Raw genomic sequence first — 57,671 nt, 5'->3', positions numbered from 1 at the left:
CCACTTGCGTTAAGGAAATCGGGGTGCCAAGCGTGATATAACCTAGAACCATGGCAACAAACGGCTGTAAATTCAGAAACAGCGATGCTTTAGCCGCCCCTACCTTGCGGATCTGCGCATTCCAGATGACCGCGCATAAGCCCTGAATAAGCAGCGCCGATCCGATTAGGAGAACCCACCACCAGAAACCGGGCTGGACCTGTACGTGAGGCTCGCTCCAGACCGCCATCGGGTATACCAAAACGCAGCCCAAGACTGTCGTATACACCGTTGCGACCAACGCATCCATACGTTCCGTCAGCTTTCTCATGAGGATCATAGATCCCGAAAATGCCAGCATGCATATAAACATGGTCCAGACGCCTTCGGTAATGGCTATGCCCTTGCTTCCGCCAGGTCCAACCACGAAGAAGACACCAGCAAGGGCGACCATCGAGCCTGCCGCCATGCGTTTCGTTAACGTCTCTTTCAAAAATAAGCGAGCAAACAGCGCTGTAAAAATCGGAGCTAACGACAAGATGAGCGAGGCCGTCGTTGCGTCCGTTGTCCGAAGCCCTGTAAAGAAAGAAACTTGATGCAGCAGCATCCCGATCAGAACAAATGGCACCAGATACACGGAGTCACGGAGCGTAATCTTCATTACGCGCCGGGTGGCAACCAAATACACAAGCAGGAACACGGACGACACCATAAGCCGGTATGCCGACAGATGTAGGGCGGGAAATGCCTGCAGTAGCAGCGAGCCTAAGACGAAATTGCTCCCGTAAAGGGTTGCGCACAACAAGAGAAGCCAATACGTTCGCAATCAGATGCGCCTTCTTTCACAGAAATACGAATAATGGAGCATATTTAAATGCGCTTGATTGCGATAAGCTCTATTTCAATCTTGGCGTCTCTTGGAAGTCTAGACACTTCCACGGTTGTTCTGGCAGGGTAATGATCGCTGAAGTATTGGCTGTACACCTCGTTCATCTGCTGGAATTGCTCTAAATCCGTCATGAAAACGGTGGTTTTTATAACGTCTTCTAAAGACAATCCTGCTTCAGCTAAGACGGCTTGCAGGTTATTTAAGATTTGATGGGTCTGGTCAACGATGCCTTCTTTCAGCTTTCCTTCGGCATCAATCGGCAGCATGCCCGACGTATAGACCGCATTTTCTAAAGCGATGGCTTGCGAATAGGGACCGATAGCTGACGGTGCCTTTGTTGTGGTTATGGCAATATGGCTCATTGTTTTACATTCCTCTCTTGCAGTGACATCTTATTTGGCAGGTGCGTACACTTCATCCAAGAAGCCGCGTATGGCTTGGAAAGCCTGAAGTCTGTTTTTCTCCAGTAAAACCATGTGCGTCCCTTCCCCGATTTCGACCCAGCGGCGATAGGCAGCTCCCGTCAGGGAAGTGAAGAAATTTTGGGCTAATTCAAGGGGCACATCAATATCCCACTCGGCATGCACAAGAAGGACGGGAACGGTGATCTCCTTAGGGTCATAGAAAGCTTTGCCCACCGTCCAGTATTCACGGATATCGAGGATCGGACCATTGGTCGCCCGAATATGCTCAGGATGATCGGTTAGGCTTCCTGGATCGGAAGCCAGCGTGGCTTGGACCCATTGCTCAAACCAGCCCTCTGGAATCAAATCACCACGTTTATGCTCTGGCGCCGCACTTAGCCAGCGTTCCTTCGTGCTGCCAGCAGCCACAAGGCGATACGAACCAAGCGGACCCCCAGTATCGATCGGAATCGGTTTGGAGCTCAGCCATTGTGGAGCCACAAGCGTAAGCTTGGTTACCTTATCGTTGTTTTGACTGGTATAAGCCCCCGCAACCGTTCCACCCCAAGACATGCCCAGGACATTCACCTTCGTTAAATTCCGGTGCTTCAGAACATAGTCCACAGCTGTGCCCAAATCCCGGACTCCTGTTTCCGTACGGACAAGCGGTGGATTCAGGTCAGCAGGCTGCTCCATCTCAGGTGGTCTTGTCGAGCCGCCGTAGCCGCGGACGTCCACAGCGTACACGTCATATCCATGGCTGGCGAGATAGTCCAGAAAAGTGAAGCCATCCAGCTCCACATCGTACAGACTGCCAATGGGATAAGTAGCGCCATGAACCATCACGATTGTTTTTTCATTAGAGAAGGTGTTCATGGAAGCGGGCCGTTTATTTCGCACATAAAGTTCGATGCCGGGTGTATCACTTGGGATACGAAGGTCTTCGGTTACGATATGTACATCAGGAAGAAAACTAGGGGTTGTCATAAGCTCAGCGCCTTTCGATTGTGTTGGTGTCAGGTCGTATTAAATAAAGTCCCACTTGTATCCGTCTCCGCTTCGAGTCACGTACCCTGCCGCGCTTTCTGGAAAATGCGTGCTAAAATAAATGACTGGACGATCTGCGATGTCCTCCAGTACCCGTCGTCGTGAGGCTCGGGCTTGATCGGCAAATTCGCAGTACATGGAGTTCCATTCAGGGTTAAACACCTGGAACGGATGGTGCATCACATCGGCGCCAAATAAAGCTTCTTCTCCGCCAGTGTGAAGACGGATGGACATTTGGCCGATACTATGGCCGGGCGTCGGAATGAATGTGAACATATCCAGAAATTCCCCGCCCTCAGGGTTAATTGTCTGCGTTAAGCCGGCTTCAACAACAGGCAATACACTTTCTTCATAAACGTTAAAGTTGGCTTCGTTTGCTTTGTTGTGGCTGGCCTTACTTGAGTAATATTGCTGCTCCGCAAGGGGGAATACGTATTTTGCATGTGGGAACGTCGGTACCCATTTTCCATCAATGAGCTTCGTGTTCCAACCGACATGGTCGACATGCAGATGCGTCAGCAGGACGTAATCGACTTCCTCTGGTGTTACTCCGGCCTCTTTCAACCGCTCCAGATAAGGGAGCTGGAGATTGGCGAGGTCCGGATTTAAAGGCAAGCTTTTATTATTTCCTGTAGCCGTATCGATAAGGATCGTATGCTTCGGGGTCTTCACCACCCAGGTTCCAATGCTAACGATAAGCTGAGAACTGCCATCGATCAGGCCAGCCGGAAGAGAGTCCCGATTCTCCTCCAGGAACTTGGGGTCCCATGATCCCGCAAAATACACCTCTGGTGGAATACCGTCAAGCATCATTTCCGTAACACGTGTAACGGTAACATCACCTACTTGATAGACCTTGGGAATGTTAGTAGTCATTCTCTTTGCCCCTTTCGTCCTTCTGACATATTTTTATGAATCTGAATTACAAGGAACGGCTTTTCGTTGCCATCATGTAATTAGTGTCTCGTAATTCTTAGAAAATTTCGCTGAAAATGAAAAAAATTCTGTTGAGATGAACGATGTCAAATACCCGGGTAAAATTCGTTCGTTAACCTTGATTAAATATTAGTCCAATAATAGCGCCAAATCAACGTTTTTACACCGTAATCCCGCTCTGGTGAAGGGGCTTGATATTGCTCGGATTTACCCCTATTATAAAGCTATAAATTTCGCTGATAGCGTAATTACATCGGAATGTCAGGAGGCTTGCATATGAATTCGATCGGCGAAGCCATTCGAAGCACGCGAAAAAAACAGAAGTTAACGCTCAAGAAGGTAGCTCAAGCAGCCTCTGTATCCTTATCTTTTCTCAGTGAAATTGAACGCGATAAGGCGAATCCGTCGATCAGTGTTCTGAAGCGCATAGCAAATGCATTAAACGTGAATTTTTCCGATTTGTTCGGTGAGGAGAAGCGAAGCCTTGTCGTTAGGAAAAATGAGCGCAAGCCTTTAGTGCATTCTGAGGGATCTCGTATTACCTGGTACGCGCTCAGTCAAGGAAGCAGCAACCGAATGGGACCGATATGGGGAGTGTTGGAAGAAGGAGCTGCTTACGGCGATATCGGCGTTGGCCATAGCGATGGCGAGGAATTCCTATTTGTTCATTCCGGGCGATTGGAGTTTGTGCTCGGCAATGAACGTTATACGCTCGAAGAAGGGGATAGCATCTATTATGATGCCAGAATCCCTCATAGCTATAAGAACATCTGGGAAGGTGAAACGCTGCTCATAGCAGTTGCTACGCCGCCTACTTTTTGATTAAGTCATTAACGGATCATGAAGAGAAGAGGGGGCTTGGTTGGCTTTGACCTATGATTTAGGTGGAGAGTCTGTCGATCGGATATTTTCGTATGTATGTGATTTAATCGCGCATCATATTGAGACATTCCATGATTCACCGAGGCTCAGCGTTATGGGGGACTGTTTTACATGTTACAGCGAGTGCTGTCTTGGGCGTTTGTTTGGTAGAAGTCTCTTCATGCAAGCGGACGATCAGCTTCGAGATTCCGTTCAAGCAAAGCGCCCACCCGCCATGCCATAAAGGTAGGAGGGTGAGGCCTTCCATTCTTAAACCACCATTCTACTACCCCTACGATGGCTGATCCCAGGAATTGAATATCAACATTCATACCGTCTGATGATCCCTTGTTACCCCCTTTGGACATGATAGCCTCCTTCTCTAACTCCTGGAGAAAAAATTCAAGGAATCGATTGCGAAAAAAAAGGCCCCCCTTACTCGCTAGCAATGCCGAGAAGAATAAGTGATGACTTTCAAAATACTCGAACCATAACAACCCCATATCTCTATAATCCGCGTCAGGGTCTACCGAATTGCAAAGTTCACACATCTCTTCAATATGTTCTTCAATGAGCTTGTCCAACAGGTCAAATTTGTCCATGTAGTGAAGATAGATCGTTCTTCGGCTAACATCTGCTTTGTCGGAAATATCTTGTATTGTAATCTGATCGAAATTTTTTGTAATCATTAGTTCAATAACAGCCATTTTTATGGCTTCTTGGGTTTTTCGAATCCTTCGATCCATCTTTAACAATGGAGAATCACCAGCCTATCTCAAAGTAATTGCACAATTCTAAAGGATTTGTGAACTAATGCGCGGAACCTGCCTTTTTAAGAATTGTAGACTTTCTATTTCTGCATACAATTATACATAGTTGTTTCTTAATGCACTATTGTGCAATTTAGTGCATGCATAAGTGTGAAGTCAATCATGTCACCAGTCAAAGGGGAACATTTCAATGAAAATTGCGATTATTGGAGCAACAGGGACCACTGGGAGGAAAGTGATGGAGCGGGCACTTGAATTGGGATATGAGGTTGTAGCCGTGGCTCGTCGGCCGGAAGTCATTACTCCCTCAGAGCGGCTTATCATCCAGCAGGGAGATGTATTCGACACTCCTAGTATGGTCAAAGCTATTACTGGTACAGATGCGGTAATCAGCTGCATAGGTCCAACCAGCAACTTCTCGCTGGATACGGCTGTGGCTAAGGGAATCCTGAATGCTATTGCAGCAAACTTCTCACCGGGTACCGTCATGTCGGAGGGAATCCCAAATATTCTTGCGGCCTGTCAGCGTAATGGAGTTAAGCGCTTCGTCATGCAAAGCGGCATTGGCTTGAGCGACGGGAAGGAGTTTACCACAAGCAATCGGTGGGCGATAGGCATTCATCGCCGCATCTTCTCGAAGGCGGTCAAGGATAAGACAATTGCCGAGCATGCGGTTGAGCGGAGTAACCTGGATTGGGTCATTGTACGACCGCCGGGAATGAATTACGGGGCGGCCACTCTGAACTATACAGCAGGTCCATTAGCACGCATCGCTCCGTTCCGGACGCTGTCCTTCGAAGACTGTGCCGACTGCCTTGTGCGGGCCGCGACGAGTGAGCCAACATGGATCAGGAAAATCGTTAATGTTGGCCGGTGACATATTGATGTATGGTGGTAGTTAAGCCCGCATCCACCGGTGAAATCCACCCTTTGTGTGATTTGAGATACAAAATCGCTTTTATTTTGCTGTTCGTAACAGTCATCGCCAATTACCATCTAATCTTATGTTCTTTGAGATTGGGCCATCAGTGAATAGACGAACACCCCCAAAGAAAGTATGATGAATAGGATTGTCTGAATATTATGAGTCGGAAACAGTCATTGTACGTGCTGAAGGAAGGAGCAAGATCCATGGAAATAACCGCACAAGAGGTGGCGGAATGGATGGTCAAGGAAATCAGGTTCACGGGTACGCTGTATCAGACCGATGCGATTGAATATGTGAAGACCAACTTCGGTGAGCAATTCGTATTCGTGAATGAAAATGGAAATGCATCGCTGTCCAAAGAGGTGAAGAAGGCTTTCCGCAAGCTCCACGGCGGCAGAGTTGCCTGGGACCGCGATAGCTTCATGTGGGCTTGGACCTAAGACGCTTATTACGGTGTATTACCGTGTATAACGCGGCATTCAAATCAACTACTCCACAGAGGGTGCCTCAAGGTCCTAAGCGACGGCGAGACATCCTTTTTCTCATTCTCGGGTTATGGGACCAGACTTTGGGCCAATATAGAGGAAGTAATTGAGGGTTTATTTCTTTTAACACATTGTATGTTGACGAAAAGGGGTATACTAGCTATTATAGATATGCAGAATCTGTAATAGAGGTGATTAGAGATGAAATACTCCAAGGCCACCGATTATGCTCTCCATACCATGCTCTTTCTTGCTGTGGCGACTCCACAAAAAGCTATTGGTGTACAGCAGCTAGCAGAGCGACAAAGTGTGTCTCCAACGTATTTATCCAAAATACTGACCAAGTTGGTGAAGGCGGGCATGATTGAATCGACAACAGGGGTACACGGCGGATATCGACTTAAACGAGATTGGGAGAACATTTCGTTTCTTGATATTATACAAGCCATTGAAGGCTCGGCTTCCTTATTCGATTGCAGCTTTGAACATGGAGCAGGCTGTCCGATTCAAAAAGTGGTGCTATCAGCAGAAGAGAAGATGGAAGAGCATTTAAGAAATCAGAAGATGTCAGATCTTGCGCGCGGTATGAATATCTAGATATAGAACATATATTTTTTAGGACAATTAAGGACAATATATATCTTTAAAGGGTTTAATAATAAGGGGGCCGAGAAAATGAATGTATACAAAAGCCAGTATGAACTGATCCAGCGCACAAGGGAATCATTGTTCCGGTATTGCGAGACTTTATCTCCCGCTGATTATGTTACAGAAGTTGAAGCCCTGGGTGGAGCTTCTATTCGCAGTCTGCATGCTCATGTCGCCGATTGTTATCGAGTATGGTTGGGGAATCGCGCACTTGGTAAGTCACTTCCCAAAGTAAAACCAGAGTCCATCGGCAATGTGGAGAAAATGCGCGAGGTATTTAAAACAATCGACGCCCTTGTGTATGAATTTCTAAATGATTATAAAGACAAATGGGAGCCTTCCAATCAAGCATCTGGACAGAATGACAGCGTAGAGGCCAGCGAATTATGGCTATTTACGCACACCATCACGCACGAATTTCATCATAGAGGGCAAATTGTAAAAATGGGCAGAATGCTCGGGTATCCCCCGCCGAAAATGAATCTCGCTAAAGCCTAGTGATACCAAGCATGTTCAAGCATGTTCGATTCGACAGGAGGTGTTATAGACAAGAATATAATGTTTTTTTAACTTTATTAAAGATAACAAATATCTTTAAAGTATCTAATTATAAATCCATCTGGGAGAGTGAGAAAAAGATGCAAGCAGTGGCAACAGAAGAACAGCGTGATAGGGTACAGAAATATAAAGTGGTTCCCATCATGGTATCTCTATTATTAAGCGGATTTATTGGAATATTTAACGAAACGGCTCTGAACGTAGTACTCAGTGATTTAATCAACCAGTTTCAAATCACCGCTGCAACAGCACAATGGTTGACAACCGGTTACTTACTGACCCTCGGCATCTTGGTGCCTGTATCCGGGTTGTTCCTTCAATGGTTCTCAACTAGACAATTGTTCACAGCTTCACTCCTATTGGCTTTACTCGGCACAGCGGTGGCGACTGTCTCTCCAGGGTTTGAATTGCTCATGATTGCGCGGGTCATCCAAGCCGCAGGGGTAGCGCTCATGTTACCATTAATGTTCCACACCGTGCTTGTCATTGTTCCACCTGAGAGGAGAGGGACGACCTATGGGCTGATCGGGCTTGTCCTTGTAGTTGCTCCTGCTGTCGGACCTACCATTTCCGGTCTGCTGATCGAGCAGCTTAGCTGGAACTGGATTTTCGGGTTAACCTTGCCCATTCTGGCGTTCTCTCTTCTGTTTGGCATGCGTTATATACAAAATATATCGACCATTACCAAACCGAAAATAGATATCTATTCGCTGATCTTATCCACGCTTGGCTTTGGCGGAATTGTATTCGCTTTTAGCAGTGCCAGGGAAGGAGAAGGAGGACTTGGAGCGCCGCAGGTTGTGATTCCGTTAATTGTTGGCATCGTGGCGATATTGGCATTTGCAGTACGTCAATTGCGAATGAAGCAACCGATGATGGATTTGAGAGCATTCAAGCAGCCCATGTTCTCGGTGGGCACGGTTATGCTGATGATTGTCGTCATGGTAATGATGGCAGCCATGATCATGTTGCCCTTGTATCTGATTAGAGGTCTTGGCCTTAATGCTTTCTCTGCAGGTCTTGTGTTGTTAACCGGGGGGATTGTAAATGCCATCACTCAACCGATTATGGGCAAATATTCGACACATTTAGGCCGAGATGGGTTGTCCCGGCTGGCATGGTCCTAATATCGGTCGTGCTCTGGCTTCTCTCAGACATTACGACAACGACAGCAATAGCACAGATCATTCTACTTCATACCCTTTTGATGATCGGGATCTCCATGGTCTGGATGCCCTCGCAGGCGAACGGTCTGAATCAGTTACCTCCTGCACTGTACCCGCACGGTAGTGCAATTATGAATACCGTCCAACAGGTGGCGGGGGCGATCGGCACCGCTGTTGCGATAAGTATCATGTCTGTGGGCATGAGTAACTTTCTGAAGCAGGCGGCAGGTCAGTCGGATTCAGCCAACATAGCGCTTGCGATGACAACAGGTATACAACATGTTTTTGATGCTGCTCTTGTTGTTGCGATTGTAGGCTTCGCCATCTCTCTATTCATGCGACATGTGTACATACCGGGGCAGAAATAGCCCTTACTGCTTGAAATGTTGAGCAAAAATAAATGCAGTATAACAAGGCCCTTCTTACTCTTGAAGTGCACCCCTTAGAATAGACATTGGAAAAACCCCTTGGTTTAACCGATGAATTTCTAGGGGGTGCATTTTTAATGGCTATTAAAGGTCAAAAGTTTAAGACGTATTCCGAGGAACTCAAGGTGGAGGCAATTCGCCTGCACGTAGAGGAAAAGTGGACGTATCGGCAGATCAACGATCATTTCGGAATCCAAGATCAGGGTCGGATGAAGCGTTGGATGCGAAAATACCGTGAGAAAGGTGAGTTTGGTCTATTGGATCAACGAGGAAGGCGGAAAGAATATTTAGATCAGGAGCGATATGTTCAGCAGTTGAAACGGGAGAATACGATGCTAAAAAAGTGTTTGGAAATCTGGATGCGGGAGGGAAAGAACAGCGCTTCAAGCTCATTGAGCAAGCAGCGGACATCGGCCAAGTAGCTGAATACTGCCAACTCCTTGGCGTCTCTAGAAGTGGTTACTACGCATATTTGAAGCGGAAGAACAACGACCCAGACGCCGGTGCTAAACGACTCATCCGCACGGTGTATAAACGCTACGAAGGAAGGTATGGCTACCGGCAGATCCAGCTGTTCTTGTGGCAGGATGAAGGTGTATGGATGAATCACAAAAAGGTGCTGCGCCTTATGCAAAAGCTCGGTCTTCAAGCCAGCATTCGCCGGAAACGTCGATTTAATATGACATACCAGGCTGCCGAGCGTGTAGCTGATAATCTGCTTAAGCGAAATTTCACAGCCGAAAAACCAAGCCAGAAATGGGTGACGGATGTGACTCAATACCGGGTAGGCGAACGCTGGTTGTATCTCTCAGCAGTCAAAGACCTATTCAATAACGAGATTGTGGCCTACCAACTTAGCGAACGTAACGACAATGAGCTGGTCCTCCAGACCTTTGCCAAGGCATTTGCAAAGCAAAAAGACGTGACCGGATTGGTCGTTCACAGCGACCAAGGGTTCCAGTACACGTCTCATGCTTACCACGACATGCTGCCAAAGGTTGGCGCCCAAATCAGCATGTCTCGCCGGGGCAATTGCCTAGACAACGCCTCCATGGAGAGTTTCTTCTCGCATCTCAAAACGGAAGGACTCTATCCCTATGATATACGAAATCTGGCAGAGGCACAAAGACGAATTGAGAAATACATACGTTTTTACAACCGAAGACGACCACAGCGTAAATTAAACAAACTGACGCCGGTAGAGTACCGACGCCAGTTTCTAGCTTAGGTGTTTTTTCAATGTCCACTAAATGGGGTCTTGACCACTCTGGTAAGGGGGTTTTTCTTGTATTCAATGCATGAGTAGGCCTGTCGCTTTGCTTGTTGAGTAATTGTCGAGATTTTGTTTAGGTCCCTCGTACTATAATTGTCACAAATACGCTGTGTAAATTGGGCGTTTTGTGCTATTTGCAGTAGACACATGGCGAAAATCATCGAATGAGAGGGGAGATTGCTACTAAGCATGGTTAACGACCTGCATCCCATGGCACTTACACGCTCATCTGGAGCCTGCAAGATTCCAATCATATCAAGGGATGCTGGAAGCATGCCAATAGTATATGTCTATTCGCTAGAGCGGTTTTCATCGGGAGGATGAGCCCGATATACCGAAAGTTTGGGAATGGAGGGGAAATTTTTTTGAAACGAAAACACAGTGTAAGTAAAGCTGTGCTGTCCTTCTTCTTGGCCGTATTGCTTTTCTTGCAGACGTTTGCGTTCTCGGCTAGCGCATTTGCGGGGAGTGCACCAGACGGATACGGAGCGGTATCGGTAACAGACGCCGTGTACGATACGTCAGACGAGCCGTCAGACGAGCCGTCAGACGAACCTTCATCGGTACATGATGAGGTGTATGCACTGCCTGCTAAACTCATATCGCTGGCGGCAGACCTGACGGACAAGACAGCGGTACTCATGGGAGCGAATACGCCCTTTCCGCTAGAAGTTATACAGGAAGGGAAAGTCTTGCAGACGGGGGAGGCCATTCATGGTAGAAAGCCCTTCTCCCTGAAGTCGATAGACATCAAGGTTCCGGTGAAGGGTGACGCCGCCGACCCGAACACGGTGGATGGCAGCACGGTCATTTTATATGGCGACTATGTGATGCTGGACAAAGCGACCTACTTTCCGGAGGTAATTCTGCCGACGGCCACCATGACGCTGAGAGAAAAATCGGGGTACACCATTGGAACCGCCCATTTTTCCGAAGCTGGCATTAGGGTCGTGTTCGACGGTGAAGAACGTTTTTTCAACGGCCAGGGCCGGAACATCACCTTTGGCTTTGAATCTACCGCGAAGGCGGATGTAACCGGTATAGGCTATGGCCAGCAAAAGCCGATTGATATTTTCGGGTCGAACTATATGCTCGATAACCCTAATGTCACGCCTGCATACAGCATTAGCATGAAGTCTAATAGCAACGCTTCCGAGAACAATTGGATTTATGCAGCGGATTTCGTGGAGGGTACAATCGAGTGGCGGGTGGACATTGCAGGAATGGATATGTTCGATCCTGCCATCCCGCAGCCATTGGACGGGCTAAAGTTCTATAACGCGCTCGATCCGGCTCAGGTGGGTACCTATGTGGAGGGTTCCCTCAAGGTCAACGGTAGTGCGGTGACACCTGAGAGTGGCAGCACGAACACGCTGAACTATACCTTCCCTGGGGGCTTCGGTGACAAGGCGATTGTCACCTTCAAGACGTGGATTCCCAAGGCCAAGTATTACACTGAGTATAACAGCGGCAATAATGGGTATCAGACTGTTACCAATACCGCGGACTTGAGAGATGCGTCGGATAGCAAGCTGCTCTCCGCGAATACATGGCGCGTCGCCTTCAAGCCTGACTGGATTCAGAAGAGCGGCACATTGGACAAGCGGTCAAGTTCTACAGACCCGCGCACCATGACATGGACGATTGATGTCAACAAGAACTACAGCAAGCAGGGTCTGAAGGACTTCACGATCACCGATGCCCTGCCGACCGGGCTGACCTGGAAATCTGCTGCATGGCAGTCATGGGACATTGCCAAGAAGGACTGGTCGGCAGCAACAACGCCGATTACTCCCGATGCAAACAGTGTATATTCTTTCGGAGAGGTAAACGCCCCGATCCGACTGATCATTGTATCTGAAGTTACGGGCAGCACTACGGGCTTCACCAACAAGGCCACGGCCCAGTGGAAGCTGGATGTTAATACCGTGCAGGACAATGATCAAGCTACAGTGTGGGATACCGCCGTTGTCACCATTGGCGCCCATACCTTGACAAAGAGCGTAGGATCCGGTGAAACCCTTGCCTTGGGCACATTGCCGTGGAAGGTTACCCTCACGCCTCAGGAGGCCCTTCCGGACGGTGCGGTGTACGATCTACTGGTGTATGGGGATGCGAGCTCCATCGACTTAACCAAGGTTACTGCCAGTCCAGAGCTTGATCCTTCAATCCTGAACCAGCTGAAGGGTAACAGTAGAGAGAATTACTACCAGCGCTTTCAGACAGGTTCCTTTCAGTCGAGTGACGGTTTAACGCATCAGGTATACACCGTTTCACAGGATGGGAAGCCTGTCGCCGACCTGCTTCAGGTCACCGGATACAATACCGATAAGCCTGCTTCGTTCACATACACTTCCCTGATGACACAGTGGGAGCACTTTGCAGCGAATAGAAGCACAGATCATTATAATCGGGCGGTCCTGTTTGAAGGTACAACTCGAACAATTGATTCAACTAGACCTTCTATCCGGTTTAACGGCGGCATGTTTGCGAAAGAGATGCTCTTTGCGTCAACTCCGGAGGGGACGTCTCTTAGTCCCTCGAATGTCAACCACTATATCCGAAACGACGCTAACGCTGCCTATACACTGGCAGCTTACGATCAGGTAACCAAGACGGTGACCTTCCGACTATCGTTTAATATGAATGGTCTGAAGACCGAGGAGATGGCAAAGGATGGTGGCAATCATGTTGCCAGTGACATCAGACTCATAGATACCCTCCCCGAGGGCTGGGAATTTGTACCCTATTCGGAGGGGCAGGACTTTGCGATTTACAAGGGAACCCGGGCAGACTATGGAGCAACTGCTAGCGCAACGACGTTGATCTCCGACCCAAGTGATCTCGTGAGCTTCTCTGCCGCAGGGAACATAGGTACTTTTTCCTTTACGAAGCTGGAAAGTCCCTATGTAGTTCTGGTTAAGGCAAGACCTAGCGAGGAGACCCTGCGTCAGTATTTTGATACCGGTGAGTCAAGGCAAGAGGTGACGAACACCGCCGAGATGAAAATCACATGGGGGGATGAGCCTAGCACAGTCGCAGCTACTCGCAAGGTCATCGTCCCGATGCAGTCGCTCAGCAAATCTGTAACGAAGCCGAACTCTGGCGTGCTGGAGTGGACGGTGAATTACACCCCGCCTTTCGAGATAAAGGATGGCGTCTATCTCCAGGACACTCTTGGAGAGGGGCTGGCGCTGCGTAAGGATGAGAAGGGGGATCTCTCGCTGAGACGCCCAGACATGGCAGTATATCGCGCCAAGCTGACCCCGAGCGGTGGACTGACGAAGGACGGTGATGCGCTGAATCTATACGATCCAAATAGTGAGGTCAAGGTGGACAGCGTCACCGAAGGAGGTACAACCCGGTTGATGTTCCGCATGACCAATCCGAATCAGCTCTACCAGTTCGTGTATCAGACTGAAGTCACCGAAGTGCCTAGTGGTGGGAAAGTGGGCAACGAGATCAAGCTGATGGGTGATGATACCCTGAAGAATATCGGTGCCAGAAGCGAACACTCGGTGGACAGCAGTGACGTGGGTGGTAGTGCGGAGACCCAAGGCAAGCTGGATCTACTGAAGGTTGATCCTAAGGGCAAGCCGCTTGGCGGCGTAATATTTACGCTCTATGAGCCAGATGGCGTCACAGAGGTCACAGGTGGAACTACAGGTGTGGACGGAAAGCTTAGTCTTTTTGCCAAAGCAGGACTTTACGTGCTCAAGCAAACGTATATTGACCCAATCACCTATCTGCCGACCACGACAGTATACCAAGTACGTGTGGCTTCTACTCCATGGAATCCGATCTGGGTGAACGGGGTAGAGGTAACTAGCACTAACCCACTGGTTGTGCCAACTCCGATATGGGTGCCCGGCAATGTGACGCTGGACACAGCGATCGAGGGGAAAGGCGCTGACCCGGATAAGGAATTTGAATACACGATTACTTTTAGCAACGGTCAGTCTTATGCCTACTCTGGCTCAAAGAGCGGCACTGTGGCTAGTGGCGACACGATTATCCTGAAGGATGGCGAGGCTATTACCATCAAGGACATCCCTGACGGTATTACCTACACTATCGTTCAGAAAGACTACACAGATGAGGGCTACACTACAGACCCGGAAAGCCTGACACGTACGGGTAGCATTGTAGCAGAGGAAACGGCCACAGCCAAATTCGTCAATAGCAAGTACCTTCCTGGCAAGCTGACGATCGGACAGACGGTCGCGGGTAATGGTGGGGACAAGGACAAGCTGTTCGAGTTCACTGTTACTTTTGCAGGCGTAGGTGCGGGTAAGACGTATACGTATACGACATCGGGTGGTGGAACGGGAACCATCGGGTCTGGTGGCAAGCTCCTCCTCAAGCATGGGGAGACAGCTGTCATCAATGGGATTCCGATGGATACAGCCTACACCATCACCGAGACGGATTATACGAGCGATGGTTACGCGACGACTTGGCCAAACTGGCAGACGACCGGCATCATTGCCGAGGAGGGCGACCATAAGGAAGAAGTCGTCAACACGAGGATGGTGTACGGCGGTCTGTTGATTGGGGAGACCGTAGAAGGCAGTGGTGCAGATAAGAATAAGGAATTTGAGTTCACTGTTCAATTCCCTGACGCTGCATCGAATGAGTCGTACAACTATACAAAGTCGGACGGCACGACGGGAACCATCCAGTCTGGCGAGACGATCACGCTCAAGCATGGACAGACTGTCGCTATTGATGTTCCAAGCGGTCACAGTTATATCGTCACCCAGACAGATTATACGGGCGAGGATTACACGGCTAACCCGGTGGATCGGACGCATAGCGGCACGATTGTAGAGAAACAGATCGCGGAGGCTCGCTTCGTCAATGCGAAGTATCTCCCTGGCCAGCTGACGCTGACGCCAGATCCTGCGGTTGTCCCAGGAAATGGTAAGACACCTTCACAGTTAACGGCAACGTTGACGGATCATGAAGGCAAGCCAGTTGCGGACACCGAAGTCATCTTTACACTGCCAGATCATACGGAAGTAAAAGCAAAGACCGATACGCAAGGCAAAGCGGTCATCCCTTATACACCGCCAAAGCTGGACACGACTACGCCTGAGGATCATCTCATCACGGCGAGGGTAGACAGCCCGACGGAAGGGAAGTTGACTGCCGATACGAAAGTAACCACCGTACCGGCGGCAATCTTCGGAGTGCTGCGTGATAACGAAACGGGCGAAGTGCTTCCGAATGAGCGCATTGTCATTACCGATAAAACGAATGGCAACGAGCAAGAGATCATGACCGACGACCAAGGAGGATACTTCCACCCTGTGCGGTATGGCGGCGATTATACGATCAGCTTCACGACAAAGATTAAAAATACTAACGAATCGATCACTTTCACGCAAAAGGCAGAAGTTGACGGCAATGTGAAGGGCGGCGAGTTGGTTCCGGCGCACATTACGGCTGTCGGCGTCGTGCTCTTGAAGCAGCCTGATGGGCAGTCTTCACTGTTGAACAGCGAGCTTGCTGGCAAGATGCGCATTTATTTGCGAGATGCTAGCGGTAAATATGTTACAGAGAACGGCGCTCCGAAAGCATTTGACTTGCAACCGAACGGCGCATTCTCGGCGGAAGGCTTGTCTGCGGAGAAGTACACGATGGAAGTGCGTTACGAAGTTGCGCCAGGCAAAGAGCTGACGATTCAGAAGGCTGAACTGGACGTGAAGGCGAATGGGGAATTGAATATTTCTCAGGAGCTGGTTGACCCGTATGGCACTGTTTACGATGCAAACAAGGGGATCAATACAGGGCAAATCGAGGGAGCAACGGTAACGTTGTACTATGCGGATACGGAGAGGAACAGATTGAAGGGAATCGAGCCGGGCACGAAAGTAACCTTGCCTGCGGTTCCAGGCTTCCCACCGCACGACAACAAGAGCCCGGAGCAGGACAGCGACGCAGCTGGCTTCTATGCGTATATGGTATTCCCGGAAACGGATTACTATCTGGTTGTAACGAAGCCCGGATATGAGACGTACACGAGTGAAACGATCTCTGTCGATTTCGAGATCGTAAAACACGACGTACCGATGAAGCCGATTAGTTCCGGCGGTGGCGGTGGCGGTACTGTTCCTGTAGACCCTGAGCCTGAACCGACGACTCCCGGACCCGAGCCAAGCAAACCCGAGCCAGAAAATCCTGTGCCCGGCAGTGGCAATGGCGGAAGCAACAACGGTAACAGCGGAACCGATAATGGTAAAGGTGGAAGCAACACCGATAACGTCGGAACTGACAGCGGCAACGCTGGAAGCAACACCGATAATGTCGGAACTGACAGCGGCAACGCTGGAAGCAACACCGACAACGTCGGGACTGACAGCGGCAACGCTGGAACTGACAACGACAACGTCGAAACTGACAATAGCAACGGCGAAGCTGTCGACAGCAATACTGGGGTCAGTAACGTCGGTAATGTATCTGATGGTGGGCAAGATGTGACTGGTAACGTCAAAAAAGGAACTAGCAATGTCAGCAATGAGCTGGACGATGTCCCGGCAACAGGAGATAGCAGTGTATCGCCAATCTTCTACATGCTATTGGCGCTGATGTCCATCATCACAATCGGTTTCTGTCTACTCAGTAGCAAGAGGAAGCAACACATTCAATAATCGGAGAGGCGGTAAGAAATGAGTAAAATGAAAAAAATTCTTATCGCCGTATCCGTCCTCGTGTTGGTATTCTCTCTAGCCAATCTTGCGAAAACGCTCGTGGAGGCTTACGCCGAGCAACAGAAGATCGAGGAGCTGACGAACGTCTGGAGTAGAGAATCGGACAGAGGCGGAGGGAAGTCTTTTCCCTCCACTTTGCTCGCGAAAGCGAATGAGCCTGTCGTGCTTCCCGAATTTCGAGAGCTTTACGAGAGAAATCCAGACATCGTCGGTTGGCTTCAGATCGACGGTACCCGTATTGAGTATCCAGTCATGCAGAATACACAGGATTCCCAGTACTATCTCAATCACGATTTTGATCGAAAAGACAGCAAAGGCGGGCTTCCTTTCTTGGACGAGCACAGCCGGATCAACGGTTCCGATATTTTATTGATTCACGGTCACCATATGAAAAGCGGCTGGATGTTCAAAGATCTTATGAAGTACAAGAAAGAAAGCTTCTATAAGGAGCATGCTACCTTCCAATTCAACACGCTTTACGAAAAGGATGAGTATGAGATTGTTGCCGTTATTCTGTCAGAGGTGTATCGAAAATCGGACGACGTGTTTAAATACTACCAGATTGAGAATGTCGATACGCCAGCCGAGTTCGATTCGTATGTTCAGAGCATTAAGAAGCTTGCTCTTTATGACACGGGCGTAACCGCCCAGTATGGCGATAAGCTTATTGTATTGTCAACGTGTGAGTACTCAACCGACAACGGCCGCTTAGCGGTGGTTGCCCGGAAGATTACATGACGATGCTGTAATGAGGAGTCAAGCGCTTCATGATGTGTTCTCCCATGGAGGACGCGTAGCCTGTAGACGACAGTTCCTTTAGGGACAGGTCTACAGGCTTTTTTATTTATCAGGATGCTTTACAGACCAGCTCAGAAGCTAGTGGGATGCTGTTCTGTATTTTAGATGTTGTGCTAAACTTTTAAGTTAGTCCCCATGCCACCTAATTTCTCATTCTCGACACATAAGGATACAGTGGATCTCTCAATTGGAATTCATACGTTGTACCATCTACAATACCTACAACCTGCTGGCTATCATAAAGGTCCAACATGAACCCAGCCATTTCTCTCGCCGTATGATACTTTGGAATCGAGCCTTTATATTGAAACTCATCTACATCCAGAGAGCGCTGGGCGAACTCGGTCTCTGTGGCAGCAGGTGCCAGAACCTTCGCCTGCAAGGCTGCTCCTTTTCCCCTCAATTCCTGTGCGAGCCCTTCAGTAAAGGCACTTACATAAAATTTTGTCGCGCAGTAGGTCACGGCATCAGCCACGATCACGTATCCACCACCTGAGGATACATTGATGAGCTGCGTTCCTTCCACCTCGGCATAATCTCGTACGTACAGAGAAGATAGAACTGTAAGCGCCTCGATATTCAAGTGAAGCATCGTCTCGATCTTATCCAGCTTTTGCTCCCCTACAGAAGCAAAATTCCCGAAGCCCGCATTGTTAATCCAAGTCTCTATCTGATAATCCCGGAGGCCTTCATAGAATTCATGTACGTTCGCTGTGACGGATAAATCAACAGTACGAATGATCACGTCCAGCTCCGGGTTCATGTCTGCCACGGTTGCCTTTAACTGCTCCAATTCTTCTGTTCGGCGTGCTGCGATGATCAAGTTCTTGCCGCGTGCTGCAAACGCAAGAGCTGATTCATATCCGATGCCTGAGCTAGCACCTGTAATCACGGTATATTTCATCTGAATGCCTCCCGAATGTATTTATTTTCATGGATTGTAAATAAGCAATGAGTTCACTATACTGGTTAGAGTGAACTCTAAGTCAAGAAAAAATTCAGCGAGGTTGATGTCTCTTGTATACTATTGGCGAAGTGGCCGAAAAATTAGGAATAAGCGCACATACACTGCGGTACTACGAGAAGGAAAAGATCATTATACCTGACCGGGATGCCAGCGGAGACAGACGATATCAGGACTCACATCTGAAGTGGCTGCAATTTGTAATTAAGCTAAAAGAGACGCAAATGCCCATCGCAACAATTAAGGAGTATGCTGCACTTGTGCTGGAAGGAGAGCATACGTCAGAGGAGAGACTAGGCTTATTAGAGGAGCACAGACAAGCAATTAAGCAGCAGATGAAGACTTTACAGGCTGCAGATGAGATGCTTGAGCATAAGATCTCCGCTTACAAGACCTTTATAACGAATAAGATGAGATAGCAGGCCATGCCCATCAAGCGATGATTGCCCCATTCGCACAAGCAGTTAGCCCGTCCCTGGCGTACACTGAAGTATCAATCAGTGAGCGAGGTGATTACTCATGGCACAATCCAAAGCGATCCGTGCGCGGGCCAAGAAGCTTCAGGGCCGTCCGGTCTGCATCACCCTGCACAGCGGAGAGACCTACGTCGGCTATATTACCGATGTGAATTCCGGTGGGTTGGTGCTTGCCAGCGCTGGGACCCCTACAGAGGCGTCCTCCACAAAGCAAGGCTCCCGTTCTACCAAAGGTAAGGCGGGTTCACAGGCAACAGGTGCCCGTCGCAGCAAGGGAAAACGCAGTGCGCGCAGACCATCTGCCCGTTCGCGCTCCCGTAGGCCAGATGCCAAGGTGTCGGCATTCCTTCCCATGATGGGTTCGCTATTCGGTGGTCTGGGCGGAGCTGGCGGCGCCGCAGCGGGTGCAGGAGGGCTGGGTGGCATGCTCGGTAGCGGCATGCGACTGTTCAGCATGATTCAGAGATTTGTCCCTGTCGTGAAGATGGGCTACGGCATGATCCAGTCGATTCGCCCGTTTCTCGGTGCCGTTCAGGGCTTCATGGCCCCGGCTACTCCAGCAGCACAGGATGAGGATTAGACTGTCCATCCATACGAAATTCGAGCTCCCTCGGCCTTGTCGAAGGGGGCTATTCGTGATGCATGCAGCGTCTATTCAGTGTGGCGCTGTTTGCGGTCCTCATTGAAGGACAATCAGCAGGTCGTGCTAGGCTTGTCCTCTTCCAAGCTGGGAGAGCTGGAGCGCAAGGAGGATGTATCGAGGAAGCGAAGCAATATGTGGATCTGAATCGGATCTGCCTAAGCTCACAATGCGGATTTGCCTCCACCGAGGAAGGCAACCATCTGACCGAGGAGCAACAAATGCGCAAGCTTGCCTTTATTAAGGAGATTGCCGAAGAGATATGGAATTCACTCAGAACTAGAGCAGTCCAATAATAGTGCAGCAATCCCGAACAACAAGCTTCATAGCGGTCGAGCGGACTCCCGCTTGCAGCGACTCTATATTTACACTGAGTCTGGTCCAGTTGTAGCTTTTTAAGAAGCTACAACTGGATCATTGTCACTCAAGTAACAGCTATACGGTTCAGTCCTCCGTATGGCTATTGTGCATCCCATGGAGAAAGGTCATCCCCAGCAGCGAGCAGATATGAGGAGGATTTTGGGTGGAGGGCACAGGAGCATCGACATGTACCGAAGAAATAATTGATAGCTTAGGTTGGTATATTACGTAGATACGTAAGCTTTGGGATTTCCCACCCTCAGTACCTTGGCCTGCCCGGATAGCAGCTCCCTATCGCTTACAATCCAGGTGTGGCCCCTCGAATTCCTCCTGCGAATCGCGAGAAAGTTGGAGGTGCTTCCTGAGTATATTCGGTATCCCCTGGCCTTGCTATTGCGGAACAGTCTGATGCACTCTCCTCGATTTTGATCCGGGAAGCCCACCTGACTCAGCACATGGCGTGAGGCGAGCAGAGTGGCGCCCTGGACGAGGGAGACATATTGATTCGCTTGGTCAGGGTAACGAAGCAGGAGAAGCCCCTTCCCACCCAAATACATATAGTGGGCACGCTTCCCTACAATATCAGCCTTGGTCTTCAGCAGGGTCCGTACACTCTCCGTCAAATAACCCGCGGCATAATAATCGTCATCATCGAATTTGGCAATCAGGCTGTACCGGGCTCGCGCAACCCCATAATTTAGGCAGCGTCCAAGTGATACCCGCCCCGGCAAGCTATAGACGCGTACATTCTTATAAGGCATTGCGGCCGTTCTATACTCATCTACCTGTAGCTGATCATGATTCAAGATGATAATGAGCTCTTTCTTCTTATAATTCTGTCTGTTGTAATTACGGAGAAGGGCCCGCATGCATTGCCGACGTTTGGTACACACGATGATTGATACCCCGTTCCGAGAATGGGAAATAGCTGAGTTGGCCATCACGATACGCCCTTTGGCTTTTTCTGTACGAATTTCTTGTAATTCCGCACGGATCGTATCCGTTGGCTGGCGGAGATCAGCTCCTGGTCACTGATGATCCAGGTGTGATGTGCTGAGTTCTTACGGCGTATCGCTAGAAAGTTATGTCGACCGGCAGAATAGACCCTGTACCCTTTCTGTCTACTTCGTATACAGAACTGATCATCTTCACCTACGCTGCGATTGGGAAAGTGAACGTTACGCAATACCTGGCGCTTGATGACAAGTGTTGCACCGGGGATAACCTTTACAGGCCGATGCTCATCCTTCGCGAAGCGCAATATCAGTGACTTGGAGCCTCGTAAATACATATAATGAGCTCGTTTTCCAATGACATCGGCATTGGTTTTTTGGAAGGTTAGCAAGCTGTCTGTTAAATAGTAGGGGGCATAGTAGTCATCGTCATCGAATTTGGCAATGTAGCTATACTTGGCTTTCTTAACGGCATGATTCAGACAAGCGCCGAGCGAGTGATGCTGTGGAGCACGATACACGTGAATGTTACGAAGCTTTTTAGCCATGCTCTTATAAGGCGCCAGTGGGATGGAGTCGTTGTTGACAATAATAATTAGCTCTTTCTTGGAATGGCGCTGACGACTATAATTCTGAAGTAGATTTTTGATAAAGCCCCTGCGATTCGTGCAGGAAATAATAGATACTCCTTGCTGGGTGATAGAGTTTCTTGGGCTGACCCCCATGATATCGCTCCCCTTATTCGTGATAATTGAAGCTAGTTCTCTCTAAACTATGTAATTAGTAGCTATGGGGAACGGCCAATTCACTAAATGGAGAATGAGCACATCAACCAGCCAAGGAGCTGTAGTGATTGAAAGAGCAAATGGTAGTGAGGGCTTGATGCTAGGATGAAATTTCTATTTCGCCGATTGAACTTTTTGTCGCTCACAATACTCTTATAGGGGAATGAGGTGAGGAGATGAAGGTCGCCCGAGGGGTCAGACAAGCACAAAAAGGGAATAAAGAAGCCTTGCTCCAATTGATTCTAGCCAATAAGGATGCCTATTACAGACTGGCATTATCTTATATGGGGAATGAGCATGATGCGATGGATGCCTTAGAAGAGATGATCATCATCTTGTACGAGAAGATTCACCAATTGAGAAAGGTGGATTCATTCGACAGCTGGAGTCGAACCATTCTGGTGAATCATTGCAGAGCTATGCTCAAGAGGCGTAACAAGACCATTCTGATTGATGAGTGGCAGGGTGACAACGTCAGGGATCGCGATGCAGCGGGTATCCAGGATCCGTATGAACAGCAGGATCAGAACATGGACATCCGCCGTTCGCTGGAGCGGGTGAATCCCGATCAGAAGGAAGCGATTGAGCTCAGATATTTTCACGATCTGGATTATGAAGCTATCGCTAGGATCACGAATGTATCGGTAGGAACGGTGAAATCCAGGGTGTTCAATGGCTTGAAAAAGCTCAAGAAATGGTACGGGGGTGAATCAGATGAAACGAATTGAAGAACTACTAGCCGATGAGCGAGAGCGGATAACTGCTTTACAAGCACCTGAGGAGCTGGAGGGAAGACTTCGGCAGGCGCTGGATCGGACTCCTGACAGGAGGCGGCGCAGCAAGGCTTCAAGATGGGCGATTGCAGTAGCGATAGCAGCTATAGTGATATCGGTTGGTGGCTACAACTATGAAGCCTTTGCTTACTACGGCCAAAGAATCCTCGGATTCGATGCGGTCATGACAGGCACGTTAAAGAAAGTAAATGCTGCTGGCATGGGACAAACGGTTGATCAGCATGTCGTTCTGCAGGATGGCACGGAGCTTGTTGTAAGCGGCCTAATGGCCGATGCCAATCAATTGATTTTGTACTACTCTCTTCGCAATCCTGATGGTATTGCCAAGCAGACGCAGGATTCTTTTCGACTATCCCAGCTGACGGGCTTCTTAACAGACTCCTACATGGGCTGGGGAACGACGACGATCAATGACGAACAGACAGAGCTGATTGGTCTCGCCGGCTTTGATTCGGTCAATGCATTCGCCAAGCAACTGACGCTGCATTACGCTGAGCAGACAGATGATCAGCATATGAGGATGGGCAGCCTAACCTTTCCTTACCATCCGAAGCAAGCCATCCAGACACAGGTGCAGCAGGCGATTAAGACCAGAATTGCCGTCGATCAGGGAGCCATTACATTCGGGTCCATTACAGCAACACCGCTCTCCACCGTCGTCAAGGGGACTTGGAATGTGAAGGAGCTGGACCGGGTTCGTCAGCCATTTGAGGGCATAGAGCTGCTCGCCAATGGCATGCCTGTCTCGATGGAAGGAAGCGGGGTTAGCAACTCTGTACGCGGAAGAACGTTCGAGCTTCGTTATGATACTTTGCCTAAGGATCTGGAGACGCTGCAATTGGTTGTCAGGACGTTCTCAGGCTATGAGAGGACTGACGCGGAGGTCAACCTGACACATGGATCGCAGACTGACGTGCAGGCTGACAGGCCCATATCTGTGGGCGGCAAGGAGCTATGGATTAAGCAGGTTAAGACGACCGATGAAGGAACAGAGATCACACTGGCGACCGAAGACGATGTTCTCCTGAATGGGGTGACCCTGGAGACGATGGAAGGAACGACGGAACTGCGCACGACCATAGGCCAAACCGAGGCGAAGGGGAAGGATGGAGAGCTTCTCAAGGAACGCACGCTGTTGTTCGACACGAGCGGGCAGCCGAAGACGTTGCATATTGAAGGGATTCATTATAGAAAAACGTACGACAAGACGGCAGACATTCCACTCGATTGACGGAAGGCGATGCTACCTTATACCTCCACATAATCACTACTTTGCCTCGGCAGGTATACATGCAGCTTCCTACTTCGCCGTAGCTGCATAATATAAGATAGATCACAGAGGTAATAGATAGAGAGAGTATGCAGCAAAAATAAGTGTACGGTCGATAATGGAGAGTTCTGCTATAATGGCGGCAGGAGGGAATAGAATATGCACACGTTAGAGAGCTTGATGAAGCAATTAGAACAGCTGGGCATTGACAGCCAAGGTACGCTGTTGGTCCATTCATCCCTGAAAAGCATGGGTCCGGTCGAAGGCGGCGCGGATACCGTATTAGATGCATATACTGCATATATGAAGGATGGCTTGTTGGTGCTGCCTACCCATACATGGTCCTATATCAAAGCGGACAACCCTAGATTTTACGTAGATCAATCCCCATCCTGTATTGGCATTCTGCCAGAGCTTTTTCGTAACAGACCAGGTGTAGTCCGCTCTTGGCATCCTACGCACTCGGTAGCTGCATTGGGGCAGGATGCGGTAGAGTTCACCAAGGACGATCACCTCTTCGACACGCCTTGCGCCAGAGGCTCGGCCTGGGGGAAGCTGCTTGACCGAAAGGCGACCATATTGCTGGTGGGAGTCGACTTAAGACGCAATACCTTCATCCACGGTGTCGAGGAGTGGGCCGACATCCCGGGGCGACTAACAGATGTTCATGAAATGCTATACACCGTGCTGCCTGATGGAACGGAGATCCCCGTGCCTTCCCGAAGACATTGGGGATTGTCGTGGTCCGAGCATTTCTGGAAGGTTGATGAGGTCCTTGAGAATAGAGGCGCGATGCGCAAGGGGCAGATAGGTGACGCAGTGGTCCGAGTATGTGATGCAGCGGCCGTTGCCGAGGTGATTACCGAGATGCTGGCGGACAACCCTGAGTTATTTTCGGATAATAACCCCTTGCTATAAGTGAGTGAACCGGTGAGGAGATTCGTATCGCTGTATTTGTGCACAGTGTATCGGTGCAAAAAAAGAGGTTCCCCTGTTGTCATCAGGATGGGTGATGATAGGGGGCCTTTTTAAGTTGCCGTATCAACTGACTAATCAGTTATAAGCTGTGTCTTATTGTCCAAAGGGTCAAATCTACATGGGTCTACTTAATCTGAAAAAGGGTCGGAGAGTATAGAGCCACTTAACAAGCTGTGAATAGTCGGCGAAATATTGACGGCAGATTCGATCCATGTTATAAATCACATATATTCAGTCAAAGGAGGCTCGCCATCCATGCTACATTCTGTACGTATTCGATAGGCTGGCAATAAAAAAGCTGATTTTTCTCCACGTCATGTGGGCTTTTTTGAGCTGCTTATGATTACGTATGTAGAACATGGATGTGATGGGAATAGCTTGTTGAGCTATGCCTTTATTCGGGTTGTTCTCTCTCGTGATCGGTGCAGGTCAAAGTTCGCAGAAGTGGACGGGGATCTGTATTTTTTATTGCCTAAAAACAAGGAACCAATAAAAAATACAGGGAGAGAATCAAATATGAGAGAACATCACTGGAAGCGAAATTTCTTTATGATATGGGCAGGGCAGGCTATCTCGCTGATTACTAGTTCGGCTCTGCAAATGGCTATCATCTGGTATTTAACAGATACCACAGGGTCTGCGCTGGTGCTGTCGATAGCTACGCTGGTGGGCTTCTTGCCCCAGGCTGTCCTTGGGACCATGATTGGTGTCTTGGTGGACCGCTGGAATCGAAAGTGGGTGATGATGGGCGCAGACCTTCTTGTGGCAGCCGCAGGTGTTGTCCTGACGGTAATCGTGCTCACGGTTGAGCTGCCCATTTGGGTCGTGATGCTGGTGCTATTCATCCGCAGTGTTGGGACTGCATTTCATACACCTGCTCTGGGCGCAGTGACACCGTTGCTGGTTCCGGAGGAACAATTAACGAGGTGTGCAGGCTATACCCAATCTGTCCAATCGCTGAGCTTCATAGTAAGCCCGGCGCTGGGGGCGGTGCTATATGCTGCATGGGATCTGTCAGCCATTATTGCCCTTGATGTGGCAGGGGCACTGATCGCCTGTACGATGGTCATGCTCGTTCGGATTCCAACACCAGACATGTCGATGAATCAGGGTGCTAGCAGTAGCTTGATTGAGGAATTCAAGGAAGGGTATTACGCCCTGCGAGCATCGAGGGGATTGTTCTCATTGCTCTGGATTGGCGCGCTATATGCCTTGGTATTTATGCCGATCAATGCCCTATTTCCTCTCATGAGCATGGGTTACTTTGGGGGTACAGCCACACATGCTTCCATCGTAGAGATCGTCTTCGCCAGTGGCATGCTGATGGGTGGCATGCTGCTGGGGGTGTGGGGGGGATTCAGGAGCCGTGCATGGAGCATCACGCTCTCGGTTGCCTTGATGGGCATTGCCTTGCTCATTTCGGGGTGGCTTCCTACGGATGGATTTCTGATGTTCGCCATATGCAGCGCGCTTATGGGCTTTACGAGTCCGTTCTATAGTGGTGTACAGACGGCGCTCATTCAGGAACACATCCAACCGATGTACCTGGGGCGGGTGTTCGGGCTTATGGGTAGTCTGGCCTCCTTTGCCATGCCAGTCGGGCTGGTCATGTCGGGTATCTTTGCGGATCAGATTGGTATTGAAATGTGGTTCAGACTTTCCGGGGCTTGTATCTTAGTCCTTGCACTCGCGTGTGTAGCCCTGCCATCTGTGCGCAGCTTGAAATAAAATAGATCGACCGCTTCTCAGTAAATATCGAGGAGAGTGTAGGGTGGGAAGTGATGAAAGGGGCTGCTTGAGCGGCTCCTTTCGTTGTATGCCCGATTATAATTTCCTCTCCATATCCGTCATAGGTTGGTCGAACTGCCATTGTGTGGGCTAGCTCATGCTTGTAGCAGTATGATAAGATGTGGTTTATAACCATGAACGTAGAAGGAACAGGCCCTTTTCAGGTCTTATTAGCGTAATGGCATACAATTGCAAGTCATCGTAGTTGTCTGGCTCAAGAAGGAGAAAGATGTGTGGATCCATTAGTATGGTACGATCTCTTTTTGTTCCTTGTATTACTGATTTTATTTATTTACGTGTTTGCTACGGTTAGGATTACGAACTTACATAAGGTGTATTTCATTTTCCATTTCTTTATGATGCTCTGGCCTCTAGGCCAAATGGCCACAGATCTGACGGATGATCTGTGGTTACAGCTATTGTATGTGACCCTGTCCTTTGTGGCCCTAGCCTTCCTGGGAGGGGGCTGGCTCCTGCTTACGGTCTTTCTCGCCGGTCACGCAGGGCGAATAGGCCTTCGAAAAGCTTATCTGCTGTTCTCTCCAGCGCTGATCGCAGCCGTGGGAGTGGTATGGAACCCGAATCATGTGTTCGTGGCTCCCTTGGAAGGGGGGTATATTCAACGCGAGTATGGACCATGGTTCTGGGTGGTCATCGCTATTCTGGTCGGTTACCTGCTGGCATCTCTCTTGGTGCTGTTTCGTACTCTGCTGTCGCCCAGCACATCCGCAACGAATAGGATACAGGTGAAGATTATGCTATGGGGAATCCTGGTTCTAGCCGTATTTGCCAGCATTGATGCCCTTCTGAATGTCGTGCTAAGCGAGTGGCTACCGATCATCCCTGGCTTTACTTCTCTCGGGATTGTATTGTCAGATCTATTTTTCATCTATGTCATCAAAAAATACAATATGTTCGATCTCGTCTCCATCGCTCACGAGGACGTGATTAATACCATCCCCTATGGAATTCTTGTGCTAGATGACCGTGAATTCATCATGGAAGTGAACAAGGCTTTGCCCTTCTTCATTGAGCTGCATGTCGGTGATTATTTGGATATGGAAGCACTTCTGAGCTCCGTGCGGGTGGAGGGCAATAGCGAGAGGTTCCTTGAGCACTATAAGCAAAGGAATCTTGCCATGTCGCAAATTGAGATCCTCGTGGAGCGCGATAGTGTTCGTCATTTTATACTGCAGGCGTCAACGATTGTGGATGCTTATGGTATGCCAATGGGCCGTATTCTTACTTTTCAGGATGTCTCGCAAGAGCGTTTCCTGGTGGAGGAGATGAACCGGAAAAATCGCATGCTGCAAGAACGGAATCATTCCCTCGACCGTACTCGTCTTGAGCTATCCCGAGCCAATCGGCAGCTAGAAGAACTGGTGCTTACTGATAGTCTGACGGACTGCTACAATCGCCGCTATCTGACCCAGCATCTGACCCATGAAGTGATGAGCAATATTCAGTATCGGATTCCGTTCTCCCTGATTCTCTTTGACATTGATTTCTTCAAATATATTAACGATCACTACGGACATGTCATCGGTGATGAGGTGCTGTATCGCACAGCTCAGATCGTCAAGGAGTCGATACGTAGTACGGATATTCTGGCCCGCTATGGAGGAGAAGAATTCATGATCTATCTCCCTCATACAAGACGACAACTGGCGGGGCAACTCGCGGAGCTTGTCAGATCGTCAGCCGAGACGAATCATATTGTCGTGGAGCATGGCCGTGAGCCGGTATCCATTACGATCAGTATGGGCATTCTGTCGGTCGAGGATTTTAAGGATGAACGTGTGCCTGATGATCCAGAGGAGTACTTGATACAGCTGTTCGCAGCGGTAGACAAGGCTCTGTACCAAGCCAAGCAAAATGGGCGCAACCGGATCGAGCTGGCCAGCTTCCAGCAAGCTTCGTTTAACTGAGGAGATGTACTATCTCTGGGTAAATGAGTGAGGGAAAATAGCTGTACATTGGGAGTTGGATAAAGGAAGCCCTAAAGAGCGCATCCTGAATGGTTGATAGTATGTTAGATGAGCTGACGAGGATTGTCTCCGTGTCAGCTCATTTGTTGAAGGATCGTATTTCACGAAAGTCAGGGGATAGCTGGAAATCCTTTTTACGGATGCATCCACTCCAGTTGAGTGTGTATCCTTCCCCCCAATCGTACTCGCCCTATGCCAAGGGTGAATTCATTCGGCGTGTTCATTTTTCACCATAGCCGACAGCTCCCCTGTGAACACCTTCTCCTGCTGAGCATTGAACGTGGACATTCTCACGGTGACGATGCCTGTCTGATTACGCCATTTCTTCAGCTCTACGACCTCTACAACAGCATGCAGCTCGTCACCCGGATAGACGGGCCGTATGAATTTCACATGGTTCATAGCGGTCCCCGCAATGATGTCCTCACCGTAACTCCCTGTCTCAATCCATAGCTTAAATGAGATCGCGAGGGTCTGAATGCCCGATGCGATGATGCCCTGGAATCTGCCTTGTTCCGCCTTCGCTTTATCCAGGTGCATGTATTGTGGATCGTATTCGGCGGCAAATCGGGAAATGTCGTCCTCGCTCAAGGTAATTGCCTTGGTGGTAAACATCTGGCCGATATAAAATTCATGAAACTGCATGCCGACACTCCTCTTCAAATAAATACTTATACTGCTTACATCTATGATTCCCTTTTTTCCTCGAGTGTTCCTGTATAAGGCAGAGCAGATATGAAATCAAGCATATCATTAGACAATATCTATTATGAGGCATGCGTCGTGAATGTGGAGAAGGAGCCGTTGGCATAAGTAGCCTGGCTCCTTCCGTGTTATGGTTAATGTATACTATTGCAGGGCATTCTTAATGTCAGCCCAAGTAGCGTTCAGTTGCTCCTCGACGGACATGTCCACGTACTGTAGACTCAGGCTATATCCTGCGTCTGTTGTTGCTTTCAGGAATAGAGTAATCTTGGTGCCATCCATAATCCATTCGCTAGTTAGGCGACCGTCAGCAGCATAGCGTGCGACATACTGACTGATATTATTCGGATTTGGGGCACTTGAGCCAGCTACGGGTTGTCCATACTCTGCAGTTATACTACTAAACATCCCCGCATAAAAGCTAATTAGTTCACCTGGATCATAGTCGGGAATGACAGGGGTAAGTACAACGGCAGCGAGTTTGTTCTTGTAAAAGATATATAACTCTTCAGTTGCTCCAGCCTCTAGCGAATCCTGATACATGAGAAGACGAATGTCGCCTTGTCCACCTTCATCCACCAGCTGCTTCTGAGCAGAATTCGCCTTAAATTCCTCCTGACTGATGGACCAAGGTATGTTGATGCTGCTCGATGCTGGCTTATCTCCAATCCATGCAAAGCCCTGCGCGCTATCGAGGCCAACCGTCTTGCCAGTCAAGCTCCGAATTGCTGATAGCGGAATGTAGGTCGTTCCGTTCACGGTCTTGACCAATGCAGGCAATACGATCTCTGAACCGTTGATGGTGGCCTTCTTGCTGCCAGTCTTAACGATGATAGAAGAGCCAGACGTGTTCTTGGCTGTAATGGCCTTCGTCTTGCTATCTACGGTCATGGTGTAGCCTAGCTTGGTTAGTACGGCTTTCATAGGCACGAGCGTGGTGTTATTTTCCACAATGACTGAAGGTTGTCCGGTTATCGCCTTACCATCGATGTGGAGAGTGTACTTTACGGAAGCGGCGGAGGTCAGGGGAGTGAATGAGAACAATCCGACCAGGAGCGCCATGCACCCTATAAGTGTTATGTAAGCTATTTTTTTCATGATGACTCCTTTAGGTGTGTATTGAAAATCATAGGACATGCATCTTGAATATAACATAGCTGGTATAGAGCCATGTTCCAAAAAATACCTATACGATGAAAAAAGTACTATCAAAAAAAGAAGACCACCCAATAAGGGGCGGCCCGGATGAAGTTTCTTCTATGTTACTTTGTTCCACAGCATTTTGGAAGCCAGAGGCTGATCTGTATCTGCAACAATACCTTCAATAAAACTTTCCAAGCCTTCAAGTACACTAGCCCTCTAGCAAAGACATTTGTTCCTTCATATATCGGGTACCGTGAACGCTGTTCTTGGGACTAACCTGCTCGATGCGAGTCAGGTCCTCGGCTGTTAGTTCTACGTCCACAGAGGCAGCATTTTCTTCAAGGTATTTCATGCGTTTGGTTCCTGGAATAGGCAGCGCACCGTTGAATATGGTCCATGCCAGGGCCAGCTGCGAAGGAGTACAGTTCTTCTCGTCGGCGATTTCCTTAATCTTATCAACGATCTCAACGTTCTTCTTGAAGTTGTCTCCTTGGAATCGAGGCATGTACCTGCGAAGATCATGGGGAGCCAAGTCCTCAAAGGTACGGAGCTCTCCAGAAATAAAGCCTCTGCTTAGTGGACTGTAAGCGACATGCGTAATTCCCAGCTCCCTCGTTGTCGGGAGAATCTCGTCTTCAATATCCCGGCTCCACAGTGAATATTCGCTCTGTAAAGCGGAGATCGGATGTGTCGCATGTGCGCGGCGAATAGTGGAGGCAGATGCTTCTGAAAGCCCAAGATAGCGAACCTTCCCAGCTCTAACTAGCGCGGCCATTGCTCCAACTGTCTCCTCGATCGGAATATTTGGGTCCACGCGGTGTTGGTAGTATAGATCAATATAATCGGTGTTCAACCGTCGCAGACTCTCATCGACAGCCTTATGCACGTAATCCGGGTGCCCACTAAGGCTTTCATAATTGGGGGTGTACGAGAACTTGGTAGCAATCACCGCCTGCGCTCGGCGTCTCTGAAGGGCTCTTCCGAGGAGCTTCTCGTTATGACCATTTCCATACACATCCGCCGTATCGATCAACGTAATGCCTAATTCCAGAGCACGATGTATCGTCTTTATAGACTGTTCGTCGTCTGTCTCCCCGTACATGCCTGGGGACATGCCCATAATACCTAGTCCAATCGAAGATACGATCAGATCACTATTTCCTAATGTTCTTGGCATCATCTCGGTATCCATCTCCGTCCGTTGGTTTATTCTGCTGCATTGCCAGCTGGTTCAAGAGCTGACTCTCCGAATGAACTCTTCCTTTTTCGATCTCTTCATAAATGGCGAGCTTGTTATTCACTGCGTCCAGAGCCTCCGCCAGCTCACGTTGACGTCGGAATAAGTCCTCCTTGTACTGGTTCAGCATAGCCTTTCTTTGCGGAATGGTGGAATCCCCGTCTAAGGCGAGATTGACCATCTGCTTCATTAAAGACATCTTCATTCCAGTTGCTCGAAAACAGGTCATCAGCTTGATCCAATCCATGTGCTCTTGTTCAAACAGGCGATGTCCATGCTTATCTCTCTTAATGAAAGGGAGTAATCCCTCCTTCTCGTAGTAGCGAATGGTATGAGCTGAGCAACCAAGCCGCTCTGAGACTTCTTTTATAGAGAATGTCATATAGATCGATCCCTTCTTCAGCTTGTAAGCAGACGTGCTCGGCTGGTTCTTGTACATCATATTCGTTAGAGCGCGCTCTAAGGCAAGCATGTATTTTTTTGGAGTATGGATGAAGTGTCGATTCGGTTCATATCGCGGTTTGATTATTGTTAGACCTCTCTTGATCAAGTACCATTATAGTAAGCTAGTTTGTCTAAAATTTATATATGTTACAGTCGTGCAGAACTTGGAGAGTAACTGCAAGGATGATTGATGCTGAATCTGATTAAATGGAAGCAGAGGGGAGGGAGACTGGATGGCCTGGTTCGAACGAATGAATGAAGCGCTGGACTATATCGAAGACCATCTTCTTACGCATGTAGACATGACGGAAGTGGCAAAGATCACTTGCTGCTCGATTTCGAGCTTTCAGCGGATGTTCTCCGCTGCTACGGATGTATCCTTGTCGGAGTATATTCGGCGCAGGAAGCTGACACTTGCAGCATTTGAGCTACAGCATAGCAGCATGAAGATTGTGGATCTTGCCCTGAAGTATGGCTATGACTCACCGGAGGCATTTACACGAGCCTTCAACATCATTCACGGGAAGACACCCTCAGCAGCGCGCGAGCAGGGTGTGACCCTCACCGCCTATCCCCGGATCTCTTTCCTACTAACCGTTAGAGGAGCTGTCGCAATGAATTACAGAATCGAATCCAAGGAAGCTTTTGTGATCTATGGCATTGAGGAAATCTTCTCGATGGAGAACGGTGAGAATCTCCGTGCGATTCCCCAGTTCTGGCAAGCTGCACATCAGGATGGACGTATTGAAAAGCTCACCCAATCCACGAATATGCTGAGCGAAGCGCCGAATGAGTTGTGTCTGGTCAATGCGATCTGTGATTACCGCTCGGTGGAGGGGGAGCAGACCTTTCCATATATGCTGTTCGCCTATAAGACCAACCGGAGTGATACGCAGGGGTACAGGGAAGTAACGGTGCCTGCCGGGACCTGGGCAATCTTCAGAACCGAGAATCACACGATGGAGAAGACAGCTGGAGCCATTCAAGACCTCATCAAGCGAGTATACACGGAGTGGCTGCCGACAGCGGACTATGAGAAGATCGACGGCTGCGATATGGAGCTGTACTATAACTGCGGCAGTGCCTGCTGGAGCGAAATCTGGATTCGAGTTCGACCCAAGTAAGTGAGACTTGAAGAAGGCACGTGCTAAGAGGATTGGAGCATGGTATGGTGCAATGAAATCGAGACCTGTATGTGCTGGATGCTGCTAGTGGAGTAGTCGGTAGAGTGCAGGAGAAATGTGATCGAGTGAAGAAGAAGTGCAGTAGCTTTTAGGAACAGTAGATTTTCGGTGAAAAAAGGCTCGGGCATTGCACAGTTGCTGGTTGCTGTGTGTGGTAATGGATGTTGGCCCACTTTATATGGAGATTCAAAGAGGAGTTCTCGGGGAGAACTCCTTTTTGAGTGGATAGAATTTATAGGTTTTGAGCGGTGTCGAACAAATCGTTCATAGAAAGAAAAACTTCAACCGCACACGGTTTGTCTTCTGTGAAAGTATGCCGATGGATGTTTTTCTTACGTGAGCTGTACTGCTGCACATAGGCAGAAGTGGCTTGTGGACCACGATTGTTGCTGTAAATTATCGTGGTACATGGTCGTCCCACAATGTCGCGGCATTGCTGTAAGGCAGCTCTTCTCCTATTATGGAGTGTACTCCGCCTGCACATGATGTCTTCCCTTGGGCACAACCAACGGTGAGCCTGAGATAGGGTCCTCAATTACGGAGCAATTCAGGCCGAAGATGTCTTTCACCAACGTGCTCGTAATGACCTGGGATGGGTGCCCCTCAGCGACGAGCCTGCCCTCATGGAGCGCGAATAGATGGTCTGCATAACGAGCAGATAAGTTAATATCATGCAGCACCATGACAATCGTAGTGCCATATTGCCGATTCAGGTCTGTGAGTAGATCTAGAATCTCCACCTGATAGGTGATATCTAGGAACGTCGTCGGTTCATCCAAAAATAAAATGTCCGTCTGCTGCGCCAGCGCCATGGCAATCCAGACGCGCTGACGCTGACCGCCGGAGAGCTCATCAATGTGATGGTTGGCGAACTGCGTGATGTTCATAATGCTCATCGCCTCGGCGACGGCTTCCGAATCCTTCTTGCTCCATCCACCGAACAGGGATTGATGCGGGAATCTGCCGCGACCGACGAGATCCGTGACCGAGATGCCCTCCGGCACAATCGGCGACTGTGGCAGAAGTCCGAGCACGCGGGCGAGCTGCCTGGGCGGAATCTTGGCGAGCGGCTTGTCATCCAGCGTAATGCTGCCAGATATCGGCTTGATCAGTCGGGCCAGCGTCTTGAGCAGCGTGGATTTACCGCAGCCGTTCGCCCCGATGATGACGCTAATCTGGTTACTCGGGATGAGCAGATCAATGCCATGGATGACGGTCTTGTTATCATAGCCTGCAACGAGCTGCTCGGCTTGAAAATGATGCGTCGGCTTCATTATAATTCTCCCTTCCGATTCATTTGGATGAGCAAGAAGATCAGATACGGTGCTCCGAGCAGCCCCGTGATGATGCCCACTGGGAACCTGTGCTCAAAAGCAAATTGTCCGATTAGATCAGATGCCAATACCAAGTTCACCCCAACGAGACCAGCGGGAATGATGTTCGAGAAGCCTACACCGACCAGCCGCTTGGCAATCGGTCCCGCCAGGAAGGAGACGAAGGCGATCGGCCCCGTCGTAGCGGTAGCGATCGCAATCATGAAGACTGCACTGACAATCAGCGTAATTCGAGTCTTGTCCGTGTCCACCCCCAGCGAAGTAGCCGCTTGCTCTCCAAGCTCCAGCATATTCAGATGTCGTCCCAGCACAATCAGGATCGGCGTGAAGATAGCTACCGTGATTACAAGTGGAGGCAGCTGCGACATTTGCGAGCCATTCAGGCTGCCTGTGAGCCAGCGGACAGCTGCTGGTACATCCTGCTCTGCACTAACCAGCATCAAATAGGAGATGAAGGCATCGAGCATAGCCTGTATAGCGATCCCGATGAGGATCAGCCGACCGATGGAGAAGGCTTTTCCTCTGGATAACATGTAAATGAATAATACCGTAGCCAGGCCAGCACCGACTGAGGCTAGAGATACGATGGCCCCGCTGGTATGGAGGACCACGATACAGAATACCGCTGCTGCACTCGATCCCGAGGTAATTCCAATCACATTCGGGTTCGCAAGGGGGTTACGCAGCATCGTCTGAAAGGTGTATCCGGCCACGCCGAAGGCGAATCCGGCGAGCAGACCTGCCAGCATTCTCGGAAGCCGTATTGTATTCACTGCGAAGGACACGCCCTTGACCTGCTCTCCGCCTAGCACCCGAATGACATCCTGTACCGGATAAATGGTGCTTCCTAGCATCAGCATGGCGCCGCATAGTGCACATGCGAGTAATGCCAAAAGACTGGTCACTACGATCCAGCGCCGTCGCCGTTGACGTCGGCCTGCCAATATAAAATCCAATGATTGAATGGTCATAATGAACGCACTTTCGCTCTCATCGCTAGGATGATTAGTATGGGAGCCCCTATAAAGGCTGTAACTACACCGACCTCCAGCTCACCAGGTCCACTGACGACCCTGCCGCCTACATCGGCTATGGTCAGGATGATCGCCCCCGCAATGGCGGACATCGGGATGACGAACCTCAGGTCGGGTCCGAGCATCAGGCGTATGACGTGTGTCGATAAGAGCCCGATAAAGCCAATCGGCCCAGCCAGTGCTGTCGTTGCACCGCACAGCAGTACACCTGCCAGTGCCGCGATGAAGCGCAGTGTGCCTGTGCGGACGCCCAGCCCGGTCGCAACCTCGTCACCCAGGGCCAGCGCATTGAGCGCGGGTACCGTCAGGATGCCGATCAGGATGCCAATGATCAGGAACGGGACAAATGTAGTAATGCCACTCCAGGTGGCAGCGCCGACGCTGCCCACCTGCCAGAACCGGAATTGGTCCATGACATAGGAGCGTGGGATCATAATGGCTGTTACCAATGAGGACAGGGCCGCACTGGTCGCAGCTCCTGCCAGAACAAGCTTAATGGGCGTGGCACCGCCACGCCCCATGGAGCCGATCCCGAATACGAAGGCTGCCGTAATGGCCGCCCCGGCTAATGCCAGCCAGATATATTGATTCGGCGTGCTGATGTGCAGAAACGCAATGCCGCATACTACGAACAAGGCTGCCCCGGTATTCACGCCCAGAATGCTCGGGTCTGCAATGGGGTTGCGGGTAACCGCCTGCATGAGCGACCCGGATACACCGAGCGCTCCGCCGCACATGAGGCTGAATACTGTACGGGAGATACGCTTGCGGACCACGTTCGCCCCGTAAGAATCGACTTCTGGACGGAATAGACCGTCGATCAGCTCATGAAATCTTACCGGCCTGGACCCGAACATCAGCGAAGCACATACGCTGATCACCAGTAAGACAAGGCATAGGATCAGCACGATCGTAAAATACTTCGGAATTCGTGAGCTTAGCTGCTGGTCATGATTCGTTACGGATGAGCTGCTCATTTCAGCTTGTCGAGAGCCCCTTGGATCAGACCGAGGTAATCATCCAGCGTATACGCGATTGCCAGAGGATTCGGGTTCCCGGCAGCGCCAAGTGGCGAATTACCGCTGATGAACACGACAGAACCTCTCTGAATGGCTGGGATTTTACCAAGCAGCGGATCAGCCTTCACCGCTTCATACAGCGCATCATCACCGTATCCGACGATGATGTCGGCATCATTCAGCGCTTCCGCATTTTCGGCACTCAGACTCAAGGAGTAGCTAGTTGGATCGGTAATTAGGCTTGTTACGCTTTCCGGATATTCCATACCGAGCTCGATCAGGAATTCACCACGCGGATCTGCTGGTGTATACAGATGCAGCTTGGACATATCCTTCGCTGAGAAGTTGACCCATACGACTTTTTTGCCTTTTAGATCCGGGTGCGCACTGGCTTTGTCCTGAACGAGCTTCTCAGTATCCTTAATGAGCTGCTCGCCTTGTGCCTTCATACCCATGCCTGTCGCATTCAGCATGACTTGCTCGCGCCATGTAGTCGCCCAAGGCTTCGTCTGATAAGGCACGACTGGAGCAATCTGGCTCAGAATGTCGTAGTCCTCCTGCGTAATTCCGGAGTAGCCTGCCAGGATCACGTCCGGCTTCGAATCGGAAATGGCTTCAAAATCCAGACCATCGGTATCTTGGTAAATATTCGGCTCTGTTACACCAAGTTCCTTGAGTTTCTCCGCTGTCCAAGGCAGCATACCGCTGTCATCCTCCACGCCGAAGTTCGCTGCGGAGAAGCCTACAGGTACAACGCCCAGTGCGAGAACGACATCCTGATTCGCCCATTGAATGGTAGCTACGCGTTCTGGCTTGCTATCAATGACCGTCTCGCCAAATGCGTGCTTGATCACGATCGGATATTGGGTGCTGTCATCTTGGGTAGCTGTCGTGTCTGTAGAAGGTGTCTGTGTATTTGCTGAATCTGTCGCATTCGTAGCTGGCGGAGGCGTCGAACTGGATGTCTGAGATCCGCAACCGGCGAGAGCCAGTGCAAGGATTGTTGCAGTGATTAGTGTCTTGAAGGGGAACTTGCGTGTTGTGTTCATATGGGTTCCTTTCCTGATCCTAAAGTGTATTTTGTACTTGAAGGGACTGGTGTGGTGGAGTGATCGGACACCTATGGAGTGGGTGTAAGGCTTCTATTATAGATGTCATGGTTCTCCGTTTCGATAATGATTATCATCGTCATTAAATATATAGGGGTATGGACGGGGTGTCAATGTGTGTGGGGAAATGGGAGGCTTGTATTAATTTGATTATCACTGTATTGATGTATACTTAAAAACACCATTCTTCATACGTGTACGAACGAACCATAAATATTCACATAACAGTGAGGATGAGCTAAGATATTAGGGGGAGAAAATGTGAGCAATAACTCTGAAGAAGTTGTTGCTATTCGTGAGTAAAGAATAAGAGGAATTTGTCCCTAGCGCCCTCAAGTCGCTTTTTATATTTAGTATTTTGCGGTTTTTTTTGCTAATTTTTGAGTTATATTCAGGAAGAAACCGATAAGAGGACACAGCTAGTTCCGCTCAGAACAGGATGCTGAACTGGGTAAAGGCTTTTTTACTTGCCATATATTCACCCTGTTCTTATTTATGTTGTTCTGCGATGATCTTAATTAAGCCTATAAAGATACATCAGGAGCTATTGTATAATTCAGTAACACTTTTTCAGAATTATAGAAATTGAATAGAAAGGGTGGAGAAATAGTGATATGCCCCTACTGTAATTTGGCTATAAATTTAGATGTTAAAGGTACAAACATCATAAATTGTACGTGGGATGATATAGACGATCATGAAGGTTCGGGATTTGAGTTAAAGCATGGTTCGTGTCCCAGTTGTGATGAATTGATTATTATATTGACTGAAGGTCGTATTCGCTTTTTTGGTAATTACAGTTCAATGATAGAGCATAGGAAAGAGTCATTAATTTATCCTAGGTCTAAATCTTTTAAATCACTTCCCGCAGAGGTTGATGGGATATATAGAAATGATTTTTTAGAAGCCTATTATGTATTGGATATCAGCCCAAAAGCAAGTGCAGCGATTAGCCGGAGGTTGTTACAGCATATTTTAAGAAATAAGTTAAATATTAAAGCTAAGGATCTAAATAAAGAGATTGAAATATTAATTGAAAGAAGCGATATTCCCTCCTACATTATTGAGTCTGTTGATGCAATTAGGAATGTTGGTAACTTTGCTGCTCACCCTATGAAAAGTTCTAGTACTGGGGAAATTTTAGATGTTGAGCAGGGTGAGGCAGAGTGGTTACTTGAAGTGTTAGAAGCATTATTTGATTTTTGCATCATTCAACCTAAAAGGTTAGAAGAAAGAAGGAATGCATTAAATAAAAAGTTACAAGAAATAGGAAAACCATTAATGAAATAGATTCTAGTTAGTATAAAGTGAGCTGGGTTTATGTTGTTTATTTACATTTGAGGAAGGTGTTTTTTTGGTGTACCTGCATAATAGAATTCTTTCATCACGAAATGATGTATCTCTTATACGTAGCTTTATCTTTGCGTAGTTTTCCTAACTGATTTTAACTGCCCCGGATTAGGGCGATCCGCTTATACATTAGGTGGAATTACAAGCTTTAAGTTGGGATATTGGAATAATTACATTTTGTATACACTAATCAATATGAGGGTGAAAATATGAATAATGTGGAGCCAATAGAAAAACTTAGCCAATTCACAGAATTTGTAGAGAGTTTACCAAAAGGATTTATATTATCTCGGGGGCAAGCACAATCATTTGAACTGTTTCCCAGTGCGTTGAGACTAGATAAAAATGATAATAGAAAATATTCGAGAGCCGCCGCACAGTTTTTTCTTAGCGAATTTAAAGTTGGCTCGCACAACTATGTTAAGTTTCCAAATGATATGAGAGATGACTATGAGTGGATGGTGTATGCACAGCATTATGGAATCCCCACAAGACTTTTAGATTTTACATATTCACATGTTATTTCTTTAATGTTTGCTGTCGAAAAGGCATTTGAAGATGAAGAGAACCTTGATGCGGAAGTTTGGTTTTTAAATCCTACCGAACTGAATAATAAGTTTGCTAATAGATCGGAGATATTAAACCTAACTAACGGGGAATCTTTTAGTTTGGATAACTACGATGGCCCTGTGGCATTTAAGTCAAGAAAGCTAAACGAAAGGATAAATGCTCAAAACGGATTGTTTATCTATTTTCAGGATAATTGCCAACCCCTAAATAAAGTGGTGAACGAAGACATCCTAAGAAGGCTTGTAATTAAGGGTGAATACAAAAAGGAAATTCTTGCCTCCTTGTATTCAATGGGTATAGGGTTTACAACGTTATATCCTGAGTTGCAGTCTGTTTCAAAAGATATAATTATGAAAAAAAGTATTAATGATTATTTAAGAGAAGGTGAATAATTTGGCAGAGTTCTCAACAGTAAACCCAAAATCGCAGGATATAGCAGTAAAAGATGTTATAAATATGATTACAAATGGATACAAGGTTCAAAATTTAGAAGATACATTTGGACTCGATGATGAATTGAGATTAGAATTAACAGACTCAATTATACTGGCGCCCGATTATCAAAGAGATTATCGAGCTTCTGTTATTGATGAAAGTTCTATCATAGAATCAGTACTTTTAGGAATTCCAATTCCACCTGTTTTTTTAGCTAATAATAGGATTAAAGGTATACAGGTATTGAATGTTGTCGATGGGCAACATAGGCTCAGGGCATTTTATAGATTTAAAGAAAATAGTTATTGTTTGACAGGATTAAAACTTCTTGAGTCTCTGAATGGAAAGCGTTTTTCCGATTTAGAGTTTAGTTTTAAAGAGAAGATACTCTCCCACAAGCTTGCGGCAATTGTATTTATTGATTTTCCTGGTATAGACTTTGAACTTGAAATTTTCAATAGATACAACAAAGGTACCAAGCCATTAACTCAACAAGAGATTAGACATGCCGTTTATAACTCAAACCTTAATAGTTATGTTAACGATTTCGCTAAAGAATTAGTTGAACGTAAGACTACAAGCCAGCTATTTAATGCTTATAATGCAACTAAGGACAGGTATCAGAAGAAAAAAGTGCAGGAAAGCATTTTTGTAATTATGAACATTCTTGAAAATGGTATTAATGAAAGTTACTATCAGTCATCTAGTTATGCAGAAGAGTATATGAAACAAAAATCTTTATTAGAGAAGGAAAGTCCTTCAAGAGCGCATACAAACTTTAACTTAATCAAAGAGCGATTTGAGGAATTTAATGAAATTATTGAATTTATTGGAAACGACATAGAATTCCCCTTTTCAAGAGAGATATATGGAATTTCAAGTAGGAGCTATAAATTCCAAATATCTATTGCTATGATTTTATCTGGAATCATCAATAAATTATTAGTTAGCGGGTATAGTTTGACCGAATTAAAATCACAAACTGTTATGGAGAAATTTATAAATTATATGTCCGATGTCCTTAGAAATTCGTATTTAGAAGACCCTGAATACAATGCATCATCAACCAATGCTAAAAAGGTAAAAGAACTAGTTGATATGTTCGAGTTTTCTAAGATATTCTCGTAATGTTGTGAAAAGTCTCTTTTTGAAGATTCCTTAACAAATATTGGACAAAGAATACAATGTTCCGAGATAGAGCTGAGCTAACTCATACGGGAAGTCGTATAAGAACGCCTGGCACCGCCAGGTATGCGACACAAATCGCTTCTGAAACATGTAGCTGGCTGAATCCCAAAATACATGGGTGGCGGAACTATTACTAATCCACCTACGCCAGAGGAAGATGGCAGAGCTGGATTGGTACATTCTTTAACAAGATGGTATGCAAAGAAGCGGTCACGCTTGTTAGGGTCCATTTATAGTCAAACAAAGTGGACTCAAACGGCATTAGTGATTTTTATGCCCATGAACGACGAACATCGAAAAGCAGTGTGAGGAAAGATTCACGTACAGTTTGATGAAGAGGGGCTGAAATTTTCAGCCCTTTACTCTAGAATTAAAAGCCTTTTTAACCTGCTTATTAACTTCTATTAATATAGATAATTGTTCTTCCGTTAACTCGCTAGTAATTGCTATGAACTCATCAATAGCGGACCCCTTGTTGAATCCTCTTCCAGAAGGTTTATCTTGCGAGGTCATCAACTCATTGATTGTAACATTTAAGGCTACTAGCACTTTCTCAAATGTATCTATAGAAAAGTTTCGTTCTCCACGTTCTACTGAACCAATATATGCGTCATCCAATCCTGAAAGCTCAGCAAGCTGTTGCTGCGTTAGGCCCTTCGCCTTTCTTATCGCCCTGATCCGTTCTCCAACCGAAATCCGTAATGTCGTCATATTTACCACCTCTCCTAAAGGTTAGGAGAGTATTGATGTAATTAGCAGAGATCTAAAGGCAGTAAAATGTATTGAAAAAACTGCGAATAAGTACTATATTTGATTTATTGTACTACTTCTTTGGAGTTTCTAAAAGAAAAATATTAGATGTGAGAGGCTTTAACTTAACTCGTACTAAAGGAGGAGTCACTATTGCGAGCTTCCATCCTGAAATCATTCAAACCAGACATTATCGTTGAAATGCTGGAAATGGCTGCAGGCTTTGAAAACTGGCACAAGGTGCTGGAGACGGCAGACATCTTATACCGTTGTGCACAGTGCATTGATGAAGAGCGCAGGGCGCACTTGATCCAAGGACAACTTGCACCACATCTCCATACTGAGCGCCCAATGCTGTATTACTACGCGTATAGTCTGGAGATGAAGGGCCACGCCCATCACAAGCTAGGGAATGTCGAAGAGGCGCGTGCCTATATCGCGCTATATGAAGCGTTCGAATGGACGTATACATTGGATGATGCAGAGAAACAGGTGATACGGGAGTTCAAGCATAAGGCAAGGGTGAATCGTTTTGCTCTGGAGATCGGGACGGGGCAGATGGACCACCTTAAGGCGTATATGGATTTTCTACAAGATCATCCAGAGGAGCGAGTAAAGGGACTTACCACGATCCTGGAGGCGGCGGTGCGGTATAGGTGGGAGATTGATGAGATATTACATACATTCAGCGATTCAATAGAGGGTTCTACATTACTATATGGTTCTTATAACAACGAATACACAAACGATAATTATAGTTTACACCATCACGATTATGATGATTATTACTATTACTACCGTCGGGCCATGTATGAAGAGTGGAGAGGGCGTCCGCAGGAGGCGGTCGAGTATATTTTGCAGGCACTGCGACTGGCTCATGAGCTGGAGATGGATCGGCACTTTAAGCAATGTACGGTACAATTAGAGTGGTTACGTGAAGCGGCGACGAAGGGACAGCTCGAACTGTATCGAATTTTACTACGACAAATCGGATAAGATAGGGCAGCCCTTGAAATCGATGAATAACTATGAAATATTTGCACTGGAAGCGTATTATTGCTACCATTTTAGTAAATTGGAATATACTACATTCTTTTTTTGACAAAGTATGTAGGGAGGGATGTGACAAATGAATCCAATAAAAAATCTATTTAAGCAACTAGACTGGAAAGCGATGAATTTATCTGCATGGTTTGTACTCATTATTACATATATATATCCCATTCGATTTGTAGAAAATAAGCTCGGTGTAATAGGGTTCCCTTTTCCTTTTTTGACGGTATATGATCAGGGGTTGGGTTCCAGTTTGTTCGGCTCTTTTCATATTGATCTAGGAAGCTTGATTCTGAATATTGCAATTGTGTATTTGGTTATAACTCTACTGAGTAGGCTGTATACACGGTACAAGAAGTCCTAGTTGTGATTATATCGAGAAGCATCATTTAGATAGATATGAGTAGTTCGGAAGCGATCTGTGAGGTATGGACGGTCATCCTCGGAAAAGTATAGTTTTCGTAGAGGCCGCCATTGTGCGGCCTTTTTCCTTTATCCTTCTCTCTTTAGTCTATATAGATTGAACCTATAAAATTGAGTAGGGGAGTGAGCAACGGAGGGGAAGTTTGGAACTGGAGGAGCGATAGCGACCGCCTTTGTCTCTGGATTTCCACGGCTACAAGCCGTTTACATGGAAGAAATCTGGAGACAACAGCGGCCGGAGGTTCAAACGTTCACCGCAGTTGCGCGCCCCCAACTCTTAGCATCTTCAGTTCAATCTATATAACGTCATCCTACAAATACATCTCTCTAGCCTGCTCATTAAAGAATTGTGTGACATTCTCATATTCACTCAGATCAGTCTGCTGCTGCCGCATCATCTTCTGAATGAAAATCGCATCAGTGAAGAGGTGGCTGACGATCAGCTTACACAAGGACGGGGTGTCCTTGAAATAATCCACCAAGGCATGAAGCTCATTGAACCGAAAGTACAGAATATAGCATGCATAATGCTGCAGCAAGCTACGATAGATATACACTTGATACGGATTGGCTGTCGCTGCTGCACAATTCTTCATCATTTCGAATAACGCAGAGGGCTTGTTGGAGTAAAGCTCGAGCAGGTTATCCACGTTGTTGATCAGCCGCAGCGCGTCATCCCATCCATCCTCCGCAGGCAGGATTATTGGTGCGGCTGTTCCCTCAATGGACTGCAACATCTCCAGTGTGAGATTCTTGTAAGCCTCTATCGGATGGGATACCAACCATGCCATCTTATCGTTATTCTGCTCTGGAGCTAATTGCTCAGACAGCTCTCGCTTCGCAAGCTCTTGCCCCCCTTGGTCTACCTGCCTCGGCCGCTCTGGCTTAACTTGGTTGTGCTCCTCCTGATCAGCCGGCTCCATTTGTTCCTGATCCGTGTGCTTTTGCTTTTCACTTTGTACTTGCTGCACCAGCTCCGGTGCCACCTGCTTCAGTTGACTGTGATGTCCGCTATAGTAATCATGATACGCCGAGAAATAGTCCGCGATCTGGATGCTCGTCTTCGTATGCAGCAGCTTGGGTCCGCTGAAGGAGAAGGCTTCGAGTGTCTCTCCATTTACAGGATGCGTGTATAGATAGAAAAAGAAGAAGTCTCTTAGCTGCTCACGCTGCTCATCGCTTAATCTGGTGGCATGTGTCACCCGGCTGAGCTGGAGGAAGCTATAGTTCTTCATGAAGTCATTCATGGCGTTATAGGGATTAACCGGGACGATGGTCGTCGTCGAGTTGATGGTGTAGAGCAGGTAATACAGAATCTGTTCGTCGTAGATATCCAGCGCTGGAAAAGAATCCGAGAGCACAGGCGACCAGTCCGGGTCTGCTGTGTAGCCTGGGTCCGGTGGCTGTAACTCATCAGCCCACTGTACGAAAGAATCTGCTTCTGGCTGACCTGCCACGAATAGCGCTGTGCTATCGTCCTCCATTGTGCAATATGCAAAAGGAGCAATCGCCTCCGGTGGTAGTCCCCGGTTGAATTTGATATTTACATATTCATTATATATAGATTGTAGCTTCATCCGTCATATCCTCGGTTCTTGTAAAATAGGACGCTACTCACAAAAAGCGCCTTCTCTAGAGGTGTTCGACAGATGGGAGGGCATTCCTGCCCGCGAACTTACATTGAGAGTTATTGCTGTCATCTATCGGCTAGTGTTGGTGCGATGATGAAAACATAAAAGAACCCTCCCTAGTGAGCACTTCATCACATGTACGTGATGATCAAGGCTAACTAGTAGAGGGCGCTTAGGTTTTATATTGTAGTGGATTTTATTGTAGTGGATTCGTATGTTTCGCGTGTGTTGTTCATTGAAATTCTCAAAAATTACTAGATTCGGATAGTTGAATCATAGGGGCTTTGCGGCACACTTCGACATATACTACATTGTAAGCGCAATCCAAGCCGGCTCCAACACCCAGCCCCAGTTTCTCATCGAGCTCCGAATTGAAGGCTAACTCCAGGTCCCAATTGGGCTTCGAATTCAATGCCAGCTGTGAATCCTCATAGGAGCTCTGAATTCAGCGCTAGCTCCAAGTCCGCATGATTTCCTCTTCACTCGCTTCGATGCGAGCCCTATCCGTATTTTATTTATACGCTTATTTATTTCCTTAATTACTTCCTCATTTACATCCGCATCTAAGTCTGTCCTTATCTAACTTCTAACCTCACAACCGCAATTTAACCAAGCAAAGCCGTATCTTGCGCAGATAGGACAGGCGGGACAGTGACACTAGGCTTCCCCAGCATGTACTCCAGCCGAGCTTTGACCTCCAGCCACTCTCTATCCAGAATGCTGAAGTAGACGGAATCCCGGACGTAGCCGTTCGGCAAGGTCAGGTGGTTGCGAAATACGCCTTCCCTTGTCGCTCCGATTCGCTCAATGGCGGACTGTGAGCGGACGTTGCGGCTATCGGTTTTGAGCTGCACCCGGATCATGTCGAGCGCCTCGAAGCTATGCTTCAGTAGCAGGTACTTGCATTCTGTATTCACGGAGCTTCTCCAGACGGCCGGGGTGAGCCAGGTGGAGCCGATCTCCAGGCTCCGGTGCTGAGCTGAAATATCGTAAAGCCGCGTGCTTCCTACGATGCGCTGAGTGTCCTGCTCGACGATGACGAACGGCATGGCGTTCGGTTGCTCCAGAGCGGTGCGGACGTACTCTCTGGCATCCTCCCAGGTACTGATGTGAATCTGTGTGAATTGCCAAATCTCTGGATATTGACCGATCTCAAATAATGAGTCGGCATGATGTTCTTCCATAGGGACGAGCTTAACCTTGCTCCCCGTCAACACTAGCGGCTTCATGCTGCACCTCTGCTTTTCATCAGTCTAGGGCCTAACGTTACTATCATACCTGCCAATTATTATGTAGATATGAAAATTCGAGGCAGATATTCATGAAAGTGTTGAACTTCTGGGCTGCTGCAAAAGATAATTTTTCGACAATCTCCGTAATAACCAATTATTTCCTTGATGGGTACAAATATCTTCATATATAATGGATGCACAAAAGCAACTCACGATAATGGCAAACTTGTCGAAAGGCAAGGACGCAAAGCTACAGGGCCTTCATGACGCGATGTCAAATGGCAGCCAGTTACCGAACGATGGCGCTTTTTTTGTTTTTCTGGGACAAGCACCCATGGGAACTCTGTGAGACTCTAGCACGATAATGGCAAACCTGTCGAAAGACCGGGACGCAAAGCTACAGGGCCTTCTTGACATGATGTCAATGGCAGCCTGGCTACCGAAAGGAGTTAGCAGTATGCGCAACGTAATGTTGTTCGCTATGATAGGTCTGTTGGCGTTCCTGATTTGGACCCCTGCAGTACAGGCTGAATCTTCGGCAGATTGGCTGGGGCTGGAGCAGCTGGACCGCGGTGTGATCGCCATTCGCTATGAATCGACTCCCGGCGTCAAGACGAAGCTCATGATTGCAAAGGGACAGGATAAATATACTTACGGGCTGTCGTCGAGCAAGCGGCAGGAGGAATTCCCGTTACAGATGGGCAATGGAGATTACAAGATCACCATTCTGGAGCAGGTGAAAGGCACAACCTATAAGGCTGTTCGTGAAGGAGCAGTGAAGCTCCAGCTGACCAACGGCAGTCAGGTGTTCCTGAACTCCGTACAGAATATCCATTGGAACGAGCAGGACAAGGCCGCTCAGCTTGCGAAGGAGTTGACCCGCTCAGCCCAATCGGATCAAGAGAAGGTACAAGCCATCTATGAATATATCATCAGCACCATTCGCTACGACCACGCTCTGGCTGCCAGTGAGCTGACAGAATACTTGCCAGATAGTAACCGCACGATCGCAGGTCGGAAAGGAATGTGCTACGACTACGCTTCCTTGTTCGCTTCCATGCTGCGGAGTGTGGATGTTCCAACCAAGCTGGTGATGGGAACGTCAGACTATGTCGATATCTATCACGCATGGAATGAAATCTATCTGGGTGGCAAGTGGGTTACGATTGATACCACAGTCGATGCGAGCTGGAAGAGCAAGGGTGCAGACTTTAATATGATTAAGGACGCCGCTCGCTACTCCGCCTCCAAAATCTATTAATCTAGCATGTAATTCTATTTATTGAGACCATTGCATTCATTCAGATAAAACAGAGTCTAGTAATCAGATGCGTGACTTGTGATAATGCGCAAATGGAATGCAAGTTTATACCCTTAGCCTTGGACCGTAGGTCCAGGGCTTGTTCACGTTCATGTAGAGAATTTGTAGAGGTGAGGCGGCTATAATGCAAGAAGCCCATTTGGTTCCAGGGAATGTAAGCAATATATCGTGCAGCAGAAAAGGTGGAGGTGATGGACGGGAGGTCCTCTGATCGGCGTGTGGCCCAGCGGCTGCTAGAGCCGATTTGCGCACGAAAGCTGGCCCGGAGCTAAATACTATGCGGGTGATGGAGACACTGAGGGAGCGATCATGAAGAGAAAAGTGTGTGGAATCGTTGTAGCGCTGTTGCTTATGATTCAGACGCTGTATGGTACATCTGCCTGGCCAGTTCAGGCTGCTGTAAGCGTGCAGGATTCTGTGTATGGAGTGACAAATGACGTCTATGACCCGCAGCCAGCGCCAGTCACCAATACGGATAATATTTTGACCAAGGTTGTACTAACGGACTCGAATGGCACGGTGATTGACTCGGTATATAACCCGGACAGCAAGCTGGAGATTGGCGAGGCCGTCAATCTGAGTTACGAATGGGAACTGCCGAACGGACATAGCTATAAGAATGGGGATACATTTATCTTCGAGCTGCCGGAGCAGTTTGAGATTTTTACAGATATTGATGCACCACTCGTGGCCGATCAAGACGAGGTAGGCCGCTTTACCGTGGACCGGGACGGGAAGGTCGTCATGACCTTCAATGATTATGTGGAACGTCACTCCAACGTCAGCGGCAAGCTGGAGATTCGGACCGAATTTACGAAGGAAACCATTCAGGGCAGTACGGAGGTCATTATTGCGATCCCGGTACAGAGCGGATTGCAGACCGTCATTGTGAATCTGAAGCCGAAGGGCGGCAAGCTGATCGAGAAGCAAGGGACAGCCATCGGCAAGAGTCAGATTGACTGGAAGGTGCAGGTCAACAAATCGTTGGATAAGATCAAGCATGCGGTCATCACGGATGTGATGCCTGATGGACTGGAGCTGACCCAGGATTCCGTCAAGCTGTACCACTTGCAAGTGAATGGAGACGGATCGACGGTGCTTGGGGCTGAGGTGGATTCGAGCAAGTATACCGTCTTGATCTCAGAGGGCAAGAAGCTGGAGCTTGCGTTCCAGGATGAGACTATCAGCAAGGCTTATGAGCTGCGTTTCTCGACCAAGCTGACCGGAGAACAGGAGCGCTTCGAGAATACGGCCATACTGTCTGGCGAAGGCATGGAGGATAGCCGGGCTACTGCGACGGTAACCGTGCAGCGTGGACAATTCCTGGAGAAGTCGTATAACCAGGACTCGGAGACAGGCATCATTACCTGGAGAGTGAAGTACAACTTCAACGAGAAGAAGCTTACACGGGATCAGGCGGTCCTCACAGATGAATTCAGCGCCATTCATACGATGGTCCCTGATTCGCTGAAGGTATATGCCGGAGATTCGACGAACGCCAAGGATCTGGTGGCGACAGAGGATTATACCGTTACGACGACGGGGTCGAATAGCTTCAAGCTCCAGTTCGAGAAGGCGATTGATTCGCCATATACAATCATATACAAGACGAAGCCGATTGACCGGCTGAGCGCCGAAGGCAAGCAAGTGAAGAACAAGGTCATCTCTGGTGATTCATCCAAGGAGGTTACAGCCCCGGCACAAGGTGTCCGCGCTCTGGTGAAGGGTGTATGGGGTGTGAACTTTGCGAGCAAGACGGCCAAATGGATGATTACCATCAATGGTGACAAAAAGCCCGATGGCAGCAAGTACAGTATGGAGAATGTAGTCATTCAGGATACATTCCCGCATGATGGACTCGAATTCCTGCCGAATTCGGTGATCGTCAGGTCGAACGGGAACCTCGTGCCTGCCAGTGACTATAAGGTCGAATACGACCATGTGCGGAAGGGCTTTGTCATACGCTTCTCCAAGACCATCGACACTACCTACACAATCGAGTATGACTCGAAGTTCGACATCGACTGGCTGAAGGATCGTAAGCTGGACTTCATGAACAGAGCTACCATGACGTGGGTCGAGAATGGCGAAGTGAAAGGGCCTATTCAGCGGGATGCGAGCTTCGCGTCGGATGACTATACAAAGAATAACGGGGGTAAGGACGGTAGCTATAATCCAGTCAACAAGGAGATTACCTGGAACGTCAAGCTGAACTATAATCTGGATCCGCTGGATCAGGCGAGCGTGACAGATGTGCTGAAGCAAGGCCAACAACTGGTGCCGAATTCAGTGAAGGTATACGAGATGAAGCTGACAGGTAGCTGGAATGGTGTGACGAAGGGGATGGAGATTCCTGCGTCTCAATACAAGGTGACGGAGCCTTCGGAGGCGAACGGCAATCAGCTGTCTGTTCAGTTCAACAACCCGATCTCATCTGCGTACTGGATTGAGTTCAAGACATCGCTGCAAGGTACATTGGTTGTCAGACAGATCGAGAATACAGCCGAGCTGTGGAATGGCAGCAAGCAGGAGGCCACCTGGAAGGCCAGCGTGTATGTTCCTCATGGCGGCGACTATGTAAGGAAGCAAGGCGCCCAGAATGGGAATAAAATTGATTGGTCGATTCGCATGAATGAAGGCCAGTCTCATATTTCTAACGTTCGCATCATTGACTTCCCAAGCAGCAATCAGATTCTGATCGAGGATTCATTCCGCTTGTATGCGACGAAGATCCAGGCGAGTGGTGAAGCGGTCAAGGCTGAGGAGCTGACGAAGGGTAAGGATTACACCCTGACGATCTCCAGGCTTGAGAATGATCAGGAGACCTTCGAATTAAAGTTCACGAACGCCATCTCCACGGCTTATATCCTGGAATATCAGTCGTTCATTACGGCTGAGGATAAGGAAGCTGTGAGCAACAAGGTGGGACTCGAAGGAGATCAGCTGAAGACAGAGGTCAGGGATACGACGAAGGAGATCATTGTCCGTACTTCCTCTGGCTCAGGCTCGGGAGGCGGTGTAACGGGCAGCCTTGAGGTGACGAAGGTGGATCTGGCAGATCCGTCTAAGACACTGGCGGGGGCCAAGTTCGCGCTATATGATCAGGCAGGCAAGCGGGCACCGATAGTGAAGACTACAGATGCAGACGGCAAGATTCTCTTCACGAAGCTGCTGTACGACGATTATGTGCTGGAGGAGCTGGTGGCTCCCGCAGGCTATAAGATTGAGCAGGCGAAATGGAACGTAACGATTGACTCCAGTATTAAGAGTCAGGGGAATGTGAAGAGCATCACGGTAACGAATCGGAAGGAAGAGCCTGTGGGACCGGGCCCAACGGATCCCACTGACCCAGTTGATCCGACCGATCCTGGCAACCCGGGACCCGGTGGTCCTGAGAATCCTGGACCTGGAGGTCCAACGGACCCAGTCGATCCAACGGATCCGGGCCCGGGTGGCCCTGACAATCCAGGTAACCCGAGTAACCCAGGAACACCTAGCAAGCCGGATCGGGATAGACCATCAGATCATAACCCAGATCCGGGTCCAGGCAATCCGTCCAATCCGGGTACGCCACCTACCGGCATAGAAGTGCCCGATGAAGACATCCCAAGAGGTGAGCCGGGAGACCCAGGGGACCCGCAGCCACCTACGGTTGAGATTGATGAGGACGATATTCCGCGCGGTGTAGGCGAGCCAGAGCCGGGTCAGCCAGACCCTGAGCCGGAGACGCCAGCAGCCCCAACACCTGATCCACGCATTCCAGCGTCGAAGCACCAGGTGCAGCTGCTGCCGCAGACCGGAGAGTCGAGTCATGCTCCATTCTATATTGGCGGGCTCGTGTTGATCTTGCTGGGGGTATGGTTAGCTCGCAAGCGAATCAAAATGAAATAAGCATCCATAGCGAGTGAATTTCTCATGACCTATATAGTACCCTATAGATTGTTCTTCTCAAATATATGGGTATTGTAATCTATACTAGCTCTTCTTGTCCTGATTCAGGGCAAGGGGAGCTATTTTTATTTGTTGGCAAAATACAGGGCCAAGAACCGCTGGAACTCCCGCGCAGCCTCCGACAGATATCTGGCTTCATTCCAGAACACGGAGAACGTTCGTCTACTGACGGAGCCCTCGATATGCAGCAGCCGATATTGCAGTGCGTCGTCTTCTTTGTTACCCGGAATAAATGCCAGCCCTAACCCAGCCTGTACCAGACTACTTAACGCACTAGGCTCCTCTACCTCACAGACGATTGTCCGCTGGATTCCTGCTCTGCGGCTGATCTCATCATTGACCTGACGAAACGGATGTCCAAGCTTATATTCGATGAACGGCTCGTCCGCAATTTCCTCCAATGTAACGCTGTCCTGATGTGCGAACCGATGCCCTCGGGGTACAGCCAGGAATACTTCTGTCTGTAGTACGGGCAATTCCTGAATACCCTGTCTATACGAATACATCGGACCGAAGCCCAGATCGGCGCCGCCTTGCTCCAGCAGCTCCCCAATGGTGTGGGTCTCCGCAGGTGCAATCTGATTAATTCGGAAGCTCACCTCTGGATACTGCTCACGAAAAGCCGCAAGCGCAGGTGAGAGGCGATCCAAGGTACTTGTGGCGATACTTACTACACCCCGCTCCAGCCCGGCCATATCCATCACTTCTTGTCGCCCTTCCTCTAATGTGGATAGCGCTGCTTCGACCTTGGCGAGAAAGGCTTTGCCGAATGCGTTAAGACGAATCTGCCGATTCACACGGTCGAACAAAGGGACGCCCAGATCCTCCTCCAGTCGGGATATGGTCTTGCTAAGTGCAGGCTGCGCAATATGAAGCTGTTCAGCGGCCTTGGTCATATGCTCCAGTCGGGCAGCTGTTCGAAAATATTGAAGCTGTAGCAGTTCCATGGTGAGCACCTCTTTTCCATATACTTAAGGTTATGAATACATAGGGAAACATATATTATTATTTATCTAAAATGGATTGTAGAATAGTCTGTAGCAAAAAGAAAGGGGATATTCGATTCCATGAAAAGCAACAAGTTAATCTATATCCTCGCCTTCACTATGATTCTTTCCTCGATGAGTGCAACCATGTTCAATATTGTGCTACCGAAGATGGGTGAAGAGTTCCAGCTATCGTACTCGCAGGTGAGCTGGGTATCTGCTATCTACCTGCTGATCTATGCGATCGGTTCTGCTGTATACGGCAAATTAGCCGATCTTTTCAGATTAAAGAGCCTGATTACCTTCGGACTGCTGTTCTTCTGTATCGGCTCTCTCGTCGGGCTGGCTTCTCAGGCCTATTGGATGGTGCTGCTGGGCAGAATCCTGCAAGCGTGCGGTGCGGCTGTCATTCCTGCAACAGCGATGATCGTACCGGTGCGGTATTTTCCCGTGGAAAGGCGGGGGTGGGCGCTGGGGATTACGGCAAGCGGGCTAGCCATCGGCAATGCCATGGGTCCGGTCGTGTCTGCCATGCTCGTCAGCTTTGCTCATTGGCGGTGGCTCTTCTTCCTGCCGATGCTGCTGATCTTCATGTTACCCTTGTTCCGAAAATATCTCGGTGATGAACAGGGGAGCGGAGGTAAGCTGGACTGGCTTGGTGGTGCATTGCTGGCTGGGACGGTGACGAGTCTGCTGCTGGCCATTACGTTCTCAAGCTGGCTCGCGGCCATAATCAGCATAGCAGCCCTCCTCTTATTCATCGTTCGTATTCGCCAGGCAGAGACGCCATTTGTGCATCCGGGCTTGTTTCAGAACAGAAGCTACACACTGGGCCTTGGCATTACTGTATTAGTCATGGCTGCGGGGTATTCGTTACCGTTCCTCACACCCCAACTACTGGCAGATGTCCATCAGCTCTCACCGGGGGTGATTGGCTTCGCAATGGTGCCTGGAGCGGCGGTCTCAGCATTCTTGGGACGTAGAGCGGGGAGAATAGCCGATGATAAGGGGAATATGACCCTGTTCTCGCTGGCGAGCGGATTGCTTATGATTTGTTTTGCCTTGCTATTTCTACTGGCTGGTGTCTCACCTGTAATGATCGCTGTCTTCCTCATCTTCGGTAATGTGGGGCAGATGTTCATGCAGATTGCCTTGTCCAATACGATATCCAGAGCGTTGCCGACGGAGCAGACCGGAATTGGTATGGGACTGTTATCCATGCTGAATTTCTTATCCGGGGCAGTGTCCACAGGCATATATAGTAAAGTCGTCGATCAAGGCGCAGCCTTTCATCTGAATCCGTTCGTTGCGTCACCGGTATCCTATGTGTACAGTAATATTTATCTTGTATTAGCGCTGATCGTTGGAGGCGTATGGATCGTGTATTGTGCGCAATTCGGGGGAAAGGTGCAACTGCGAGAAGTGAGCGGGAGCCATAGCAGGACGCCATCATAGGCGCTCTTAGCCGCAGGTGTGCTAGAGGGACAAGTTAGTCTTAGAAGCGTGTGCCACAGATGTGACATAGAAGTAAGCAAGTCAATCGTAGAAGTAAGGAAGTCATTCGTAGAAGGAAGCAAGTCAATCATAGAAGCAGGAGAGACACAGAAGTAAGAGTATGTGCTCGCGATTAGAAGTCAACACATATTTCAGCTAGGGCTGCTATACAGCGGCCTTTTTCGCATGCTGGCTTTCATACCAGTTATCATCCGTCGTCATACTGCTGTACCCTGCTGTCACCCTGCTGTGCTCTGTAACCACACCCCGCGCCTTATCTGTCAGTGCACTTAACGCAGCTGTGCCACATCCTGTATCGGATTCTTGTGCCGTATCCTAGCTTTCCCTTTGCTGAGCAGGGTTCCTACCAAATGGAATTGCGGATAAATCCATTATCTGTATATATAGCTAGAGTGTGATAGATGTAATTGACCGGAAGAAATTGGACAGCAAGATATGATAAACATTGAGCAATTTTTATGCTTACCCATCAAAGTTTCTATGTTAGAATTCCATTAAAGCGCTTTCAATTCAAAACAAAGCTATGAGGGGGAGTGGCAATGGATGAAGTATAACGCTCATTTTCCCACCAACAAAGCCTTAAAGCAGGAACGTATCTATATCCGTTATCGTGTGACCGAATGGCAGAATAGCTGGCCGCTCCACACGCATGAGGGGTACGAAATGTACTTTTTTCTGGAGGGTAACGCGAATTTTGTGATTGGAAATGAGATTTATCAGCTGCAGGCTGGTGATATGTTGCTGTTTAGTGGCGACGTATTGCATCGGCCCAATCCGGCGAAGGATGTACCTTATGTTAGAAGCTACATTAATTTTACATCCGACTACATTCAGGAGGTGGCTGGAGAAGAGCTGCAAGCGAAGCTGCTCAATCTGTTCGAGCATCCGAATGGGCTGTTGATTCGTTGGGATGAGAGCGGCGTGAATGAGATGGACAGTCACTTCGAGCTCCTGTTCACCGAGAGAGAGAAGGAGGCTATCGGGCATGAGGTGATGATGCAGACGTTGATGGTGCAGCTTCTGCTGAAGATCTATCGCAAATCAAAGGACGTCTACTCCCTGCTGACCGCGCCTGCGCAATCACAGAAGGAAACGAATGTACGCCGGATGCTGAAGTATCTCAATCAGCACTATAGGACCTCGATTACGCTGGAGGAGCTATCGGAAGTGATGCATTTGAACAAGTATTACATGTGTCATTGCTTCAAAGAGATTACAGGCATCTCCATTAATAACTATGTTACCCGCAAACGAATTGATGAGGCCAAGAAGCTACTGCTGCTATCTGACCAATCTGTCGGCAACATGTCCGAGCTGCTTGGGTTCAGCAATCCCATTCACTTCAGCCGTATGTTCAAGCAGTATGCGGGTGTCTCCCCGCAGACCTACCGCAAGACACATCAATAGAACATTACAATCGGAAGAGGGGTCGTAAGAAATGATGAAGAGCAAAATGAAAGCGATTGCAATGCTGTTGTTATCCGTTGTACTGATCGTGGTTGTGGCGGGGTGTGGCGCAAGTTCAGGCGCAGGCTCTGGCGAGGGAGATGCAAAGAAGCAGGTTACCCTTGATTTCATGTGGTTCACGGACGGGATTGAAGGAGAGGTCATCAAAGGGCTGACTCAAGAGTACGAGAAGCAAAACCCGAATGTGAAAATTAACCTGATCGAGGTTCCGTACAAGGATCTGAACACGAAGCTGAAGACGATGATCGCAGGAGGACAACCACCTGCGCTGTCCCGGATGACCGATACCGGAGCCTATGCGAATCAAGCGCTGGACTTGGCGCCTTACGTCGGGACGGCGGATGAGTTCTCCAGTCAATTCATAGATTCGATCAAGCCGTACTATGTGTCAGATGACAAGATTATCGCTGCGCCTATGGATGTTACAGCCAATGGCCTGATCTATAACAAGACCCTGTTCGACAAAGCCGGAGTACAGGTGCCAACAGACCCGAACAATGTATGGACCTGGGATGAATTCAAGGCAGCACTGAAGCAAGTCATGGAGAAGGGTGGAGCGAAGTATGGTCTGGTGTGGGATGTGTCTCCACATCGCTGGTCCACCATGCTCTATCAGTTCGGTGGTCACATGATTAGCGAGGATGGAACCCAAAGTGCGATTAATAGCCCGGAAGCGGCACAAGCACTTGACTATTTTGTAGGTCTGCATAAAGAAGAAATTGCACCTTATTCCGTATGGCTCGGCGGTGAGAATCCGAATAACCTGTTCCGTTCGGGTACGGTAGCCGCTCACCTGGCTGGTAACTGGATGCTAAGCAGCTACAAGGACATCTCGAACTTCGAGTGGGGCGTAACGTATATGCCGAAAGAACAGATTCGCTCCTCAGTTCCTGGCGGCAAGTACCTGATGGCCTTCGAAGGCAGCAAGGTAGAGAAGGAGGCAGCTGATTTCATTAAATGGGCCACCTCCAAGGAGATTAATTCCCGCTACAACCAGGAGTCTCTCTTCATCAGCCCACGCAAGGACAGCAGTGATCTGGATTATGCGTTCGGCAAGGAGATGTTCAAGGTGTTCGCAGACGAGCTGGCGAATACGACTCCGCTGGCGGCTAATGACTGGTCGAGACAGACGATTATTCCCAAGTTCTCTACCGATCTGAAGAACGACATCGTACAGGTATTGGCCGAGAAGATGACGACACAACAAGCATTGGAGAATGCAGCGAAGCTGATTGATGAGGCGATTGCCAAGGATAAGGACTAACATCCAGACAAGGGAGGAAGGGCTGCTCGCTTTCCAGGAGGCAGCAGCCACACTCCCGGCATCTAGAGTCCGAGGAAGGAGAGGATTGAGTGTCTCAGGTAATGACCGGCTCCAAGAGCAGCTCGCGGACCTCGTGGAAGAAGGAAAAGCTAAAAAGATCGCTTGCCCCCTATTTATTCGTGTTACCGAACTTTGTGATTTTCTTGACCTTTATCGTGATCCCGGCGTTCGTGGGATTCGTGTATTCCTTTCATGAATACGACGGCTTGAATGAAATGGAGTTCTTGGGTCTGCAAAATTATGCCGCTGTGCTGGCTAATGGTGAGTTCTGGGCATCACTGGGCCGAACTGGGCTGTACGCCGCTGTTGTCGTCCCGGGTATCTATGCACTATCGCTTGGAATTGCGCTGCTGCTGATTCGCGAGGTGAGGCTGAAAGGCCTGTTCC

The 57,671-nt window shown here is 48.5% G+C and carries 47 protein-coding genes, 2 pseudogenes and 2 riboswitches (2 of these 51 running past the window's edge); of the genes and pseudogenes, 29 read left to right on the top strand and 20 right to left on the bottom strand.

Annotation, left to right across the window (positions count from 1 at the left end; genetic code table 11):
- The 4 genes in view from MKX74_RS27555 to MKX74_RS27540 are tightly spaced (at most 44 nt apart) and all read right to left on the bottom strand, a layout consistent with a single transcriptional unit that may run on beyond the window.
- Positions 1-805, bottom strand: the 5' portion of a protein-coding gene (locus tag MKX74_RS27555; RefSeq protein WP_445667296.1) for a DMT family transporter. Its footprint begins 95 nt before the window's first position; only the first 805 of its 900 coding nucleotides appear in the window; its start codon is at positions 803-805; its stop codon lies off the left edge, out of view.
- Between the two features lie 44 nt (positions 806-849).
- Entirely contained in the window at positions 850-1,230 is a 381-nt protein-coding gene (locus MKX74_RS27550; protein ID WP_133569230.1) for a Rid family detoxifying hydrolase, read from the bottom strand.
- 30 nt (positions 1,231-1,260) lie between these two features.
- Entirely contained in the window at positions 1,261-2,259 is a 999-nt protein-coding gene (locus MKX74_RS27545; protein WP_341180456.1) for an alpha/beta hydrolase, read from the bottom strand.
- A gap of 39 nt (positions 2,260-2,298) precedes the next feature.
- A complete protein-coding gene (locus MKX74_RS27540; RefSeq protein WP_341180455.1) occupies positions 2,299-3,195 on the bottom strand; it encodes an MBL fold metallo-hydrolase in 897 nt (298 codons plus the stop codon).
- A gap of 336 nt (positions 3,196-3,531) precedes the next feature.
- Here MKX74_RS27540 and MKX74_RS27535 point away from each other — a divergent pair, with 336 nt between their 5' ends.
- The gene (locus tag MKX74_RS27535) at positions 3,532-4,077 is read left to right on the top strand and encodes a helix-turn-helix domain-containing protein (RefSeq protein WP_341180454.1); all 546 of its coding nucleotides are present in this window, start codon (positions 3,532-3,534) and stop codon (positions 4,075-4,077) included.
- A 218-nt stretch (positions 4,078-4,295) separates the two neighbouring features.
- Here the strand turns inward: MKX74_RS27535 and MKX74_RS27530 are convergent, their stop codons facing one another.
- Positions 4,296-4,871 (bottom strand): TetR/AcrR family transcriptional regulator, encoded by a 576-nt coding sequence (locus tag MKX74_RS27530; RefSeq protein WP_341180453.1) that lies wholly within the window; start codon positions 4,869-4,871, stop codon positions 4,296-4,298.
- 205 nt (positions 4,872-5,076) lie between these two features.
- On the opposite strand from MKX74_RS27530, the gene MKX74_RS27525 reads away from it, so the two are divergent.
- From MKX74_RS27525 to srtB, 9 genes and pseudogenes are all read left to right on the top strand, one after another.
- The gene (locus tag MKX74_RS27525) at positions 5,077-5,763 is read left to right on the top strand and encodes an NAD(P)-dependent oxidoreductase (RefSeq protein WP_341180452.1); all 687 of its coding nucleotides are present in this window, start codon (positions 5,077-5,079) and stop codon (positions 5,761-5,763) included.
- Between the two features lie 254 nt (positions 5,764-6,017).
- Complete coding sequence (locus tag MKX74_RS27520) at positions 6,018-6,254, top strand: DUF6953 family protein (RefSeq protein ID WP_028591438.1); 237 nt, start codon at positions 6,018-6,020, stop codon at positions 6,252-6,254.
- A gap of 246 nt (positions 6,255-6,500) precedes the next feature.
- The gene (locus MKX74_RS27515; RefSeq protein WP_341180451.1) at positions 6,501-6,896 is read left to right on the top strand and encodes an Rrf2 family transcriptional regulator; all 396 of its coding nucleotides are present in this window, start codon (positions 6,501-6,503) and stop codon (positions 6,894-6,896) included.
- 78 nt (positions 6,897-6,974) lie between these two features.
- Complete coding sequence (locus MKX74_RS27510; RefSeq protein ID WP_341180450.1) at positions 6,975-7,445, top strand: DinB family protein; 471 nt, start codon at positions 6,975-6,977, stop codon at positions 7,443-7,445.
- A 140-nt stretch (positions 7,446-7,585) separates the two neighbouring features.
- A pseudogene (locus tag MKX74_RS27505) lies at positions 7,586-9,039 on the top strand (MDR family MFS transporter).
- A gap of 137 nt (positions 9,040-9,176) precedes the next feature.
- Positions 9,177-9,521, top strand: coding sequence for a helix-turn-helix domain-containing protein (locus tag MKX74_RS27500; protein WP_028592002.1), 345 nt, complete (start codon positions 9,177-9,179; stop codon positions 9,519-9,521).
- Positions 9,443-10,327 carry an IS3 family transposase gene (locus MKX74_RS27495; RefSeq protein ID WP_169445793.1) on the top strand — a complete coding sequence of 295 codons (885 nt, stop codon included), beginning with the start codon at positions 9,443-9,445 and terminating at the stop codon, positions 10,325-10,327. Before MKX74_RS27500 ends, MKX74_RS27495 begins: the two co-directional genes overlap by 79 nt.
- Before the next feature lie 410 nt (positions 10,328-10,737).
- Complete coding sequence (locus MKX74_RS27490) at positions 10,738-17,025, top strand: DUF7601 domain-containing protein (protein ID WP_341180449.1); 6,288 nt, start codon at positions 10,738-10,740, stop codon at positions 17,023-17,025.
- Between the two features lie 18 nt (positions 17,026-17,043).
- Positions 17,044-17,823 carry a class B sortase gene (srtB, locus tag MKX74_RS27485; RefSeq protein ID WP_341180448.1) on the top strand — a complete coding sequence of 260 codons (780 nt, stop codon included), beginning with the start codon at positions 17,044-17,046 and terminating at the stop codon, positions 17,821-17,823.
- Positions 17,824-18,025: 202 nt separating this feature from the next.
- Here srtB and MKX74_RS27480 read toward each other — a convergent pair whose 3' ends face one another.
- Positions 18,026-18,787, bottom strand: a complete 762-nt coding sequence (locus tag MKX74_RS27480; RefSeq protein ID WP_341180447.1) for an SDR family NAD(P)-dependent oxidoreductase — start codon at positions 18,785-18,787, stop codon at positions 18,026-18,028.
- A 113-nt stretch (positions 18,788-18,900) separates the two neighbouring features.
- Between MKX74_RS27480 and MKX74_RS27475 the strand changes: the two genes are divergently transcribed.
- The 3 genes and pseudogenes from MKX74_RS27475 to MKX74_RS27465 form a co-directional block, all read left to right on the top strand.
- Positions 18,901-19,266, top strand: a complete 366-nt coding sequence (locus MKX74_RS27475; RefSeq protein ID WP_028590579.1) for a MerR family transcriptional regulator — start codon at positions 18,901-18,903, stop codon at positions 19,264-19,266.
- Between the two features lie 100 nt (positions 19,267-19,366).
- Positions 19,367-19,903 (top strand): hypothetical protein, encoded by a 537-nt coding sequence (locus MKX74_RS27470; protein WP_341180446.1) that lies wholly within the window; start codon positions 19,367-19,369, stop codon positions 19,901-19,903.
- Positions 19,904-20,005: 102 nt separating this feature from the next.
- Positions 20,006-20,259 (top strand): annotated as a pseudogene (locus tag MKX74_RS27465) (hypothetical protein); the annotation flags it as partial.
- 288 nt (positions 20,260-20,547) lie between these two features.
- On the opposite strand, the gene MKX74_RS27460 reads toward MKX74_RS27465, so the two are convergent.
- Together MKX74_RS27460 and MKX74_RS27455 are read right to left on the bottom strand one after the other, a co-directional pair.
- The gene (locus MKX74_RS27460) at positions 20,548-21,264 is read right to left on the bottom strand and encodes a glycosyltransferase (protein WP_341180445.1); all 717 of its coding nucleotides are present in this window, start codon (positions 21,262-21,264) and stop codon (positions 20,548-20,550) included.
- Positions 21,264-22,001, bottom strand: coding sequence for a glycosyltransferase (locus tag MKX74_RS27455; RefSeq protein WP_341180444.1), 738 nt, complete (start codon positions 21,999-22,001; stop codon positions 21,264-21,266). Before MKX74_RS27455 ends, MKX74_RS27460 begins: the two co-directional genes overlap by 1 nt.
- 236 nt (positions 22,002-22,237) lie before the next feature.
- Between MKX74_RS27455 and MKX74_RS27450 the strand changes: the two genes are divergently transcribed.
- From MKX74_RS27450 to MKX74_RS27430, 5 genes are all read left to right on the top strand, one after another.
- Positions 22,238-22,789, top strand: coding sequence for an RNA polymerase sigma factor (locus MKX74_RS27450; RefSeq protein ID WP_341180443.1), 552 nt, complete (start codon positions 22,238-22,240; stop codon positions 22,787-22,789).
- Positions 22,776-24,086 carry a DUF4179 domain-containing protein gene (locus MKX74_RS27445; RefSeq protein WP_341180442.1) on the top strand — a complete coding sequence of 437 codons (1,311 nt, stop codon included), beginning with the start codon at positions 22,776-22,778 and terminating at the stop codon, positions 24,084-24,086. The genes MKX74_RS27450 and MKX74_RS27445 overlap by 14 nt, the downstream gene beginning before the upstream one ends.
- Before the next feature lie 198 nt (positions 24,087-24,284).
- Complete coding sequence (locus MKX74_RS27440) at positions 24,285-25,043, top strand: AAC(3) family N-acetyltransferase (protein WP_341180441.1); 759 nt, start codon at positions 24,285-24,287, stop codon at positions 25,041-25,043.
- A 576-nt stretch (positions 25,044-25,619) separates the two neighbouring features.
- The gene (locus MKX74_RS27435) at positions 25,620-26,831 is read left to right on the top strand and encodes an MFS transporter (protein WP_341180440.1); all 1,212 of its coding nucleotides are present in this window, start codon (positions 25,620-25,622) and stop codon (positions 26,829-26,831) included.
- Positions 26,832-27,124: 293 nt separating this feature from the next.
- Positions 27,125-28,819 (top strand): histidine kinase N-terminal 7TM domain-containing diguanylate cyclase, encoded by a 1,695-nt coding sequence (locus tag MKX74_RS27430; RefSeq protein ID WP_341180439.1) that lies wholly within the window; start codon positions 27,125-27,127, stop codon positions 28,817-28,819.
- A 267-nt stretch (positions 28,820-29,086) separates the two neighbouring features.
- Here the strand turns inward: MKX74_RS27430 and MKX74_RS27425 are convergent, their stop codons facing one another.
- From MKX74_RS27425 to MKX74_RS27410, 4 genes are all read right to left on the bottom strand, one after another.
- Positions 29,087-29,524, bottom strand: coding sequence for a MaoC family dehydratase (locus MKX74_RS27425; RefSeq protein ID WP_341180438.1), 438 nt, complete (start codon positions 29,522-29,524; stop codon positions 29,087-29,089).
- 204 nt (positions 29,525-29,728) lie between these two features.
- A complete protein-coding gene (locus tag MKX74_RS27420; RefSeq protein WP_341180437.1) occupies positions 29,729-30,682 on the bottom strand; it encodes a copper amine oxidase N-terminal domain-containing protein in 954 nt (317 codons plus the stop codon).
- A 253-nt stretch (positions 30,683-30,935) separates the two neighbouring features.
- On the bottom strand, positions 30,936-31,907 hold the full coding sequence (locus MKX74_RS27415) for an aldo/keto reductase (protein WP_341180678.1): 972 nt from the start codon (positions 31,905-31,907) through the stop codon (positions 30,936-30,938).
- A complete protein-coding gene (locus tag MKX74_RS27410; protein WP_341180436.1) occupies positions 31,882-32,406 on the bottom strand; it encodes a MerR family transcriptional regulator in 525 nt (174 codons plus the stop codon). Before MKX74_RS27410 ends, MKX74_RS27415 begins: the two co-directional genes overlap by 26 nt.
- A gap of 235 nt (positions 32,407-32,641) precedes the next feature.
- Here MKX74_RS27410 and MKX74_RS27405 point away from each other — a divergent pair, with 235 nt between their 5' ends.
- Positions 32,642-33,532 (top strand): AraC family transcriptional regulator, encoded by an 891-nt coding sequence (locus tag MKX74_RS27405; protein WP_341180435.1) that lies wholly within the window; start codon positions 32,642-32,644, stop codon positions 33,530-33,532.
- Positions 33,533-34,050: 518 nt separating this feature from the next.
- Here the strand turns inward: MKX74_RS27405 and MKX74_RS27400 are convergent.
- Genes MKX74_RS27400 through MKX74_RS27385 form a run of 4 tightly spaced genes read right to left on the bottom strand, consistent with a single transcriptional unit; the run spans position 34,051 to position 38,028 of the window.
- A complete protein-coding gene (locus MKX74_RS27400) occupies positions 34,051-34,866 on the bottom strand; it encodes an ABC transporter ATP-binding protein (protein WP_341180434.1) in 816 nt (271 codons plus the stop codon).
- Positions 34,866-35,897: a FecCD family ABC transporter permease gene (locus tag MKX74_RS27395; RefSeq protein WP_341180433.1), complete on the bottom strand. Its 1,032-nt coding sequence runs from the start codon at positions 35,895-35,897 to the stop codon at positions 34,866-34,868. Before MKX74_RS27395 ends, MKX74_RS27400 begins: the two co-directional genes overlap by 1 nt.
- Entirely contained in the window at positions 35,894-36,937 is a 1,044-nt protein-coding gene (locus MKX74_RS27390; protein WP_341180432.1) for a FecCD family ABC transporter permease, read from the bottom strand. Before MKX74_RS27390 ends, MKX74_RS27395 begins: the two co-directional genes overlap by 4 nt.
- A complete protein-coding gene (locus MKX74_RS27385; RefSeq protein WP_341180431.1) occupies positions 36,934-38,028 on the bottom strand; it encodes an iron-siderophore ABC transporter substrate-binding protein in 1,095 nt (364 codons plus the stop codon). Before MKX74_RS27385 ends, MKX74_RS27390 begins: the two co-directional genes overlap by 4 nt.
- A 690-nt stretch (positions 38,029-38,718) precedes the next feature.
- Here MKX74_RS27385 and MKX74_RS27380 point away from each other — a divergent pair.
- From MKX74_RS27380 to MKX74_RS27370, 3 genes are all read left to right on the top strand, one after another.
- Positions 38,719-39,378: a DUF4145 domain-containing protein gene (locus MKX74_RS27380; RefSeq protein WP_341180430.1), complete on the top strand. Its 660-nt coding sequence runs from the start codon at positions 38,719-38,721 to the stop codon at positions 39,376-39,378.
- A gap of 269 nt (positions 39,379-39,647) precedes the next feature.
- Entirely contained in the window at positions 39,648-40,400 is a 753-nt protein-coding gene (locus tag MKX74_RS27375; RefSeq protein ID WP_341180429.1) for an FRG domain-containing protein, read from the top strand.
- A complete protein-coding gene (locus tag MKX74_RS27370; RefSeq protein WP_341180428.1) occupies positions 40,393-41,571 on the top strand; it encodes a DUF262 domain-containing protein in 1,179 nt (392 codons plus the stop codon). Before MKX74_RS27375 ends, MKX74_RS27370 begins: the two co-directional genes overlap by 8 nt.
- 411 nt (positions 41,572-41,982) lie before the next feature.
- Here the strand turns inward: MKX74_RS27370 and MKX74_RS27365 are convergent, their stop codons facing one another.
- Positions 41,983-42,342 carry a helix-turn-helix domain-containing protein gene (locus MKX74_RS27365; RefSeq protein WP_341180427.1) on the bottom strand — a complete coding sequence of 120 codons (360 nt, stop codon included), beginning with the start codon at positions 42,340-42,342 and terminating at the stop codon, positions 41,983-41,985.
- A gap of 192 nt (positions 42,343-42,534) precedes the next feature.
- Here MKX74_RS27365 and MKX74_RS27360 point away from each other — a divergent pair, with 192 nt between their 5' ends.
- Positions 42,535-43,377, top strand: coding sequence for a DNA-binding protein (locus MKX74_RS27360; RefSeq protein WP_341180426.1), 843 nt, complete (start codon positions 42,535-42,537; stop codon positions 43,375-43,377).
- A 791-nt stretch (positions 43,378-44,168) separates the two neighbouring features.
- Here the strand turns inward: MKX74_RS27360 and MKX74_RS27355 are convergent.
- Positions 44,169-45,434, bottom strand: coding sequence for a hypothetical protein (locus MKX74_RS27355; protein WP_341180425.1), 1,266 nt, complete (start codon positions 45,432-45,434; stop codon positions 44,169-44,171).
- A 659-nt stretch (positions 45,435-46,093) separates the two neighbouring features.
- On the bottom strand, positions 46,094-46,717 hold the full coding sequence (locus tag MKX74_RS27350) for a GNAT family N-acetyltransferase (RefSeq protein ID WP_341180424.1): 624 nt from the start codon (positions 46,715-46,717) through the stop codon (positions 46,094-46,096).
- Between the two features lie 212 nt (positions 46,718-46,929).
- Positions 46,930-47,017: riboswitch (cyclic di-GMP riboswitch) on the top strand.
- Between the two features lie 59 nt (positions 47,018-47,076).
- Positions 47,077-47,164, top strand: a riboswitch (cyclic di-GMP riboswitch).
- Positions 47,165-47,177: 13 nt separating this feature from the next.
- On the opposite strand from MKX74_RS27350, the gene MKX74_RS27345 reads away from it, so the two are divergent.
- Together MKX74_RS27345 and MKX74_RS27340 are read left to right on the top strand one after the other, a co-directional pair.
- Complete coding sequence (locus tag MKX74_RS27345) at positions 47,178-47,981, top strand: transglutaminase-like domain-containing protein (protein WP_018883775.1); 804 nt, start codon at positions 47,178-47,180, stop codon at positions 47,979-47,981.
- A gap of 369 nt (positions 47,982-48,350) precedes the next feature.
- Positions 48,351-51,932, top strand: a complete 3,582-nt coding sequence (locus MKX74_RS27340) for a collagen binding domain-containing protein (RefSeq protein ID WP_341180423.1) — start codon at positions 48,351-48,353, stop codon at positions 51,930-51,932.
- Between the two features lie 125 nt (positions 51,933-52,057).
- On the opposite strand, the gene MKX74_RS27335 is transcribed toward MKX74_RS27340, so the two are convergent.
- Positions 52,058-52,939, bottom strand: coding sequence for a LysR family transcriptional regulator (locus MKX74_RS27335; RefSeq protein ID WP_341180422.1), 882 nt, complete (start codon positions 52,937-52,939; stop codon positions 52,058-52,060).
- A 120-nt stretch (positions 52,940-53,059) separates the two neighbouring features.
- Here MKX74_RS27335 and MKX74_RS27330 point away from each other — a divergent pair, with 120 nt between their 5' ends.
- From MKX74_RS27330 to MKX74_RS27315, 4 genes are all read left to right on the top strand, one after another.
- Positions 53,060-54,433: an MFS transporter gene (locus MKX74_RS27330; RefSeq protein ID WP_341180421.1), complete on the top strand. Its 1,374-nt coding sequence runs from the start codon at positions 53,060-53,062 to the stop codon at positions 54,431-54,433.
- A 603-nt stretch (positions 54,434-55,036) separates the two neighbouring features.
- Positions 55,037-55,900: a helix-turn-helix transcriptional regulator gene (locus MKX74_RS27325; protein WP_018883779.1), complete on the top strand. Its 864-nt coding sequence runs from the start codon at positions 55,037-55,039 to the stop codon at positions 55,898-55,900.
- A gap of 34 nt (positions 55,901-55,934) precedes the next feature.
- Positions 55,935-57,224: an ABC transporter substrate-binding protein gene (locus tag MKX74_RS27320; protein WP_341180677.1), complete on the top strand. Its 1,290-nt coding sequence runs from the start codon at positions 55,935-55,937 to the stop codon at positions 57,222-57,224.
- An 89-nt stretch (positions 57,225-57,313) separates the two neighbouring features.
- Positions 57,314-57,671 carry the beginning of a carbohydrate ABC transporter permease gene (locus MKX74_RS27315; protein ID WP_445667295.1) on the top strand. Its footprint extends 560 nt past the window's final position, so 358 of the gene's 918 nt are visible here — the first part of the coding sequence; the start codon lies at positions 57,314-57,316; its stop codon lies off the right edge, out of view.

The organism is Paenibacillus sp. FSL K6-1230 (genome assembly GCF_038002385.1).
Lineage (GTDB): Bacteria > Bacillota > Bacilli > Paenibacillales > Paenibacillaceae > Paenibacillus > Paenibacillus massiliensis.
This window is presented reverse-complemented; position numbering and strand designations above follow the sequence as displayed.

Excerpts from the sequence above, each read along its gene's own strand:
- MKX74_RS27550 (WP_133569230.1), bottom strand. The coding sequence starts at position 1,230 with ATGAGCCATATTGCCATAACCACAACAAAGGCACCGTCAGCTATCGGT.
- MKX74_RS27545 (WP_341180456.1), bottom strand. The coding sequence starts at position 2,259 with ATGACAACCCCTAGTTTTCTTCCTGATGTACATATCGTAACCGAAGAC.
- MKX74_RS27540 (WP_341180455.1), bottom strand. The coding sequence starts at position 3,195 with ATGACTACTAACATTCCCAAGGTCTATCAAGTAGGTGATGTTACCGTT.
- MKX74_RS27535 (WP_341180454.1), top strand. The coding sequence starts at position 3,532 with ATGAATTCGATCGGCGAAGCCATTCGAAGCACGCGAAAAAAACAGAAG.
- MKX74_RS27525 (WP_341180452.1), top strand. The coding sequence starts at position 5,077 with ATGAAAATTGCGATTATTGGAGCAACAGGGACCACTGGGAGGAAAGTG.
- MKX74_RS27520 (WP_028591438.1), top strand. The coding sequence starts at position 6,018 with ATGGAAATAACCGCACAAGAGGTGGCGGAATGGATGGTCAAGGAAATC.
- MKX74_RS27515 (WP_341180451.1), top strand. The coding sequence starts at position 6,501 with ATGAAATACTCCAAGGCCACCGATTATGCTCTCCATACCATGCTCTTT.
- MKX74_RS27510 (WP_341180450.1), top strand. The coding sequence starts at position 6,975 with ATGAATGTATACAAAAGCCAGTATGAACTGATCCAGCGCACAAGGGAA.
- MKX74_RS27500 (WP_028592002.1), top strand. The coding sequence starts at position 9,177 with ATGGCTATTAAAGGTCAAAAGTTTAAGACGTATTCCGAGGAACTCAAG.
- srtB (WP_341180448.1), top strand. The coding sequence starts at position 17,044 with ATGAGTAAAATGAAAAAAATTCTTATCGCCGTATCCGTCCTCGTGTTG.
- MKX74_RS27480 (WP_341180447.1), bottom strand. The coding sequence starts at position 18,787 with ATGAAATATACCGTGATTACAGGTGCTAGCTCAGGCATCGGATATGAA.
- MKX74_RS27470 (WP_341180446.1), top strand. The coding sequence starts at position 19,367 with ATGGCACAATCCAAAGCGATCCGTGCGCGGGCCAAGAAGCTTCAGGGC.
- MKX74_RS27460 (WP_341180445.1), bottom strand. The coding sequence starts at position 21,264 with ATGGCCAACTCAGCTATTTCCCATTCTCGGAACGGGGTATCAATCATC.
- MKX74_RS27455 (WP_341180444.1), bottom strand. The coding sequence starts at position 22,001 with ATGGGGGTCAGCCCAAGAAACTCTATCACCCAGCAAGGAGTATCTATT.
- MKX74_RS27450 (WP_341180443.1), top strand. The coding sequence starts at position 22,238 with ATGAAGGTCGCCCGAGGGGTCAGACAAGCACAAAAAGGGAATAAAGAA.
- MKX74_RS27445 (WP_341180442.1), top strand. The coding sequence starts at position 22,776 with ATGAAACGAATTGAAGAACTACTAGCCGATGAGCGAGAGCGGATAACT.
- MKX74_RS27440 (WP_341180441.1), top strand. The coding sequence starts at position 24,285 with ATGCACACGTTAGAGAGCTTGATGAAGCAATTAGAACAGCTGGGCATT.
- MKX74_RS27435 (WP_341180440.1), top strand. The coding sequence starts at position 25,620 with ATGAGAGAACATCACTGGAAGCGAAATTTCTTTATGATATGGGCAGGG.
- MKX74_RS27425 (WP_341180438.1), bottom strand. The coding sequence starts at position 29,524 with ATGCAGTTTCATGAATTTTATATCGGCCAGATGTTTACCACCAAGGCA.
- MKX74_RS27420 (WP_341180437.1), bottom strand. The coding sequence starts at position 30,682 with ATGAAAAAAATAGCTTACATAACACTTATAGGGTGCATGGCGCTCCTG.
- MKX74_RS27415 (WP_341180678.1), bottom strand. The coding sequence starts at position 31,907 with ATGATGCCAAGAACATTAGGAAATAGTGATCTGATCGTATCTTCGATT.
- MKX74_RS27410 (WP_341180436.1), bottom strand. The coding sequence starts at position 32,406 with ATGATGTACAAGAACCAGCCGAGCACGTCTGCTTACAAGCTGAAGAAG.
- MKX74_RS27405 (WP_341180435.1), top strand. The coding sequence starts at position 32,642 with ATGGCCTGGTTCGAACGAATGAATGAAGCGCTGGACTATATCGAAGAC.
- MKX74_RS27400 (WP_341180434.1), bottom strand. The coding sequence starts at position 34,866 with ATGAAGCCGACGCATCATTTTCAAGCCGAGCAGCTCGTTGCAGGCTAT.
- MKX74_RS27395 (WP_341180433.1), bottom strand. The coding sequence starts at position 35,897 with ATGACCATTCAATCATTGGATTTTATATTGGCAGGCCGACGTCAACGG.
- MKX74_RS27390 (WP_341180432.1), bottom strand. The coding sequence starts at position 36,937 with ATGAGCAGCTCATCCGTAACGAATCATGACCAGCAGCTAAGCTCACGA.
- MKX74_RS27385 (WP_341180431.1), bottom strand. The coding sequence starts at position 38,028 with ATGAACACAACACGCAAGTTCCCCTTCAAGACACTAATCACTGCAACA.
- MKX74_RS27375 (WP_341180429.1), top strand. The coding sequence starts at position 39,648 with ATGAATAATGTGGAGCCAATAGAAAAACTTAGCCAATTCACAGAATTT.
- MKX74_RS27365 (WP_341180427.1), bottom strand. The coding sequence starts at position 42,342 with ATGACGACATTACGGATTTCGGTTGGAGAACGGATCAGGGCGATAAGA.
- MKX74_RS27355 (WP_341180425.1), bottom strand. The coding sequence starts at position 45,434 with ATGAAGCTACAATCTATATATAATGAATATGTAAATATCAAATTCAAC.
- MKX74_RS27350 (WP_341180424.1), bottom strand. The coding sequence starts at position 46,717 with ATGAAGCCGCTAGTGTTGACGGGGAGCAAGGTTAAGCTCGTCCCTATG.
- MKX74_RS27345 (WP_018883775.1), top strand. The coding sequence starts at position 47,178 with ATGCGCAACGTAATGTTGTTCGCTATGATAGGTCTGTTGGCGTTCCTG.
- MKX74_RS27340 (WP_341180423.1), top strand. The coding sequence starts at position 48,351 with ATGAAGAGAAAAGTGTGTGGAATCGTTGTAGCGCTGTTGCTTATGATT.
- MKX74_RS27335 (WP_341180422.1), bottom strand. The coding sequence starts at position 52,939 with ATGGAACTGCTACAGCTTCAATATTTTCGAACAGCTGCCCGACTGGAG.
- MKX74_RS27330 (WP_341180421.1), top strand. The coding sequence starts at position 53,060 with ATGAAAAGCAACAAGTTAATCTATATCCTCGCCTTCACTATGATTCTT.
- MKX74_RS27325 (WP_018883779.1), top strand. The coding sequence starts at position 55,037 with ATGAAGTATAACGCTCATTTTCCCACCAACAAAGCCTTAAAGCAGGAA.
- MKX74_RS27320 (WP_341180677.1), top strand. The coding sequence starts at position 55,935 with ATGAAGAGCAAAATGAAAGCGATTGCAATGCTGTTGTTATCCGTTGTA.